The following is a 57,236-nucleotide window of genomic DNA, read 5'->3' on the forward strand; positions in this document are numbered from 1 at the left end:
GGTCATGCGTTTGAGCGCCTCGAAGCCCTGACGCTGAGTCTCGACGTCGAAGTAGATCAGCAGGTTGCGGCAGAACACGAAATCGTAGGCCGACTGCGCCACCGGCATGGCGGGATCGAGCAGGTTGCCGGACTGAAAGCGGACCTGATCACGTACGCGCATCTCCAGACGATAGCCCTCTTCGGCCGCGTTGAAGAAACGCTCCCGAAAACCCAGTTGATCCCCGCGAAAGGAGTTCTTGCCATACACGCCCTGGCGCGCGCGCTGGATCGAAAGCGGGCTGATGTCCACCGCCTCGACGCTGAACTGCGGGCCTCGCAAACCGGCGTCGAACAGCGCCATGGCGATGGAATAAGGCTCCTCGCCGGTGGAGCACGGCAGGCTGAGAATCCGCAGCGGACGCACGCCATTGAGCTGCGCCAGTCGGGCATTGGCCAGCTTGCCGAGGGTGACGAAGGATTCCGGGTAACGGAAAAACCACGTTTCGGGGACGATCACCGCTTCGATCAGCGCCTGTTGCTCGTCCGCCGAAACCAGCAGCGTCTGCCAGTAATCGTCGTGGTCCCGCGCCTTGGACAGCGTGCAGCGCTGACGCACGGCGCGCTCAATGATCGCCTTGCCCACCGACGCGACGTCCAGCCCGATGCGGTCCTTTAGAAAAGCGAAGAAACGCGCATCGCTGCTCATGGCGTGGCCTCGAAGGCATCCAGGCTCATGGGCTGTTCGGGAAACAACAGTTCGCGCACAGCGTCGCTGAGCAAGTCTTCCACGCGTATCCACTGCAGCAGGCCGTGTTCGTCTTCGCGCACCGGCCCCAGATACGGCGCTTGGGCGTTGTCCAGGCCGTAGGCTTTGAATTCATGGGGCGAGCAGCGCAGCGTGTCGGTTGCCTGTTCGAGGATCAACCCCAGCTCACGCGGGGGACGATCGCCGCCGAGGCGATAGTGCACCAGCACCAGCCGCGTGCTGGTGCGCAGCTGGGACGGATGGCCGAAGGTCAGCGCGCTGAGGTCGATGACAGGGACGATTGCACCCCGGTGGGCGAATACACCGGCGACCCAGTGCGGCGCTTGCGCGATGGGCTTGAGCACCAGCCGTGGCAGCACTTCGGCGACTTCTGTCGCTTGCAGCGCATAACGTTCCGCACCGATACGGAACAGCAGAAACAGCTTGCTCTTCGGCAATACCGCAGCGCTGCGCTTGGCTGAATGCTCGATCATGGGCCTGACTCAGACCTTGAAACGCGAAACGCCGCTACGCAGCCCCACCGCCACCTGGCTCAGCTCATCAATGGCAAAGCTGGCCTGACGCAGGGATTCAACGGTCTGGCTGCTGGCGTCACCCAACTGCACCAGCGCCTGGTTGATCTGTTCGGCGCCGGTGGCCTGGGCCTGCATGCCTTCGTTGACCATCAAGACACGCGGCGCGAGGGCCTGCACCTGATGAATTATCTGCGAAAGCTGCTCGCCGACCTGAGTCACTTCGTACATGCCGCGACGCACTTCTTCGGAGAATTTGTCCATGCCCATGACGCCCGCCGACACCGCCGACTGGATCTCCCGAACCATCTGCTCGATGTCGTAGGTGGCCACGGCGGTCTGGTCGGCCAGGCGCCGGACCTCGGTCGCCACCACGGCGAAACCACGGCCATATTCGCCGGCTTTTTCGGCTTCGATGGCGGCGTTGAGCGACAGCAGGTTGGTCTGGTCGGCGACTTTGACGATGGTCACCACCACCTGATTGATGTTGCCGGCCTTCTCATTGAGGATCGCCAGCTTGGAGTTGACCAGATCGGCCGCGCCCATGACCGAGTGCATGGTTTCTTCCATGCGCGCCAGGCCTTGCTGGCCGGAGCCCGCCAGGATCGAAGCCTGGTCCGCCGCCGAGGTCACTTCGGTCATGGTGCGCACCAGATCCCGGGATGTTGCGGCAATTTCCCGCGACGTCGCGCCGATTTCCGTGGTGGTCGCAGCGGTCTCGGTGGCCGTGGCTTGTTGCTGTTTGGAGGTCGCGGCGATCTCGGTCACCGAGGTGGTCACCTGAATCGACGAGCGCTGGGCCTGGGACACCAGTGCGGCGAGCTCGGCGACCATGTCGTTAAAGCCGGTTTGCACCGATCCGAACTCATCGTTGCGGTCCAGTGCCAGCCGCGTGCTCAGGTCGCCAGTGCGCATGATGTCGAGGATCTGCACGATGCGGTTCATCGGCGCCAGAATTGCGCGCATCAGCAACAGGCCGCACGCAGCTGCTGCCAGCAGAGCGATGATCAGCGAGATGCCGAGGGTGATCTTGGCGCTGGAAACTGCGGCCTGGATGGCGTCGGACGCCTTGTCGGCGACCACCTTGTTCTTGGCGCCGAGTGCATTGAGTTCCTTGCGACCCTCAAACCACGCGGGCGTGAGTTGCTCGGCAAACATCCGTTGGGACAGCGCATAGTTATCGCCCTGATAGGCCGCTAGCACACCGTTGAGCACTAGCTGATAGCGCTCGCGCAACTGCAGAAACTGGGCGAAGTCATTGCGATCGGATTCGTCGAAGATGCTTTTCTGGTAATTGACGATCTGCGCCTGCAGGCGGTCTTCGAAGTCTTTGTACTGGTCTTCTTCAGCGCTGGTGAGGTCGCGTCCGGCGCCCTCACTGAGTAAATGCTGAGTGGCTACGTAGCTTTCAACCCAGGCGCCGCGCACGGTGCTGCTGTAAAAAACGCCGGGCAGCGCGTCCAGCCGTACGGCATCGCCACTGCTCTCGATCACCAACAAGCGATTGAATGCCGCAACCACCATCAACAGCATGATGGCGATGATGACAGCGAAGCTCGCCAAAATCCGTTGACGCAACGTCCAGTTCTTCACAGTCAGCCCTCAAGGGTTCAACGCCGGCATGACCGGGTTCAAGAAGCGGACCGACAGATGGTCCAAAGCGAGCGGGAGTATAGCCTAGTGCCTTACCGACACTTGGGGTGTTTCTGACGAGGAAAACGCCATAACACACAGCCATATCGGAAATGTCTTACACGCTATCGGCTCGATGTGGCGTTGCTTGATGGTACGAATGCGCCGCGGGCGGATGTCTGGGCGGGACTTCTGTAGCGAGGAACAAGAATGTGGGTCAGGCCCCAGTGGTTGTGGGGCCTGACCCAACAGGTTTGCGGCTATTGGCCGTCGTATCCGTGCCGGATCGCAGGGCGGACTGACGGTTTACGGCTGGGCCTGACGCACCTGCTGCTCAAGCTCGGTCTTCAACGCCGGATCGAGTTTCAGTTGCTTGGCGAGTTCGTCCAGGTAAGCGCGCTCCATGAAGTGCTCTTCGTCGACCATCATCACGCTGGCCAGGTACATCTCCGCGGCGATTTCCGGGGTTTGCGCCGCACGGGCGACATCGACAGGGTCCAGTGGTTTGTTCAGCTCGGCGTGGAGCCACTGCTGCAGTTCGTTGTCGCCGGTGATGCGGGTGAACTCGCCTTCGATGAGTTCGCGCTCACGGTCGTCGACGTGGCCGTCAGCCTTGGCCGCGGCCACCAGCGCCCGCAGGATGGCCTCGCTGTGCTGTTCAACCTGGGCCGGTGGCACGCGGTCAACGGTTTGCGGCTCAACCGGTTGCGCCACCCCCTGACTCGCCTGCCAGTTGCCATAGGCCTTGTACGCCAGCACGCCCAACGCTGCGAGCCCGCCGTAGGTCAGCGCTTTGCCGCCCATTTTGCGTGCGCCTTTGTTGCCCATCAGCAAGCCCATCGCGCCCGCCGCCAACGCACCGCCGCCAGCACCGGAGAGCAGCCCGCCAAGGCTGCCGCCCAGCTTGCCTCCCAGACCGCTGCCGCCGACCTTGCCAAGCAGATCGCCAAGCCCGCCCTGCCCGTTTTGCCCGCTTTTGCCGCTCTTGTCGTGAGCGCCGGCCTTGTTTTGCAGCAGGTCCTGACCGGATTTCAACAATTGATCAAGTAAACCGCGCGTGTTCATGACTTCACCTTCAGAAATGGGGACAGACGATTCGACCCGCAGGTTAAGGCGAAGGCACCGACGCACGTCGGGCGGGTTTGCTTCTGAATGTTGCGGCGACTGAGCGTCCAGAGTCAGGACGGGTTTTCACTCAACCGCATCCGCCTGCAGGAATGGGCTCGGTATTTGCTGCGTGAAGTTTGTCGGGGATCGAACGGGGCACTACGCTCTGCACCACCGATCTCTGCCCAAACCACCACCATGAGGCAAACCCACCATGTCCGTGCACAAGACCGCGATTCTGAGCGCCGTGATTACCGCACTATTCACCAGCGGCGCGGTGCAGGCCGCTGAAGCACTCACGGCGGTGGGCGATGGCGAGGGGCAGCTGGATATCGTGGCGTGGCCGGGTTACATCGAGCGAGGCGAAAGCGACAAGGCCTACGACTGGGTGACCGGCTTCGAGCAGGAGACCGGCTGCAAGGTCAACGTCAAGACCGCTGCAACCTCCGACGAGATGGTCAGCCTGATGACCAAGGGCGGCTATGACCTGGTCACCGCGTCGGGCGACGCGTCGTTGCGGCTGATCGCCGGCAAGCGCGTGCAGCCCATCGACCCCACGCTGATCCCGAACTGGAAAACCCTCGACCCGCGCCTGAAAGATGGTCCGTGGTACACGGTTGAAAACAAAACGTACGGCACGCCGTACCAGTGGGGCCCGAACGTGCTGATGTACAACACCAACGTGTTCAAGACGCCGCCGGTGAGCTGGAGCGTGGTGTTCGAGCCGCAGGATTTGCCCGATGGCAAGCCGAACAAGGGCCGGGTCCAGGCCTATGACGGGCCGATCTACATCGCCGACGCCGCGCTGTATTTGAAGACGGCCAAGCCGGAACTGAACATCGTCGATCCCTATCAGCTCACCGAGACCCAGTACAAGGCCGTGCTCGATCTGCTACGCGCCCAGCAGCCGCTGGTTCATCGCTACTGGCATGACGCGACGGTGCAGATGAGCGACGTGAAAAACGAAGGCGTGGCGGCGTCGAGTTCGTGGGGCTACATGGTCAACGGGCTGGTTGCCGACAAACAACCCGTGGCCTCGACCATCCCCCAGGAAGGCGCCACCGGCTGGGCCGACACGACGATGTTGCACGCCGAAGCCAAACACCCGAACTGTGCCTACAAATGGATGAACTGGTCGCTGCAACCGAAAGTTCAGGGTGACGTTGCCGCCTGGTTCGGCTCCCTGCCGGTGGTGCCGGACGCCTGCAAGGGCAACGCACTGCTCGGCGCCGAGGGCTGCGAAACCAACGGATTTGACCTGTTCGAGAAAATCGCCTTCTGGAAAACACCCCAGGCCGAGGGCGGCAAATACGTGCCGTACAGCCGCTGGACTCAGGATTACATTGCGATCATGGGTGGACGTTAAGCCATGACCCACGCTGTCCAGTTCACCCAGGTCTCGCGGTTGTTCGGCGAGGTGAAAGCCGTGGACCGGGTGTCCATCGACATCCAGGAAGGCGAGTTCTTTTCCATGCTCGGCCCCTCGGGTTCCGGCAAAACCACCTGCCTGCGCCTGATCGCAGGCTTCGAGCAACCCAGCGCCGGCTCGATCCGCATTCATGGTCAGGAAGCCGCCGGCCTGCCGCCCTACCAGCGCGACGTCAACACAGTGTTTCAGGACTACGCGCTGTTCCCTCACATGAACGTGCGGGACAACGTCGCCTACGGCCTGAAAGTAAAAGGCGTCGGCAAGGCCGAACGGATCAAGCGCGCCGACGAGGCACTGAACATGGTCGCCCTTGATGGCTACGGCGCACGCAAACCCGCGCAACTGTCCGGCGGCCAGCGCCAGCGTGTAGCCCTGGCGCGGGCACTGGTCAATCGCCCGCGGGTGTTGCTGCTCGACGAACCCCTCGGCGCCCTCGACCTGAAGCTGCGCGAACAGATGCAAAGCGAACTAAAGAAACTGCAGCGCCAACTGGGCATCACGTTCATCTTCGTCACCCACGACCAGACTGAAGCGCTGTCGATGTCGGACCGGGTCGCGGTGTTCAACAAGGGCCGCATCGAGCAGGTCGATACGCCACGCAATCTGTACATGAAACCGGCCACGACCTTCGTGGCAGAGTTCGTGGGCACCTCCAACGTCGTGCATGGTGAACTGGCGCAGATGTTGAGCGGCAATCCGGGCGCGTTTTCGATTCGACCGGAGCACATCCGTTTTGCCGAGGGCGGCACTGTGACGCACGACATTCAGCTCAGCGGCGTGCTGCACGACATTCAATACCAGGGCAGTGCCACCCGCTACGAGGTCAGACTGGACAACGGCCAGACGCTCACGGTCAGCCAGGCCAACGATCAGTGGCTGGACGCCGGCGCGCATCATCGACCGGGGCAACCCGTCACCGTTCGCTGGGCGCGGGAAGCGATGATTACGTTGCATGACACGCCGGTTGAGGCGCAGTGAGATGGGTCAGACCTTCACAGGCCCGGCACCGACGCAACGGCCATCGCCACTCCGGCGCTTTTCCAACTTGCTGTATCGACGCCCGAATCTGTACCTGTCGCTGCTGCTGATCCCGCCGCTGCTGTGGTTCGGCGCGATTTACCTCGGCTCGCTGCTGGGCCTGTTGTGGCAGGGCTTCTATACCTTCGACGACTTCAGCATGACTGTGACGCCGGACCTGACCCTGGCGAACTTCGGCGCGCTGTTCAACCCGGCCAATTTCGACGTCATCCGGCGCACCCTGGTCATGGCGGTTGCAGTGTCCATCGCCAGCGCCATCGTCGCCTTCCCCATCGCCTATTACATGGCGCGCTACACCACCGGCAAAACCAAGGCGTTCTTCTACATTGCGGTGATGATGCCCATGTGGGCCAGCTACATCGTCAAGGCCTACGCATGGACGCTGCTGCTGGCCAAGGGCGGCGTGGCGCAATGGTTCGTGCAGCATCTGGGGCTGGCGCCGGTGTTGCAGTGGCTGTTGAGCGTGCCCGGCATTGGTGGCAGCACATTGTCGACCTCGCACCTTGGGCGTTTCATGGTGTTCGTCTACATCTGGCTGCCGTTCATGATCCTGCCGATTCAGGCCTCCCTCGAACGCCTGCCGCCCTCTTTGCTGCACGCCTCCGCCGACCTCGGTGCCACGCCGCGGCAAACGTTCATGCAGGTGATTCTGCCGCTGTCGGTGCCAGGGATTGCGGCGGGCTCGATCTTCACGTTTTCGCTGACGCTGGGGGATTTCATCGTGCCGCAGCTGATCGGCCCGCCGGGCTACTTCATTGGCAGCATGGTCTACGCGCAGCAAGGCGCCATCGGCAACATGCCCATGGCCGCGGCGTTCACGCTGGTGCCAATCGTGCTGATCGCGGTTTATCTGGCTATTGTCAAACGACTGGGGGCTTTCGATGCACTCTGAAAGAGCGTCGTGGGGCCTGAAGATCGCCGCCTGGGGCGGGCTGGTATTCCTGCACTTTCCGATCCTGATCATCTTCGTCTACGCCTTCAACACCGAAGACGCCGCCTTCAGCTTCCCGCCGAAGGGTTTCACCCTGAAGTGGATCGGCGTGGCGTTCGCGCGGCCCGACGTCCTGGAGTCGATCAAGCTGTCGCTGCAAATCGCCTGCATTGCCACACTGATCGCCCTGGTGATCGGCACGCTAGCCTCGGCGGCGCTGTACAGGCGGGACTTCTTCGGCAAGGACGGGATTTCACTGATGCTGATTCTGCCCATCGCCCTGCCCGGCATCATCACCGGGCTGGCCTTGTTGTCAGCGTTCAAGACCCTGGGGATCGAGCCAGGGATGTTCACCATCATTGTCGGCCACGCGACCTTCTGCGTGGTGATCGTCTACAACAACGTCATCGCCCGCCTGCGCCGCACCTCCCACAGCCTGATCGAAGCGTCGATGGACCTCGGTGCCGATGGCTGGCAGACCTTCCGCTACATCATCATGCCCAACCTGGGCTCGGCGCTCCTGGCCGGTGGCATGCTGGCGTTTGCCCTGTCGTTCGACGAAATCATCGTCACCACCTTCACCGCCGGGCACGAACGCACCCTGCCCATCTGGCTGCTCAACCAACTCAGCCGCCCGCGGGACGTGCCGGTGACCAACGTCGTGGCGATGCTCGTGATGATGGTGACCCTGCTGCCGATCCTCGGCGCGTACTACCTGACTCGGGGCGGGGAAAGCGTGGCGGGGAGTGGGGGGAAGTGAAGGGCTATCTTCATTCCGGAGGCCGACGCAGGACAAATGTGGGAGCGAGCTTGCTCGCGAAGAGGTCGGTACATTCGCCAAATCTTCAGCAGCTGGAATACCGTCTTCGCGAGCAAGCTCACTCCCACATGGATCTTCTCCAATAGAACCAGCATCACAGAGCCAGAGATGCTGGAGCAGTGCAGATCAGCTATTCAGCGGTGTGATCAATCCCGCAAATCCGACTCATGAATCGGCTGATCGCGGTGCGTTGCTCGCTGGTATTGCGCAGGCCATGTGGCCTGGCGTCCACCGAGCGCCTCGTCGGCTTGCAGCGGCCAGTACGGATCGCGCAGCAGTTCGCGGGCGAGGAAAATCAGGTCTGCCTGGCCGGTACGCAGAATGGTGTCGGCCTGGGTGGGTTCGGTGATCATGCCCACGGTGCCGGTGGCAATGCCGGACTCGTTGCGCACGCGAGCGGCGAACTCGGTTTGATAGCCCGGGCCCACGGGGATCTCGGCTTTCGCCGCAGTGCCGCCGGAGGACACGTCAACAAGATCAACGTCCAACTCTTTCAAGCGCTTTGCCAGCTCAACGGTTTCGTCCGCAGTCCAGCCGCCTTCCACCCAGTCGGTGGCCGAGACGCGCACGAACAACGGCAGGCCTGCAGGCCAGACGTCGCGCACGGCTTTGGTGATTTCAAGCGTCAGACGAATGCGGTTTTCGAACGAGCCACCGTATTGATCCTGACGCTGGTTGCTCAGCGGCGACAGGAACTGATGCAGCAGATAACCGTGGGCAGCGTGAATTTCGACGACTTCGAAACCTGCGGTCAAGGCACGTTTGGCGGCGTCGACGAACGCCTTGATCACGTCCTGAATCTGGGCTTCATCCAGCGGGGTGGGCACGGTGTAGGTCGGGTCGAATGGGATCTTCGAGGGCCCCCAGGTCGCCCAGCCACCCTGGTCGGCAGGGATGGCGCCACTCTGGCTCACCCATGGCCGCCATGTACTGGCCTTGCGTCCGGCATGGGACAGCTGAATGCCGGCAACCACGCCCTGTGCTTTGATGAATCGAGTGATGCGTTGCAGCGGCTCGATGTGCTCGTCGTTCCAGATGCCGAGGTCTTCCGGGGTAATGCGCCCATCCTGGGTCACCGCCGCCGCTTCAGTGAAAATCAGCCCTGCGCCGCCGACCGCGCGGCTGCCCAGATGGACCAAATGCCAGTCATTGGCCAGGCCGTCGGCGCAGCAGTACTGACACATTGGCGAAACCACGATGCGATTGCGCAGTGTCAGTTCGCGAAGGGTATAGGGTTCAAGCAGCAGGCTCATGGGGGACCTCTCAGATCGTGTGGCAGGTTCCTTACGTGCGAACCTTGAGCCTAGTCGACAACCCGAGCGAAGTGAGGGTTCAGTCATTTCCCGGCTGAAGCCGGTCCTACCGAGACACCGCGTACGTCCGTAGGACTGGCTTTAGCCGGGAAGGCGTCAGCAGGCACACCGCGAGATTGAGGGTGCCCACGCAGGCCCATTCCCGGCTAAAGCCGGTCCTACCGAGACACCGCGTACATCTGTAGGACTGGCTTTAGCCGGGAAGGCGTCGGATGTCACACCGCGAGATTGAGGGTGCCCACGCAGGCCCATTCCCGGCTAACGCCGGTCCTACCGAGACACCGCGTACATCTGTAGGACTGGCTTTAGCCGGGAAGGCGTCAGCAGGCACACCGCGAGATTGAGGGTGCCCACGCAGGCCCATTCCCGGCTAAAGCCGGTCCTACCGAGACACCGCGTACATCTGTAGGACTGGCTTTAGCCGGGAAGGCGTCGGATGTCACACCGCGAGATTGAGGGTGCCCACGCAGGCCCCTTCCCGGCTAAAGCCGGTCCTACCGAGACACCGCGTACATCTGTAGGACTGGCTTTAGCCGGGAAGGCGTCAGCAGGCACACCGCAAGTTGATCGTGGCTCAGCGCGGCGAGAGGTGAACCACCATCAGTTGCACGGTTTCGTTGCCGCGAAATTCGTTTAGGTCCAGCTTGTAGGCCAGCTCGACCCAGCGCACAGTCGGGTTGGGCCATACGTCGCGGTCGACGCTGAAGGCGATGCCTTCAAGCTTTACGCTGCCGCACTCGGTCTTGAGTACCATCTTCAGATGGCGCTCGCCGACCACCCGCTGCTCCACCAGCTGGAACACGCCATGGAACAACGGTTCGGGAAAGTGCTGCCCCCACGGGCCGGCATTGCGCAGGGCACGGGCCAGTTCCAAATGAAATTCTTCCACCGCCAAGGTGCCGTCGGACAACAGCCGGCCGGTCAGGTCTTCTTCCTTGAGCTGGCGGCGAACCTCGGTGTCGAAGGCCTCGGCGAACGCCGGGAAGTTGCCTTCCGGCAGCGACAGCCCGGCCGCCATCGCGTGGCCGCCGAACTTGCTGATCAGCTCGGGATGTTTCGCCGCCACGGCATCGAGGGCATCGCGAATATGAAAGCCCGGTACCGAACGCGCCGACCCCTTCAGCACACCCTCGCCTGCGCTGGCGAACGCGATAGTCGGGCGGTGATAACGCTCTTTCAGGCGCGAAGCCAGAATGCCGATCACGCCTTGGTGCCACTCGGGTTCGAACAGGCACAGCCCAAACGGCATCGACTCCAGCGGCAGGTCCTTGAGCTGGGCGAGCGCCTCGCGCTGCATGCCCTGCTCGATGGATTTGCGGTCCTGATTGAGCTCGTCCAGACGCACCGCCATTTCCCGCGCCTCGGTCTCGTCATCACACAGCAGGCATTCGATGCCCAGGCTCATGTCATCCAGACGCCCGGCCGCATTCAGGCGCGGGCCGATGATGAACCCCAGATCGGTGGAGGTGATGCGCGACGCCTCGCGACGGGCGACCTCCAGAATGGCGCGCAAACCCGGACGTGCACGCCCGGCGCGGATGCGCATCAGCCCCTGGTGCACCAGAATCCGGTTGTTGGCATCCAGCGGCACCACGTCAGCGACGCTGCCCAAGGCCACCAGATCCAGCAACTCGCCCAGGTTGGGTTGAGCGCGGCCCTCGAACCAGCCGATGTCCCGCAGTCGCGCGCGCAAGGCCATCAATACATAAAAGATCACGCCGACGCCGGCCAGCGACTTGCTCGGGAAGGTGCAGCCGGGCTGGTTCGGGTTAACGATGGCATCAGCCGCCGGCAATTCGTGGCCGGGCAGGTGGTGATCGGTGACCAACACCTGCAAGCCCGCCGCTTTCGCTGCCGCAACGCCTTCGACGCTGGAAATGCCGTTGTCCACGGTCATCAGCAAATCGGGCTGACGTTCAAGGGCGACCTGGACGATTTCAGGTGTCAGGCCGTAACCGAATTCGAAACGATTCGGCACCAGGTAGTCCACGTGCGCGGCACCGAGCAAGCGCAGGCCCATCACGCCGACGGTGCTGGCCGTCGCGCCGTCGGCATCGAAGTCGCCCACGATGAGAATGCGATGGCGCTGCTGCAACGCCGTCACCAGCAGCTCGACGGCGGCGTCGATGCCCTTGAGCTGTTGATACGGAATCAATCGGGCAAGGCCCTTGTCGAGTTCTGCCTCCGAGGCGACACCGCGGGCCGCGTACAGCCGGGTGAGCAAGGGTGGCAGGTCGCCAAGAAAAGGCAGGGTGTCAGGTAACTCGCGTGGTTCGATGCGCATTCAGGTTCCGCTGGGATTCTCGTTGGGACTGGCAGGAGGCAGCGATGCCGTCGCGATGGCTTGGCAACAGCATCGCGAGGCCGTCGCGGTGCAGGCGTGAATCAGCCCCGCTCGCCTGCCAGCCACTGCAATTGCACTTCGTGCTGGCCGCGATCATCTGTGACGAAGATCGTGCCTTCGCTGATCATTACGTCCCACTTGATCACCCGTGGCATGTCCTTGGACAAGACTTCGAGCGCCTCTTGGGGTACCGAAGCGATGTTGACGTTCTTCAGCGTCTTGATCGCCGGTATGACCTTGCCTTCCCACACCCGCAGACTGCCGTAGGCCAGCAGGCTGGTGCGTTCGGTACGGCGCGAGCACCAGGTCAAACGGTCGGCGTCGGGCTGTCCGACTTCGATCCAGTGCAGGACGCGATCGTCCAGACTCTTTTCCCACAGCGCCGGTTCATCGACGTCTGACAGACCCCGGCCAAACGACAGGTGCTCGTTGTACCAGAAGGCGTAGGCCAGCAGGCGCACGGTCATGCGCTCTTCGGTTTCCGAAGGATGACGGGCGATGGTCTGCTTGACGGTTTCATAGACCCCGCGATCAAGGTCGGTGAGGTTGAGTTCGAACTTGTAGGTCGTGGACGGCTGGGCCATGAACGGGCTTCTAGAGAGACGGGAAAGGCGGCAAGTCTACCCGATGCAGCCCCGTTGAACGACCGAACTCGATGAGCGATGCGGCTCGTCTCTCAAATGGGAGACGGGGCACAACGTTCGCGAGGCGTTACTCATGCCCCCATGACATGTGTTAAATAAATGAGGCACATCACCGATTCCTTGCTGCGAGACGCTGTCGATGAGGGTCAACGCTTCCATGCATGTCACCGGTTCCCGAATGCGCGCCTTGCTGATCGCAGGCCTGTTCGCCTGCCTGCCCGGTACGGCGTCGGCACGTGAAACGCTGATCTGGCTGCTGCGCGACTTCCCGCCCCTGACCATATTTTCCGGACCATTGGCGGGCCAGGGTGCCATCGACAAGCTGATGCCCGAGCTGACTGCCCGGATGCCGGAGTACGATCACCAGGTCATGCACGTCAACCGCGCGCGCGGAACCCAGATGCTCAATGACCCCGACGTGTTCGCCTGCGACCCGACCCTGCTGTGGACGCCCGAGCGCGACAAAACCATTCTGTTTTCCATCCCATCCTACGCCACGCCCAGTAACGGCGTCACGATCGAGCGCAGACGCCACGCACTGTTCGCACCGTTCATCAACGCCGACGGCCGCCTCGACCTTGCCGCCTTACTGGCCAGCGACAGCGTCGATGTCGGCATCGTCGGCGAACGCAGCTACGGCCCCGTCATCGATAAAGTGTTGCGCGAGACCCCGCACCCCGAACGTCTGATCCTGCACTACGGCAATACAGCGGTGGGCAGCATGCTGGAAATGGAACGGCTGGATCGCTTCCAGGCGATCATCAGTTACTGGCCGGAAGCGCGCTTTCACGCGCAGGAACAGGGCATTCCGCTAGCAGAGCTGGAGTTCTTGCCGGTCAAAGACGTGCCCAAATACCAGTTCGCTCACATTGCCTGTTCGAAGACCGAGAAGGGCCGTGCGGCGATGGAGATCATCAACCGGGAAATGCGTGTGCTGCGCGTGACGCGACTGATCGGGTTTTACGCGGAGTGGATGATGAAGAAGGAGGAATACCTGCGCGACGCCCAGACATTTTTCGATGAGGAAACGAATTGACGCCGGGTGAAATCCGCGCCTGGCGTTGAAGCCCTGAATGTCAGACAAAAGAAACCCCGAGCAGCGGGGAGACTACTCGGGGTCAACCGTGGTCCATCTTGGACCCGTACGGCAGGCAGCATGAACATCGGAGCACAATGCCTGCGCCTGCCGTAACTGATAGGAGCCTACCGAATGGAGAAGGTTCCCTGCGACTCAGACGAAAGGTCGGGAGGCAGCATAAGTGGCAGACTGGGACACATTGCGCATGGCAGCGATGACACAAGGCTCGATGCGCCCTTCTGCCACCATCAAATCACGGTGAAGACCATCTACCACGTCAGTCAGCTGACGCTTGTCGCCCAACTGCGATGCAGAAAAAACCCGTTCAATCACCATCGCACCCGCTGGATTTTTCAGCGTCACCAGGCGTTCGCCCAGAATACCGGCCGGGCCGATAATCGCCTGATAAGGAGACAGCGCTTCGCTCAGTAGCAAGCTGATATTTTCCATCCGGATCACCACTCAACAGTTTGAATGCAAAGGTGCTAACCAATGACCATTGGCAGCAGCGGAAAGTTCTGAGCAGTGTGGCGCTTTGACACATGCGCACTGACTGCAACAGCTTGACTCCGGAGCATGCCTGCCGAATGTGACAGGCAAAATTTACACCCCTGATGCCTTCGCTCGCCCCAATTCGTCGAGCAGCGCCTTCAACTGCCCTGCCGCCCGCTCCGCGGCCTGACGTGCTTCGCGCAACTCGCTCTCCAGGCGCTTACGCTCGCTGATGTCCATCCAGCCGCCGAGCAATCCCTGCATCTGACCGTCGGCGCGATGATAGGGCACCGCCCATTGCCAGGCGTAGACCCGTCGCCCGGCCAGCGTAAGGACGCGCTCGGCAAACACCGGCTCCTGCGTCTCCAGCAGCTTCATGTAATCGGCGTGCAGTTGCTCGGCCATATCGCGGTCAACGAGATCGACATCGGTCAGGCGTCGGCCTTGCATCTGTTCGTAACCGATCCCGAAGCTCTCCTCGTAACTGCGGTTGCAGGCGACGAGCCGGCCTTGCAGATCACGCACATAAACAGGGTTGGGGAACGCATCGAGCAATGTCCGTTTGAAGGCGAGCTGATCACCCAACTGTGCTTCGGCGCGCTGCCGTTGATGGATCTGATACCTCAGGCGGCTACTCCAGACCAGCGACACCAGACCCAGCAACAGTGAGGCGCCCGTAACCCCGTAGATCCAGTTGGGGATGCGGTTCCACACCGAAGGCGCAGCGGCTGCCGCGCCGAGCCATTTGAGGCGAATAGCGCGCATTTCCGTCACGGAAAATTCCTCAAGGGCCTTGTTCAGAATGCCGAGCAATTCGGGATGGGCCTTGACCACGGAAAACCGGTCCGGAGACCACAACCCTTCGACGCTGCGGCCCACTTTCAGCCCGCCGGGCGGATACAGCCAGGCGCCCGCCTCGTTCTGAATAGTGGCGTCCGCCTCCCCCTCCTCGACGAGCTGGCGGGCTTCGGCGTAGGTGGGCACGAGCAGCAGGCGGATCTGCGGGTAGCGTGTCTGAATAAACTCCAGCAACGCATGTCGCGCGGGGAGCGCGAGCACCTTGCCGGTCATGTCCGCCAGCTGAAGGGAGACATTGCTGTCGGCGCGTTCCAGAAATACCCAGCTGTTGCCTCCAAATGCATACGTGAAATACAGCATTTTCTTGCGCTCGGGGTTTTCGGCCAGGGTGGTATTCATGTGCGCGCCGCCGTCTGCCAGGGTCTCAAGCAGAGAATAGGTGGAAGGCGCTTCCTGATAGACAAACTGCAACCCGGTCAGGCGCGAAATGCGCGCCAGCACATCGACATTCAGCCCCACCCATTGACCACGAGCGTCTTTGTAGATGTAGGGAGGGTGCTGAGTTGACGCCACCACCACCCGCGGATGTTTGCGGATCCACAACTGTTCAACGGGGTTGATACTGACTTGCCGACGCGCAGGGTCAGCGCCAAGCCCGACGGTCCATCGCCCCAGGATTTCCCGGTGCAAAGACTCGTCCATGTCTGCCAGCACGCGATCGAACAGTGCGTGAAGCCTCGCGTCTTTATCGCGAAGGGCGAACGAAAAACCCATGGGGGGCAACAGGCTGTCGAACTTGCTGTGCAGCCCCAGGTACGGGCGCAAAAGGCTGTAGGACTGCACCACGAGCTCGTTGGCAATCAGCGCGTCGGCGTCGTCGTGGGCCAACGCCTCCATGGCGCTGTAGAGCGTGGGCGCAAGCACGATGTCGCTTTCGGGGTAGATGCGCTGCACAACCGCAGCGTCGGCATAGCCGTCCAGCAGCACCACGCGTTTGCCTTCCAGCGTAGGCTTGAGGCTGGTGTCGTTGGCCCGGCCGAACACCACCGCGCGGTCCGCCAGGTAGTCGCGCGTCATCGACAGTCCGGCTTTGTTTCGCTCAAATCCGCTGGCGCTGGTCAGCACGTCGATGTCACCGGCCAGGAGTGCCTCCACCGCCTTCTCTCGTTTAGCGAACCCTCGCACTTGAACGGGAATTGCCAACCGGGCGCTGACTACGCTGAGGTAATCCGCGCTGATGCCCTGATAGCGATTGCGGTCAGTGGTGATGTCGACGGGCTCGTGATCGGCGACGGAAATGCCCACCCGGAGCGTTTTTCGTGCGTCCAGCCACTGACGGTCCGCGTCATTGAGGGCGATAGGCTGTTGCGCAAGGAAAGGCGCACCCAGGGCGAACGGCAGGTTTTCACTGGAGTGCCCCATGGGACTGTAGAGGCAGACGAGCAGCAGCAATGCCCATAGCGCCGGTCGGAGATCAAGGTGACGGCCATCGAATGCCGTTGAGTAAAAATGTTTAACAACCACAGGCTTATCCGAGAAATTAAGATTCTTCGGAAGTGTGGCACGCAGAAAAAACAAGGCCCGCTGCGAGGCGGGCCTTAGTTGTTACACGGCGATACGGTCAGAGAGGTTTGCCACGATTGCCATGCTGGCTGACAAAGGCCTGTACGGCCTTGAGGTCATTTGGCAGGACGGTGCAGCGTTCGTCTCGCTCAAACAAATCAGACAAATGTGCAGGCAGCTCGAGCGCTTTTCCTACACCGGCCTTCAGCACGGCATCCGGGAACTTGACCGGATGCGCCGTTCCCAGAATCACCATCGGCGTATCGAGGCTGCGGCGGCAGTCCCGTGCGGCTTTCACGCCGATCGCGGTGTGCGGATCGAGCAGCTCGCCAGTGCTGGCGAATACTTCGGCGATGGTTTTGCAGGTGTCTTCGTCACTGACCGCCAGCGAATCAAACAGCTTGCGGGTTTCGGTCCAGCGTTCTTCATCCACGCTGAAACCGCCGCCTTGCCTGAAGGTGTCCATCAGCTTGGCAATCGCGCCGCCGTTGCGACCGTGCATGTCGAACAGCAGACGCTCGAAGTTGGACGACACCATGATGTCCATCGAAGGGGTCAACGTCGCGTGCAGGGTTTCCTTGACGTACTGATTGCCGCTCATGAAGCGGTGCAGGATGTCGTTGCGGTTGGTCGCGACCACCAGTTGGCTGATCGGCAGGCCCATGTTGCGGGCCAGGTAACCGGCGAAGATGTCACCGAAATTGCCGGTCGGCACGGAGAACGCCACCGAACGTGCCGGGCCGCCCAACTGCAGCGACGCGTGAAAGTAGTAGACGATCTGGGCCATGATCCGCGCCCAGTTGATCGAGTTCACCGCCACCAGACGCGTGCCTTTGAGGAAGCTCTGGTCGGCGAAGCTGTTCTTGACCATTTCCTGGCAGTCGTCGAAGTTGCCTTCGATCGCGATGTTATGGATGTTCTCGCCGAAGATGGTGGTCATCTGGCGGCGCTGAACATCGGACACGCGATTGTTCGGGTGAAGGATGAAGATATCGACGTTGTCGCAACGACGGCAGCCTTCGATGGCGGCCGAGCCAGTGTCACCGGAGGTGGCGCCGATGATGACCACACGGTCGCCGCGCTTCTCGAGCACGTAGTCCAGCAGACGACCCAGCAGTTGCAGGGCGAAATCCTTGAACGCCAGGGTCGGGCCATGGAAAAGCTCCAGCACCCACTCGTTGCCGTTGAGCTGACGCAGGGGCGCAACCGCAGCGTGGGAGAACACGCCGTAGGTTTCTTCGAGGATCTTCTTGAAATCCGCGTCCGGGATGCTGCCCGTCACAAACGGACGCATCACACGAAAAGCCAACTCGTGGTAAGGCAGGCCGGCCCAAGACGCGATTTCTTCCTGGGTGAAACGCGGCAGGTTTTCCGGAACGTACAGACCGCCATCGCTCGCCAGACCGGTCAGCAGCACGTCTTCGAAATTCAGGGCCGGTGCCTGGCCGCGGGTACTGATATAGCGCATTGTTCAAACCTTCGGTTTGGGCGGCAAGCTTCGAGTGGCGGGCTGCAAGTCAAAGTGCTTAACCTTCAACTCCAGCCCGGGACCCAAAGCTCACCGCGATATGATTTTGCTGTTACTTGCCGCTTAACGCTTGCGGCTGATCTCAGTTCAAATGCTCAACGCGGATGCGGACAACCGGCCCGGCGACATCTTCCAGCGCTTCCAGCGCTTTGATCGCATCGTTCATGCGTTTCTCGACCACGCGGTGGGTCAGCAGAATCATCGGCACCAGGCCGTCATGTTCTTCGACTTCTTTCTGCATGATCGATTCGATGTTGATGCCGCGCTCGGACAGGATGCTCGCCACCTGCGCCAGCACGCCGGGATGATCCTTGGCCTGGATGCGCAGGTAGTAGGCACTTTCGCACGCGTCGATCGGCAGGATCGGGTGGGCCGACAGCGAGTCGGGCTGAAAGGCCAGATGCGGGACACGGTTTTCCGGATCGGTGGTCAGGGCACGGACCACGTCGACCAGATCTGCGACGACGGACGAAGCGGTCGGCTCCATGCCGGCACCTGCGCCGTAGAACAGGGTCGAGCCGGCTGCATCGCCGTTGACCATCACGGCGTTCATCACACCGTTGACGTTGGCGATCAGGCGATCGGCCGGGATCAGGGTCGGGTGGACGCGCAGCTCGATACCGCTCGGCGTGCTGCGGGCGACGCCCAGGTGCTTGATCCGGTAGCCCAGCGCTTCGGCGTAATTGACGTCGGCGGTGGTCAGCTTGGTGATGCCCTCGGTGTACGCCTTGTCGAATTGCAGCGGGATGCCAAAAGCGATGGACGCCAGAATGGTCAGCTTGTGCGCCGCGTCGATGCCTTCGACGTCGAAGGTCGGATCGGCTTCTGCGTAACCAAGCGCCTGCGCTTCAGCGAGGACGTCCGGGAAGGTACGGCCTTTCTCGCGCATCTCGGTGAGGATGAAGTTGCCGGTGCCGTTGATGATGCCGGCCACCCAGTTGATGCGGTTGGCCGACAGGCCTTCACGAATGGCCTTGATCACCGGAATGCCGCCCGCCACTGCCGCTTCGAAGGCGACGATGACGCCCTTCTCCCGGGCCTTGGCGAAAATTTCGTTGCCGTGCACGGCGATCAGCGCCTTGTTGGCGGTGACCACGTGCTTGCCGTTTTCGATGGCCTTGAGCACCAGTTCACGGGCGATGGTGTAGCCACCGATCAGCTCGATGACGATGTCGATTTCAGGGTTGCTCGCCACGTCGAACACGTCGGTCGTGGTCGGGGTACCGGTAATCTGGCAATTGGGGTTTGGTGTACGCATGGCAATCTGCGCCACTTCGATTCCACGCCCGGCACGGCGGGCAATTTCCTCGGCGTTACGCTTTAGCACATTGAAGGTACCGCCACCGACAGTACCCAGCCCACAGATGCCTACTTTGACCGGTTTCACTATGAACTCCCCATAAAACGGCCGACGCGAGGCCGGCCGTGGAATCAGCCGCATTCAACACGGCTCGCTATTGATGAAGCGCTGCACACAGGCCGCTTCAATGTTTACCGCAGGAGGCTGCGATAAACGAAATTACTTGGCGCCCAGCGCCAGTTTGGCCACTTGCGGCGCCGGCTGGTAGCCCGGAATCAGCTGACCGTCGGCCAACACGATGGCCGGTGTGCCGTTCACGCCGATGGACTGGCCGATCTCGAACTGTTTGGTGACCGGGTTATCGCACTTGGGCGCCTGAATATTCTTGCCGTCGACCATGCGGTCCATTGCACCGCGGCGGTCCTTGGAGCACCACACTGCCTGGAGTTGCTCGTCACCCGACGAACCGAGGCCCTGACGCGGGAACGCTACATAGCGCACTTCGATGCCGCGCTTGTTCAGCTCCGGCACTTCGGCGTGCAGCTTGTGGCAGTACGGGCAGGTGGTGTCGGTGAATACCGTGATGTGGGATTTGGTCTCGCCCACGGCTGGGTAGACGACCATCTCAGCGGCAGGGATGCCGTTGATGGTCTTGGAAATCGCCTGACGCTCGACTTTCTCGGTCAGGTTGACCGGCTTGCCGGCCTGCATCTGATACAGGTTGCCCTGCATCACGAACTGGCCGTCCGCACTGGCGTACAGCACGCGACCGCCTTTCAGATTGACCTCATAGAGGCCGTTCAACGGGCTGCTGGAAATGCTCTCGATGGGGATTTCCAGATTGAGCGATTCCAGGGTCTTGCGAATGGCTTTGTCGGACGCCTCATCGGCGTGGGAAAACAGGCTGAAAGAGCTGGCCAGCGCTACAACGGCAGCACCGAGAAAACGAGTGACGCGCATGAAAACTCCTCGAGCGGTGAGCAGACGGGCCGGGCTGAAAACGGGTGGCGAAACCGCACCAGGATGTTTTCAGGGCCTTGATCTGCGAAACCGGCAAAGCCTATCACATAAGGCTCGCAAGGCCGACGCCCGCCGATGTAAGACAGGTCGCAAATTACTGAAGTCATCTACCCCCTCGGGTGGTGCTTCGCATGCATTTCCTGCAACCGCGCGCGGGCGACGTGGGTGTAGATTTGCGTCGTCGACAGATCACTGTGACCGAGGAGCATCTGCACGACGCGAAGATCGGCGCCGTGGTTGAGCAAGTGCGTGGCAAAGGCGTGACGTAGGGTGTGTGGCGAGAGGGACTTACCGATGCCGGCGACTTTGGCCTGGTGCTTGATGCGGTGCCAGAAGGTCTGGCGGGTCATCTGCTCGCCGCGCTGGCTGGGAAACAGCACGTCGCTGGGGCGGCCGTTGAGCAATTCGTGGCGGGCGTCGCGCATGTAGCGCTCGACCCAGACGATGGCTTCCTCCCCCATCGGCACCAGCCGCTCTTTGCTGCCCTTGCCCATGATGCGCAGCACGCCCTGGCGCAAGTTGACCTGTTCAAGCGTCAGGCTGATCAGCTCAGTCACCCGCAGTCCGCAGGCGTAGAGCACTTCAAGCATCGCCCGGTCACGCTGGCCGATGGCTTCGCTCAGGTCGGGCGCAGCCAGCAACGCTTCGACGTCGGCTTCGGACAAGGATTTGGGAAGTGGCTTACCCAACTGTGGCATGTCGACCTGCAACGTAGGGTCGACCGCGATCAGCTTTTCTCTGAGCAGGTAGCGATAGAAGCCACGCACGCCGGAAAGCAGTCGCGCTGTCGAGCGAGGCTTGTAGCCGTTGTCGACCCGCCATCCGAGGTGATCGAGAATCGCCTCCCGACTGACACTCATCAGGTCCACGCCCTGCTCCTGCAACCGGCCGTTGAACAGTGCGAGGTCACTGCGATAGGCATGGCGCGTGTTGTCCGACAGCCCTTTCTCCAGCCACAGAGCGTCAAGGAAGCGGTCGATCATGGGATGGTCAATGGCGGGCATGGGTTCTGACTTGGGGGGTGGAAACCGGTGGCAGTTTTTCATACTTGCGAAGGCGGGACAAAACCGAATGCCAGAAAGCAAAAAAGCAGCCCGTAGGCTGCTTTTTCATTCGCATGGGAAGACTGGGATTAAACCAGTTTTTCCTTGATGCGAGCTGCTTTACCGGACAGGTCACGCAGGTAGTACAGCTTGGCCTTGCGAACGTCGCCGCGACGTTTCACAGCCATGCTGTCGATTTGCGGGCTGTAGGTCTGGAAAGTACGTTCAACGCCAACACCGTTGGAGATTTTACGAACAGTGAAAGCACTGTTCACACCACGGTTACGCTTGGCGATAACAACGCCTTCGAACGCCTGCAGACGAGCGCGGTCGCCTTCCTTCACTTTCACCTGAACGACAATGGTGTCGCCCGGGGCAAAGGGAGGGATCTCTTTGGTCATCTGCTCTGCTTCGAGTGCAAGGATGATTTTGTTAGTCATGCTGTGCTCCTAAGGTAAATCGGTTCGATCTACCATCGATACGTTAACTATCGTCCCGCTCGCGGAGGTATTCCGCCAGCAGCTTCTTCTCTTCTCCAGAAAGCGAGCGGCTTTCCAGAAGATCGGCGCGTCGTTCATAGGTCCGCCCAAGGGACTGCTGTAAACGCCAACGCCGGATGTGTGCGTGATTGCCACTAAGCAATACGTCGGGAACACGCTGATCCGCATACACCTCCGGTCGGGTGTAGTGCGGGCAATCCAGCAGACCATCCGTGAAGGAATCTTCCTCCGCGGAATCTACATGCCCTAAAGCTCCAGGCAGCAGTCGCGTAACCGCATCTATCAGGACCATGGCCGGCAGCTCACCGCCAGATAACACATAGTCGCCAATCGACCACTCTTCATCGACATGAGCTTCAATGAAACGCTCGTCGACGCCTTCATAACGACCGGCAATCAGGATAAGTGCTTCTTCCTGCGCCAGTTCGCGTACCGCAGACTGATCCAGCTTGCGGCCTTGTGGCGACAGGTAAATCACCTTCGCCGCATCCCCCGCCGCCTGCCTGGCCTGAGCCAGAGCATCTTCGAGGGGCTTGATCTTCATCACCATGCCAGGGCCACCGCCAAACGGGCGATCGTCCACAGTGTGATGTCGATCAGTGGTGTAATCCCGCGGATTCCAACAGGTCAGCTGCAACAGCTCCTGTTTCACCGCACGGCTGGTAATGCCGTATTCGCTGATGGCGGAAAACATCTCGGGAAACAGCGTGATGACTTCTATGCGCAGGCTGGCCATTGCTTAGAAATCCGCGTCCCATTCCACCTTCATCTCGCCTGCAACCAGATCAACTGCCAACACGCATTGCTCCGTATAGGGCAAAAGGCGTTCGCGATCATCCAGACTGCCTGCGCAGGGTTTGACCACCATTACATCGTTGGCGCCGGTTTCCAGAAGATGATCGACCTTCCCGAGCAATTGCCCAAGACCGTCAATGACCTTCAGACCTTCAAGCTGGTACCAGTAGTACTCGCCGTCGGTCAATTCAGGGAACAGGTTGCGCGGCACGCAGATCTCATAACCGGCCAGAAGACGAGCTTCTTCACGATCATCAAGACCCTTGAGCTTGGCGACCAGGAACTTGTCGTTCCCGCGTCCACTGACCAGCTCGACCTGTTTCACATTGCCTTCGCGCTTGAGCGTCCAGGTTTTGTACTGCAACAGGTTTTCAGTCGGATCAGTAAAGGAATACACCTTCACTTCGCCGCGAACGCCGTGTACCGAGTAAATCTTGCCGATGACGATCAGATCGTCGGCGGAAGCTGGCGTCGCGTTCATATTGCTCAGGCCGCAGCCTTGGCAGATTCCTTCAACAGCGAAGCAACACGCTCAGAAGGTTGTGCACCAACGCTCAGCCAGTAGGCCAGACGCTCTTGGTTCACGGACAGACGGATTTCCTGACCACGGGCAACCGGGTTGAAGAAACCGATTTGTTCCTTGTGGGAACCGTCACGTGGGTTGCGGCTGTCGGTGACAGTCAGGTGGTAGAACGGGCGCTTTTTAGAGCCGCCAAGGGCAAGACGGATTGTTAGCATTGAACAATTTTCCTGTAGTCGGTGCTGCAAATCTAAGATGCACAGCGGGCATGGGTGCCCGAAAGGCCGCATATTCTAAGGAATATCCGGATTTTTGCAAATGACTTTTTCCGGCGTACGCCGTCAGGCCACTTAGATCTGCCGTGGAGCCGTCAGCGAGGACGGCGGTGAGCGCCTGCCTGAGCAGGCCATCGGGACGGTTGCCCCCATGAATGACGCGCGGGAATCACTCCCGCGCGATGCAATTTACATTTTGGGCATACCGCCGCCGGGCAACATTCCGCCCATGCCGCGCATCATTTTCGCCATGCCGCCCTTGGTCGAAAACTTTTTCATCATCTTCTGCATCTGTTTGTGCTGCTTGATCAGACGACCGATGTCCTGCACCTGGGTGCCCGAACCCATGGCGATACGGCGTTTGCGTGAACCGCTGATCAGCTCAGGGTCGCGACGCTCGGCCGGGGTCATCGAATTGATGATGGCTTCCATTTGCTTGAACTGCTTTTCGGCGGCGCCTTGTGCGTTACCCATCTGCGACAGGTTCACGCCACCGATGCTTGGCAGCTTGTCCATGAGCCCGCCCAGGCCGCCCATGTTCTTCATTTGTTGCAGCTGATCGCGGAAGTCTTCGAGGTCGAAGCCCTTGCCCTTCTTCAGCTTCTTGGCCAGCTTGTCGGCCTTGTCCTTGTCGAGGGTCTGTTCGGCCTGCTCGATCAGGCTGAGCACATCACCCATACCGAGGATGCGCGATGCGATACGGTCCGGATGGAAAGGCTCCAGCGCCTCGCTCTTCTCGCCCATGCCGATGAACTTGATCGGCTTGCCCGTAATGGCGCGCACCGACAGTGCAGCACCGCCACGGGCATCGCCGTCGACCTTGGTCAGGATCACACCGGTCAGCGGCAGCGCATCACCAAACGCCTTGGCGGTGTTCGCAGCATCCTGGCCGGTCATCGCGTCGACGACGAACAGCGTCTCGGCCGGCTTGACCGCCGCGTGCAGCGCCTGGATCTCGCCCATCATCTCGGCGTCGATGTGCAGACGACCGGCGGTGTCGAGGATCACGACATCAATGAACTTGAGCTTGGCTTCTTTAATAGCCGCTTCGGCAATGTCGACCGGCTTCTGGCTGATGTCGGACGGGAAGAACGTCACGCCGATGTCGTTGGCCAGGGTTTCCAGTTGCTTGATCGCGGCCGGACGATAGACGTCCGCCGACACCAGCATCACGGTTTTCTTTTTGCGTTCTTTCAGGAATCGGGCGAGCTTGCCGGCAGTGGTGGTCTTGCCCGCACCTTGCAGACCCGCCATCAGGATGACCGCCGGCGGCGTGACGTTGAGGGTCAGCTCTTCGTTGGCCGCCCCCATCATCTCTTCCAGCTCGGCCTGGACAATCTTCACGAACGCCTGGCCCGGCGTCAGGCTGCGCGACACCTCGGTGCCGACGGCGCGCTCCTTGATGCGATTGACGAAGTCTTTGACAACCGGCAAGGCGACGTCGGCTTCAAGCAGCGCCATACGCACTTCACGCAGTGTGTCCTTGATGTTGTCCTCGGTCAGCTTGGCTTTACCAGTGACCTGGCGCAGCGTCTGCGAGAGACGATCTGTCAGATTTTCAAACATGCGTGATCCTTTGGGTTCGTGCTGAACCCCGATTGATGCGGCCAGGCCCGTAGCGGCCTTTTTCAGTCGGCTGGCGAGATCGCGACGCCTGCTCTTCAGAGAGTCGCTATTGAAATAGGGACGCTATAAAGGCGGCTGAAACAGCGATCGGCTAGCCTGTGGCTTGAGCAGGTCGCGGATTATAGCGAAGACTCCAGCGCACGGACACCACGGCGTCTCCTTCTGTAGTCTTTCGTGAAATGCGCGTTTTATGCCAAACTCACCGGCTTTCGAGCACGCCCAACAGGATCTATGTCCCCCTTGTCACCGAGTTTGCTCTTCAGCCTCGCCGCCGCCGTGTTTTATGCCGCTGCGACTGTCTACCAGGGTATGCGCCTGCGTCAGGGCCAAAAGGCCGACAAATGGCTGCTGTGCCTGATCGGCACCCTTGCCGTCGCTTGCCAGGCCAGTGCGCTGTTCGGCCAACTGGTGCGCCCTATCGGCCTGGGTCTGGACTTTTTCAGTGCCGCCAGCCTGATTGCTGTTGCCGTCATCATCGTGACCATGCTCGCGTGCATTCGCCTCCCGATCGAAATCCTGCTGATCCTCCTGTTCCCGCTGGGGCTGCTGACGAGCCTGATGGCGCAGTTCGCGCCTTCCGGTACCCAGCAACCGATCATCGAAGAACACGGCATCATCAGCCATATCCTGCTGTCGATCCTCGCCTACGGCATGTTCACCATCGCGGTGTTCCAGTCCCTGCTCCTGCTGCTGCAGGATCATCAGCTGAAGAACAAGCACCGCCTTGGCCTGATCAGAAGCTTCCCCCCGTTGCAGACCATGGAAAGCCTGCTCTTCGGCTTCCTCTGGGCCGGGTGGGTCTTGCTGTCGATGTCGCTGATCTCCGGCTGGCTGTTCGTCGAAAACCTGTTTGCCCAGCATCTGGTACACAAAACCCTGCTGTCGATCCTCGCGTGGATCGTCTTCAGTGTGCTGCTGTGGGGACGCCACCATCTGGGCTGGCGCGGCCACAAGGCGATCCGCTGGACGCTGGGCGGATTCCTGCTCCTGATGCTGGCCTACTTCGGCAGCAAGCTCGTTCGTGAATACATCCTGCACATCTGACGGGCGTTGATCATGGATAATCTGCCGGTCGGCACAATGCTCACGCTGCTTGCCCTGCTCACCTTGTGGTCCGGGCTGTTCAGCGCGGTCGAGGCGGCGCACCATAATCTGCGGGCGATGCCGGTCAATCATCGTTCCAACGAGCCACCGAAGCCGGTTCTGGCGTTCAACCTCAACAGCCTTATCCTCGGCAACACGCTGCTCAAGGCGCTGATCACCGTGCTCGCCACGTTGCTGGCCATCGGGCACTGGTATTTCCACGGCCCGCTGATTGCCTGGCTAGGTGTCGCCAGCGTGCTGGTGGTGGTGACTGAGTTCATTCCGCGAAAGCTGGCGGCGCGTCGTCCCGAGTCAATCCTGCTGCTGGGCAACAACGTGCTGCGCATCCCGGTTCGGCTGCTGCAGCCGCTGACCTGGCTCTACAAGAACATCGCCAAAACGCTGTTGCGCCCTTTTCTGTCGAAGCGCCGGCCAGACACCATCGATGACGAAGACGACACGCGCCCGACGGTCTATCAGGACAACGAAAGCCAATATGGCCGTGCCCACGTCATCTCCGGGATTTACGCGCTGGACCGCATGACCGTGAATGACATTCTGGTGCCGCGCAGCGAAGTCGACGGCATCAACCTCGACGACACCATCGAGGAGATCATCGACAAGCTGATCATCTCTCGCCACACCCGCCTGCCGGTCTACTACAACGACATCAATCAGGTGGAAGGCGTGCTCAACACGCGGATGATCAGCCACCTGCTGCCGCGCAACGAGCTGACCAAAGAGGCGCTGCGGGCCGCCTGCTACGAACCCTACTTCGTGCCGGAAAGCACGCCGCTGCAGATGCAACTGCTCAACTTCCACAAACAGCAGCGGCGCATGGGCGTGGTGGTCGATGAATACGGCGAGGTGCTGGGCATCGTCAGCCTCGAGGACATTCTGGAAGAGATCGTCGGCGAATTCGAAAGCGAGCAAGCCCTCGACAATCCGCATATTCAGCCGCAGCCTGACGGGCGCCTGGTGATTGACGGCGCGGCGTCGATTCGCGATTTGAATAAAAGCCTCGGCTGGCACCTCCCTTCCGACGGGCCCAAAACCCTCAACGGCCTGATCACCGAAGCGCTGGAGACCATTCCCAACAGCGCGGTCTGCCTGAAGATCGGCCCTTACCGCCTGGAAATCCTCGAGACCGAAGACAACCGCGTCAGCCGCGTGCTGATGTGGTTGAACACCCGCACCAAAGACGTGATCTGAAAAGTCGGGCGGCGCCCTGAGGCACTTGTTTCCGCGCCGATCCCCTTCCTATAATCGATCCGCTTACCCAGCCCCGCCGATCCGCGTGCTACCCGCACGATGCGCGATCTGGCCAGTCACACAGCCTGACCGCTCACGCGACACCCTGGCCTTCGCTCCCATCCCGAGCACGCCACGCATCTTTGCCCGCATCCGGGCTAGTCTGTTCAGCGCTGGACCAAAAAAACAATTAACGATTGCCGCAGCGCGCGTACGAATTTTCGTCACCCGCTGACAGGCGATACGACTGCCAGGGATTCCCCATGACCACGACTTCTGCCTTTCCGAGCAGCGACGAGAGCGAGGCCCGCCCCGCCAATTCCGCGGCCCGCGTCGCCACCGCCAGCTTCATCGGCACCGCCATCGAGTTCTACGATTTCTACGTGTACGCCACCGCCGCCGCGCTGGTGATCGGGCCGGTGTTCTTTCCGCAAACCTCCAGCACCGCACAGATGCTGTCGGCGTTTCTGACGTTCGGGATCGCCTTTCTCGCACGTCCGCTGGGCTCGGCGCTGTTCGGTCACTTCGGTGATCGCGTCGGCCGCAAATCGACGTTGGTCGCCTCGCTACTGCTAATGGGCGTCTGCACCACGCTCATCGGCGTGTTGCCGGGTTACGACGCCATCGGATCATGGGCGCCGGTCCTGCTCTGCGTGCTGCGCTTCGGCCAAGGCCTCGGATTGGGCGGCGAATGGGGCGGCGCGGCGTTGCTGGCGACCGAGAATGCGCCCAAGGGCAAGCGTGCGTGGTTTGGCATGTTTCCGCAGCTGGGCCCATCCATCGGCTTCCTCGCGGCAAACGGGCTCTTTCTGACGCTGGCGATGACGCTGGATGACGAGCAATTCCGCTCCTGGGGCTGGCGCGTGCCGTTTCTGCTCAGTGCCGTGCTGGTCATCATCGGGTTGTATGTGCGCCTCAAGCTTGAGGAAACGCCCGTTTTCGCCAAAGCCATCGCCCGCCATGAGCGTGTGAAACTGCCGATTGCCGAGCTGTTCGGTCAGTACTGGAAGCCAATGCTGCTAGGGGCCGCGTCGATGGTGGTGTGCTACGCGCTGTTCTATATCTCCACCGTCTTCTCGCTGAGCTATGGCGTGAAAACCCTGGGTTACAGCCGCGAATCGTTCCTCGCGATGCTGTGCTTTGCGGTGCTGTTCATGGCCATGGCGACACCGCTTTCCGCGTTGGCGAGCGATCGATTTGGTCGCAAGCCGGTGCTGGTCATCGGCGGCGTGCTGGCGATCCTGTCGGGGTTTCTGATGGAGCCCTTGCTGACCCACGGCACGACCTGGGCGGTGACGCTGTTCCTGTCGATCGAGCTGTTTCTGATGGGCGTTACATTCGCGCCGATGGGGGCGATGTTGCCGGAGCTGTTTCCTACGCGGGTGCGATATACCGGCGCGTCGGCGGCCTACAACATCGGCGGCATTGTTGGTGCCTCGGTGGCGCCTTTCTTCGCGCAGAAGCTGGTGGAGATGGGCGGTTTGAGCTGGGTCGGTGGCTATGTCTCGGCGGCGGCGTTGATCAGCGTGATCGCTGTGCTGTGCCTGAAAGAAACCCGGCACGCGGACCTGGATACGATTGCCTGAGCAAACCGGGTATCGACGGTGCGTGATCGCCAAACAAAAACGGCGCCCCTGAGGGCGCCGTTTTTCATTCAGCGTGATGCTTACAGCTGAACCTTCACCGCCATCGACGCGCGGGTGGCTTTGCGACGGGCCGCTTCGATCGACTCGTCGCGCGCCAGTGCCACGCCCATCCGGCGCTGACCATTGACCTCAGGCTTGCCGAACAGGCGCAGCGCGGTGTCCGGTTCGCTCAAGGCTTGCTCCAGGTTGGCGAACGCCGTCTGGGTCGACTGGCCTTCAACCAGAATCACGGCCGATGCTGATGGGCCGAACTGGCGAATCAACGGGATCGGCAGACCGAGAATGGCCCGCGCGTGAAGCGCGAACTGCGAAAGGTCCTGGGAGATCAGCGTGACCAGACCTGTGTCGTGGGGGCGCGGCGAGACTTCGCTGAACCAGACCTGATCGCCCTTGATGAACAACTCGACGCCAAACAGACCACGGCCACCCAGCGCCTCGGTTACCGCTTTGGCGACGCGCTCGGACTCGGCCAATGCCACCGGGCTCATGGCCTGGGGCTGCCACGATTCCTGATAGTCGCCCTTCTCCTGACGATGACCGACCGGCGAACAGAAGGTCGTGCCGCCGACGTGACGCACGGTCAGCAAGGTAATTTCGTAATCGAAATCGATGAAGCCTTCGATGATCACACGGCCTTTGCCGGCACGACCGCCTTCTTGCGCATAGTCCCAGGCCTTCTGGATGTCCGCGTCGGTTTTCAGCAAGCTTTGACCCTTGCCCGACGAGCTCATCACCGGCTTGACCACACACGGGAAGCCCAGGTCTTCGACGGCTTTTTTGTAGTCTTCGAAGGTGTCGGCAAAGTGATATGGCGAGGTGGGGAGGTCCAGCTCTTCAGCGGCCAGACGACGAATACCTTCGCGGTTCATGGTCAGCTGCGCAGCGCGGGCCGTCGGAATGACCGTGAAGCCTTCGGACTCCAGCTCCACCAGGGTCGCGGTGGCGATGGCTTCGATTTCCGGGACGATGTAATGCGGTTTCTCGGACTCGATCACCGCACGCAAGGCGGCGCCATCGAGCATATTGATCACGTGGCTGCGGTGTGCGACCTGCATCGCCGGAGCATTGACGTAGCGGTCGACGGCGATCACTTCAACGCCCAGGCGCTGAAGCTCGATCACTACTTCCTTGCCAAGCTCGCCACAACCGCAGAGCAAAACGCGGGTCGCGGTCGGCGACAGTGGAGTTCCGATTTGAGTCATCTCAGGTCCTCGTGGAGCAGGTCGAGGGTTGCTCGCCGTGTGCAAGCAACCGCAGGTAGAAAGGCGCGCAATTTACCATGAAGGCCGGGGAATGGGATGCAGCGGCGCAGGGTTGATTCAACCTTGAGGGTTGTCGCCACCCAGTAGAAACATCATCCCGCTGGCTCTCGCCCGCTCCTCGCAGGCGATCAACACCGCGCGACGTGCCTGGTTGTCCATGCGGCTCCAGCCGGTGATCTCGGCCACGGTGCGCTGGCAACCGGTGCAGATGTCGGCGTCGTCCAGGGCACAAATGCTCACGCAGGGCGAGCGGACGGGCTTTTCATGAATCGGCTTGTCATGAACGGTTGCTTCATGGATCGGGGGTATGGCGCTGGACATCAATCTTCCTGCGGGGCCAGGTCACGCGCGTAGCGGTGAGCGTTGTGGACGTAATGGGCGGCGCTGGCGTCGAGCATCTGCTTCTGTGCGTCAGTCAGCTCGCGGACGATCTTGCCGGGCGAGCCCATGACCAGCGAACCGTCAGGAATGACTTTGCCTTCGCCGATCAACGAGTTCGCGCCGATGATGCAATGCTTGCCAATCTTCGCGCCATTGAGAATGACCGCGTTGATGCCGATCAGCGTGCTGTCACCCACGCTGCAACCGTGCAGCATCGCGTTGTGGCCGATGGTCACGTTCCGTCCGATGGTCAGCGGCGAGCCCATGTCGGTGTGCATCACGGTGCCGTCCTGCACGTTGCTGTTCTCGCCGATGTCGATGAGCTCGTTGTCGCCACGCAACACCGCGCCGAACCAGACGCTGGCGTTGGCCTGCAAACGCACGTTGCCGATGACGGTGGCTGTCGGCGCGATCCAGCTGCTGGCGTGCGCATCGACGCGGGCATCGCCCAAGCGGTATTTCATGGCGTATTCCTCATGACGTATTCCTCACGGCTCGGCCCTCATGGCTCATTCCTGATGCAAGGCGCGGCGGCCGCGAGTCAGGATTTCAGCGTGTGGATGATGGATCGCTTTGGCGGCTCGTTGAGGTCGATGGCGCTGTCGAACAACAGGTTCATCAACTCGACGATCATGATCGCGGTCAGGCCCCAGATCTTGTACTCGCCGAAGCGGTAACTCGGCACGTACCAGCTGCGCCCTTGATAGTCGATGCGGTGGGTGTGTTCGCGGACATCCTGACGGAAGAAGTCCAGCGGCACGCTGAAGACGGCTGCGATTTCGCCATCATTGGGTGTGTACTCGACGAAATCCGGAATGATGCCGACGTAGGGCGTCACTCTTATGCCGTGCTTGGAGATCAACGGACTCAGCGGGCCGATGACCTCAACGAGACCCGGTGGCAAACCGATCTCCTCCTGGGCTTCGCGCAGCGCCGTGAAGATGAGGTCCGGATCCTCCGGGTCACGCCGTCCGCCCGGGAAGGCCACTTCGCCGCCGTGGGTCGACAGGCCGCTGGCGCGCAGGGTCAGCACCAGTTCAGGCTCTGCATTGCGGGTAATGGGGAGAAGCACGGCGGCCTCGGGAAAGCGCGCGTCCGTTTCCAGCATCACCGGCGTGTGGCTGCTCATACGGTGAAGTAGCTCATCCAGCATGGGAATTCTCGATCGGTTGCCTGCCCGGCATCATGCACCAAAGCGGCGACGCGCCCAAGTCTTGTAGGACAACCCGCGCGTGCAAGACGCCTCTTGCCGTCCACCCGCGCTACGGCTCAAGATAGCCGCTGCCAACAGGAACCCGATTCGATCATGAAATTCTGCAGCAACTGCGGCGAACAGGTCATCCAGCGTATTCCCGAGGGCGACAGCCGCCCGCGTTACGTGTGTGAACATTGCGACACCATTCACTACCAGAACCCCAACATCGTGGCCGGCGTCGTGCCGGTGTGGGGCGACAAGGTCTTGCTGTGCCGTCGGGCCATCGAGCCGCGACTGGGCTACTGGACGCTGCCCGCCGGGTTCATGGAAAACGGCGAAAGCGTCGAGCAGGCGGCCCGCCGCGAAACGCTGGAAGAAGCCTGCGCAGAGGTCGAGGACCTGCAGTTGTACTCGATGATCGATGTGCCGCACATCAATCAGGTGCATATCTTCTACCGCTCGAATCTGGTCAAACCGGAGTTCGCGGCCGGTATCGAAAGCCTTGAAGTGAAGCTCTTCGACGAAGCGGATATTCCGTGGTCTGAGCTGGCGTTCAATACGGTCAGGCGTACCCTGGAGTGTTTTTTCCGCGACCGGCGGCATCAAGATTTCCAGGTACGCACCGATTGTCTGTCTGTCACACCGCCGCTCAAGACCACTTGATCGAAACGATGATGCGCGATTGCCGCGCAGGCTTCAGGGATACCCTTTTCATGCGTTGGTTGCTTGCCGTTTTATGCCTGTCGGTTGTGCCGCTGTCCCAGGCTGCGTTCACCCAGACCATCGTGCCCAAAGGCAGCGAACAGAAGTTCGTTGGCGGAAAGGTCGTCGACACTCAGAACATCGCGGACCGGACTGTCGACAAAGTGCTGGTGCTCAAATCCGCGCATCAATTGCAGCTGATCAGCCGCGGCGAGGCGCTGAAGACGTACCGGATCTCACTGGGCAAAGCGCCCACCGGACCGAAGCTGCAAGAGGGAGACCAGCGCACACCGGAGGGTTTCTACTGGCTCGACTGGCGCAAGACCAGCGACGCCTACAACCTGTCGATGCACATTTCCTACCCCAACATTTCCGATGCCGCACGCGCCCGCCGCGAAGGCGTGAAACCGGGCAGCATGATCATGATTCACGGCACGCCGATCAACGACGATTACCCGGAGTGGTATTTCCACACGCTGGACTGGACGAACGGCTGCATCGCCATGCGCAACAGCGATATTCGTGAGGTGTGGGATCTGGTGAAAGACGGCACGATGATAGAGATTCGGCCGTAAGATTTTGCCGGGGGTAATGCGGATTGCTTCAATCTCGAGCCATGCTGCAGGGAAGCTAGATATCTTCCAGCTTCCACACGTCATAAGCCGGTACTTCGTAGGGATGGCTGTCCTTCAGCGCAGCAACCGCCTGCCTGATCAGCTCATCTGACACGACAAGCTCGACCTTCCATTCCTGAACCTGCTCGACCTCGCCGGCTTGCCCGATGAACGGCTGACTGCCATCCAGCGGGCGAAACTGGCCGTGGCCAAGCACTTGCCATGAGCAGCGGTCGTACGCGCCGATTCGCCCCGCACCGGCGGCGAACAACGCGTTCTTGACCTGCTCCACATGGCTCGATGGCACAAAGAAGGCCAGCTTGTACATCAGCGATCAGTTCACCCAGACGCGGGCGTTGCGGAACATGCGCATCCACGCCCCGTCTTCAGCCCACTCATCCGGTCGCCACGAGTTGGTCACGGCGCGGAACACCCGCTCAGGGTGCGGCATCATGATGGTGACGCGGCCGTCGAGTGTGGTGAGACCCGCGATGCCGCGGGGTGAACCGTTCGGGTTGGCCGGATAGGTTTCAGTGACCTTGCCGTGATTGTCGACGAAACGCACGGCAACGGTGCCGGACAGATCGGTTTCAATCAACGACTCAGGGGTCTTGAACTCGGCGTGGCCTTCACCGTGGGCAATGGCGATCGGCATGTGCGAGCCGGCCATGCCTTGCAGGAAGATCGACGCCGACTTCTGGATTTCGACCATCGCCACGCGCGCTTCGAACTGCTCCGAGCGGTTGCGCACGAAGTGCGGCCAGAATTCGCTGCCCGGGATCAGCTCGCTGAGGTTGGACATCATCTGGCAACCGTTGCAAACGCCCAGCGCGAAGCTGTCGGTGCGGGCGAAGAAGCCCTGGAACGCATCCCGTGCACGGCTGTTGAACAGCGCGGACTTGGCCCAGCCTTCGCCGGCACCCAACACGTCGCCGTAGGAGAAACCACCGCACGCCACCAGACCTTTGAAGTCGTTGAGGTCGACGCGACCGGCGAGGATGTCGCTCATGTGCACGTCAACCGAGGCGAAACCGGCGCGATCGAACGCAGCCGCCATTTCAACCTGACCGTTGACGCCCTGCTCACGCAGTACCGCTACTTGTGGGCGAACGCCCTTCTTGATGTAAGGCGCAGCGATGTCGTCGTTGACGTCATAGCCCAGCTTCACGTTCAGGCCCGGGTTGTCTTCTTCCAGCAGCGCGTCGAATTCCTGATCGGCGCAATCGGCGTTGTCGCGCAGGCGCTGGATCTGATAGCTGGTTTCGCTCCACTGACGCTGCAGCAGGCGGCGATCGCCTTTGAACACGGTGTCGCCGCTCAGGCTGATGATCACATCGCTGTTGTTGATCGGCTTACCGATCACGGCGACGCAATCCTCGCCCAGGCCGGCAGCGCTGAACTGCGCGAGCACCAGCGGCGTGGCGTCCTGGCGAACCTGGATCACTGCACCCAGCTCTTCGTTGAACAGAATGGCCGCAACTTTTTCGCGGGTGCCGGTCAGCGTGTCGAGTTCGAGGTTCAGGCCACAGTGCCCAGCGAACGCCATTTCCAGCACGGTCGCCATCAAGCCACCGTCGGAACGGTCGTGATAGGCCAGCAGGTGGTCGTCGGCGTTGAGGCCCTGGATGACGGCAAAGAAGGCTTTCAGGTCTTCAGCGTCATCGACGTCCGGCGCAACGCTGCCGAGCTTGCCGTGGGTCTGGGCGAGTATCGATGCGCCCATGCGGTTCTGACCACGACCGAGGTCGATCAGGATCAGATCGGTCAGGCCCTTGTCCATGCGCAATTGCGGGGTCAGGGTCTTGCGGATGTCGGTGACCGGGGCGAAACCGGTGACGATCAGCGACAGCGGCGAGGTCACGGTTTTTTCGGTGCCCTCGTCGCTCCAGCGGGTCTTCATGGACATCGAGTCCTTGCCCACTGGGATGGTAATGCCCAGCTCGGGGCACAGCTCCATGCCGACGGCTTTCACGGTGTCGTACAGACGCGCGTCTTCACCCGGGTGACCGGCAGCGGACATCCAGTTGGCGGACAGCTTGATGTCGGAAAGCTTGCCGATGCTCGAAGCAGCGATGTTGGTCAGGGTCTCGCCAATCGCCATGCGGCCGGACGCCGGGGCATCCAGCAAGGCCAGCGGCGTGCGCTCGCCCATCGCCATGGCTTCGCCGGTGTACACGTCAAAGCTGGTTGCGGTGACGGCGACGTCCGCCACCGGCACTTGCCACGGGCCGACCATCTGGTCGCGATTGACCATACCGGTGATGCTGCGGTCGCCAATGGTAATAAGGAAGCTCTTGCTTGCCACGGCCGGGTGATGCAGCACGCGCTGCACGCTTTCTTCGATGTCGAGCGCGCTCGGGTCGAAGTCGTCACCCAGCTCTGTCTCACGCTCGGCCGAACGGTGCATGCGCGGGGCTTTGCCCAGCAGCACTTCCAGCGGCATGTCGACAGGGTTGTTGCCGAAATGGCTGTCAGTGACGGTCAGTTGCGGCTCTTCAGTGGCCTCACCGACCACCGCGAACGGGCAACGCTCACGTTCGCAGATGGCTTTGAAGCGTTCGAAGTCAGGAGCGCTGACCGCCAGAACGTAACGCTCCTGGGACTCGTTGCTCCAGATTTCCAGCGGGGCCATGCCTGGCTCGTCGTTTGGCACGTTGCGCAGTTCGAAGCGGCCGCCGCGACCGCCGTCGTTGACCAGTTCAGGGAAGGCGTTGGACAGACCACCCGCGCCGACGTCATGGATGAACGCGATCGGATTGGCTTCACCCAGCTGCCAGCAGCGGTCGATGACCTCTTGGCAACGGCGTTCCATTTCCGGGTTTTCACGCTGCACCGAAGCGAAATCCAGGTCAGCCGAGCTGGTGCCGGTGGCCATGGATGAAGCCGCGCCGCCACCCAGACCAATCAACATCGCGGGGCCGCCGAGCACGATCAGCTTGGCGCCAACGGTGATTTCGGCTTTCTGCACGTGCTCTTCGCGGATGTTGCCCATGCCGCCTGCGAGCATGATCGGCTTGTGGTAGCCGCGAACTTCATCGCCATGTGGCGTGCTGATCGACTGCTCGAAGGTACGGAAATAACCGGTCAGCGCCGGGCGACCGAACTCATTGTTGAACGCCGCGCCACCCAGCGGGCCTTCGATCATGATGTCCAGTGGTGTCACGATGCGCTCGGGTTTGCCGTACGGCTTTTCCCAGGGCTGCTCGAAACCCGGAATGTTCAGATTGGACACCGTGAAACCGGTCAGGCCGGCTTTCGGCTTGGCGCCACGTCCGGTCGCGCCCTCGTCACGAATCTCGCCGCCGGAACCGGTGGCTGCGCCAGGGAACGGGGCAATTGCCGTCGGGTGGTTGTGGGTTTCGACCTTCATCAAAATGTGCACCGGCTCCTGAACCGCACCGTACTCGCGGCTTTCAGGATTCGGGAAGAAGCGGCCGGCCACGCTGCCGACGATCACTGAGGCATTGTCCTTGTAAGCGGACAGCACGCCTTCGTTGTGCATCTGATAGGTGTTCTTGATCATGCCGAACAGGCTTTTGTCCTGGCTCTGGCCGTCGATGTCCCAACTGGCGTTGAAGATCTTGTGACGGCAGTGCTCGGAGTTGGCCTGCGCGAACATCATCAGTTCGATGTCGTGTGGGTTGCGTTTGAGGCCGGTGAACGCGTTCACCAGGTAGTCGATTTCGTCTTCGGCCAGGGCCAGACCCAGTTCGACGTTGGCTTTTTCCAGCGCCGCGCGGCCGCCGCCCAGCACGTCGATGGCGATCAGCGGCTTGGGCTCGGCGTGGCTGAACAGGCTGGCGGCCTCTTCCAGCGCGCCCAGTACGATCTGGGTCATGCGGTCATGCAGCGTGTCGGCGATCAGTTGCGCATCAGCGTCGCTGAACTGGCCTTCTACATAAAACGCGATGCCGCGCTCAAGGCGCTGGATCTTGGTCAGGCTGCAATTGCGCGCGATGTCGGTGGCCTTGCTCGACCATGGCGAAATGGTGCCGAAACGCGGGAGTACCAGGAACAAGCGGCCCGCCGGCTCCTGAACCGGCACGCTCGGACCGTATTTCAGCAGGCGGGCAAGGACTTGCTGCTCGTCTTCGGTCAGGACGCCATTGACCTCAGCGAAGTGGGCGAATTCAGCGTACAGGCCACTGACAGCCGGAACTTTATCGTTCAGCTGCGCAAGTAATTTCTTGTGGCGGAAGGCGGAAAGGGCGGGAGCACCACGCAGGATCAACATCGTCGGGACAGCCTCGGGAAGGGGGTGTGCTTTGAGGCCGTGCATTCTAGCCTAATCAGTCTGCGTCGGCACCCGAAACCACGGCATGGGATGCACCCGAATGTCGGCTCCGGGCGCTTGCCTGCGCCGGAAGGTAAAAATTCCTCGGCTCTATCAGACGGGACCCGCGCTGTCGAGATATGGCGGTATGGCTCCTTTGCGTATACTGCACCGATGTTTTCCCTATCAGATTTCCGCCCACGCTGTGCCAAGTGGCTCATCGCAACCGGAATCTTCCTGCTGCTCGGCGCGTGTGTGGAGAAACCCAACACGCTGGAACGAGTCAAGGAGGATGGCGTTCTGCGCGTCGTCACCCGCAATAGCCCGGCAACCTATTTTCAGGACCGCAACGGTGAAACCGGTTTCGAGTACGAACTGGTGAAGCGTTTCGCCGACGATTTGGGCGTTGAACTGAAAATCGAAGCCGCCGACAACCTCGACGACCTGTTCGATCAGATGGGCAAGCCCGGCGGGCCGGTGCTAGCGGCAGCGGGCCTGGTGAGCAGCGAAAACCGCGCGAAACAGGTGCGTTTTTCTCACTCCTATCTTGAAGTCACCCCGCAGGTCGTTTACCGCAACGGCCAGTCGCGCCCCACCGATCCGGGCGATCTGGTCGGCAAACGCATCCTCGTCCTCAAAGGCAGCAGCCACGCCGAGCAACTGGCAGCGCTGAAGGTCAAGTACCCCGGCATCAACTACGAAGAGTCCGATCAGGTCGAAGTCGTCGACCTGCTGCGGATGGTGGATGAAGGTCAGATCGACCTGACCCTGGTGGATTCCAACGAACTGGCGATGAATCAGGTGTATTTCCCCAACGTTCGCGTCGGCTTCGACCTCGGCGATGGCCGCGATCAGCGTTGGGCCGTGGCGCTGGGGGATGACAACAGCCTGCTCAACGAGATCAACGCCTATCTCGACAAGATGCAGAAGAACGGCATGCTGCAGCGACTTAAAGACCGCTACTACGGGCATGTCGACGTCCTCGGTTATGTCGGCGCCTACACCTTCGCCCAGCATTTGCAGGAGCGCCTGCCCAAGTACGAGAAGCACTTCCAGACCGCCGCCAAAGCAGAACAGGTGGACTGGCGCCTGCTCGCGGCGATCGGTTATCAGGAATCGTTGTGGCAGCCGGGCGTGACGTCGAAGACCGGCGTGCGCGGCTTGATGATGCTCACCCAGAGCACGGCCCAGGCCATGGGTGTGTCCAATCGGCTCGACGCCAAACAGAGTATTCAGGGCGGCGCCAAGTATTTCGCCTACGTCAAAGAACAGCTCGACGACTCAATTCAGGAGCCGGATCGCACCTGGCTGGCGCTTGCGTCCTACAACATCGGCAGCGGCCACCTGGATGACGCGCGCAAGCTGGCCGAAAGCGAAGGGCTTAATCCGAACAAGTGGCTGGACGTGAAGAAGATGCTGCCGCGTCTGTCGCAGAAGAAGTGGTACAGCAAGACCCGCTACGGCTACGCCCGTGGCGGCGAACCGGTCAGTTTCGTCGCCAACATCCGCCGTTACTACGACATCCTGACGTGGGTGACGCAGCCGCAGATGGAAGGCGGCCAGGTGGCGGAAGGCTCGTTGCATGTGCCTGGGGTCGACAAGACCAAGCCGTCGGAAGAGAAAGCGCCGCTTTAGTCAGCGCCAGAATCCGCTCGCCGTCGCACTGAACTAACCCTTCGCCCGCCTCATCCTGAAAAACTCGCTCAGCATCGTCCCGCATTCCTCCCCCAGCACCCCGCCTTCGAACAGCACGCGATGATTGAGAAACGGCTGCATGAAGAACTGCCCCTGACTCTGCACCACCCCCGCTTTGGGCTCGGTCGCGCCATACACCACGCGGCTGATGCGCGAATGAACGATCAACCCCGCGCACATGCTGCAGGGTTCCAGCGTCACGTACAGCGTGCTGCCGGGCAGGCGATAATTGCTGAGTGACTGCGCCGCCGCGCGAATGGCGACCATCTCGGCGTGGGCACTGGGATCGCTGCCGCTGATGGGGCAGTTGAAACCGCGGCCAACGATTTCGCCGTTCTGCACCACCACCGCGCCAACCGGCACCTCGCCCAGCAACGCACCCTCCGCCGCCAGCGCCAGGGCTTCGCGCATGAAATGCTGATCGCGACTGCGATCGATGATGGGCGGCTGACGCATCAGGAGACCTCGATAGCGGCCATGAGACCGGTTTCCATGTGATCGATCACATGGCAGTGAAACATCCAGACGCCGGGATTATCCGCCACCAACGCGACGCGCGCGCGCTCGTTGCGCCCCAGCAGATAGGTGTCCGTGAAATACGGAACCACCTTCTTGCGATTGGAAGCGATGACCTTGAAGCTCATGCCGTGCAAGTGAATGGGATGCTGATACTGCGTCATGTTCTTCAGCTCGAAGATGTAACTCTTGCCTTGTTCGAGCTTGGCGATCGGCCGGTCCGCGCAGGTCTTGTCGGTGATGTCCCACGCTTGGCCATTGATCTGCCACAAGCTGGGCGGTTTACCGTTGTCGACATTCACCGACACCGAACCCACCCACTCGAAATTGAAATTGAGCTTCTCGGCGTTGGTCAAATCAGGCTCGGCAACCGGATTGGCCGGCAGCTCAGGGGGCCACTCGCCCGGCGTATCGGTGCTGGCGACCGAACGAAAGGTGCCCAGCCGCACCGGGCCGTTGCGCAGGGAAATCTCTTCACCGACCGCAGGCGCTTTGATCGCCAGACAGATGCGCATGCCCGGCCCCAGCCAGTAATCCTTGCCCAAGGGGCGCGGTTTGACCGGGTTGCCGTCCAGGGCGTAGATCATCGCCTCGGCGCCTGGCAGATTCAGGCGGTAGGTCACCGTGTTGTCGAGATTGAGAATGCGCACCCGGGTGATTTGCCCGGCAGGCAGCTCGACGACGCCCTGTGGCACGCCATTGATCGTCGACAATCGCCCGGCCGTGCCCTCGCGGGCAGCCTCGCGAATGACGCTGAAATCAGTGAAAGCGCCCTCCTCGTCCACATGCCAGCTCTTCAGGCTGACGACGCGCTCGTGTGCAAATCCGGTCGGCTCGCGCTCCTCGACGATCAGCGGCCCCACCAGCCCGCGGCCCAGCTCTTCACTGCTGCTCACATGGGGGTGATACCAATAGCTGCCGGCGTCCGGCACTCGGAATTTATAGTCGAAGTACTCGCCCGGCTTGACCGGCAATTGCGAGACGTAAGGCACGCCGTCCATCTCCAGCGGGAGCCGAATGCCGTGCCAATGAATCGTGGTTTCCACGGGCAGATGATTGATGAAGCGCACCCGTAGCCACTCGCCCTGCCTGACGCGCAATTCAGTGCCAGGAGCCGACCCGCCGAATGCCCACGCGGGCGTCTGGTGCCCGGCCACCAGTTCAACGTCCAGCGGCGCGGCGATCAGTTCATAATCGTGCCCTTCTCCCGGCCCGCGTTTGCCCAGCCAATACCTTGAGGCGCCGCCCGCGCCAAGCCCGACCACCGCAAGACCGGCCAGACCTCCGAGTATCTGTCGACGGGTAAAAGACATGTACGAAAAAACCTCAAACGACGGGTCGCATCCTTGAACGATGCGAGGGGCGGACACGATACACCTGCCCTTACAGAAATTTAAGGCGACGGCGTACGCAATACATATTTAGTGCCAAATGAATCAGCAATCACGCCAAGCTTGTCTTCCCATTCATCAAGGAAGACGAATATGACCGTTGCACCCGCTCACCCGCCCGCTGCATCCCTGAGCCAGGACCGAAACGCCCTCATCACCATGAGTGAGCGCATGGTCGAGGCCTGCCCGGACATGCGCGAAATGGCCCGCAGCATCGCCCGAGAAGTCCTCCTGCGCCAGACCGGTCGCGACATCGAGCCAGATACAGTTTACTGGCACCGCTTCCACACGGCAGTCAGCAGTCCGCGGTCATTCAATGGCTGGGAGCACCGCGACGCGCCCTATCAATCGATGACCCTCCCGCAACTGGTCATGCACCGCTTCAATCCCCACGATCAGGACAACGCCGACACCCTGCAGATGCTTAGCGGGTTCTACGCCGCAGGCCCCGATGCAGAACCGTTCGATGAACGAAACGAGGTCAGGATGTTGCCCGCCCAGGTCATGACTGAGTTTTGGTCCGTGGACTTCAAATCGCGCTATCAGGAAAAGCTGAAGGCGTTCTGGCGCGACTTCGCCGACGATTTTCACACCATGGCCAAAGCCAACTTCATCGCCAGCGCCTTCGAAGACCAACAGGCCGGCTGGCTCAGTGAAGAAGATCTGCGAATCGTCTTGCGTGCGGCGAACGTAGAACCGTCTGAGGCACCGAGCCTGCAAACTCTGCGAGCCAGCGCTCCGGCCAGCGCTGACGCGAAAGTCTGGACCTTCGACGTGATCGGCTACGAAGCCAGCGACGTCTTGCGCATCGTGACCGCAGCAGGCCGGCAAATTCTCTACACCCCCGGCGAAGTGCAGGCCTTTCATGCCTTCGCCACGCCCGAAGAGCTGCATGGGTGGCTGCTGTCGCAGAACAACCGCCCAGAACGCCGCGCGCGTTTCATGGGCCATTTCCCGTTGTCGGCACACGGAGCGGCTGACAACAACATCGGGCTGTTCCATGGCCTGGATGTGCTCTACACCTCATGGGGATCCGCTCATCCCGGTTTGATCAATCAACACAGTCGGCCCGTGTCGGGAGACCCGTTCAGCCATTTGCGCGACGCGATCCGAGCTCGGATGTTTGCCGACGCAGACCTGGCGCTGCATTCCAACGGCGACCTGCGCAAACAGATGTGGATCGGCTATCTGCGGTCGTTCTCCCAACTTTCCGGTGCGCTGGCGGCGATTGACTGGCCGATTGCGCTGGCAGCCGTGGGTGCCGGCATCGCCGACATGGGCCTCAACATTGATCAGGCCGTGAATGGCGCGAGCACGGCGCAGCGCAAGGCAGGGGTCATCGGGGCTGTGACGGCCAGCATCGACGTCTTGTTCAACAGCACCTTTCTTATCGGCGGGGAGGCGATGCCGGAAGGCGAGTTGCTGCAGCCTGAACCCGAGGGAGAGCTGGCACCGGAAGTCGATGAGCCCACCGATGGGTTAGTTCAGATGCCGGGCCTGAAACCAGAATCCGTTTACCCCTTTGAGCGCGACGATGCCTTGGCCTACTTCGAGACCAACATGCTGCTGGATGCCTTCGAACCCGTGCGTGAAGAAGGTCGCATGAAGGGCATCTACCTGACCGATCAGGGCGAAACCTTCATCGAGATCGATGGCTTCGCCTACGCCGTTCGCTACATCAACGAGCTGAAATGCTGGGCCATCATCGACCCTGCAAACCCCTACTCGTTTTACCGAAACATGCCTGTGCGCCTTAACGCTGCTGGCATTTGGGAGCCCGTCACTCCCTTGCACCTGTCAGGCGGCGGGAAGGTGCTCGGCAAGATGGGGCCCGGTCGTGGGGTCGGCGTTTCTCCCCAGACGACCACCCTCCCCAGCACATACGAAGTGCCAGCGGCGCTGAGGACTGAAGTCATGGAGGGCGCGCAATATGGCGGCCGCTTTGTCGACGATCGCTATCACAGCCCCGATTTTGACAAACCTGATCCCTATGACGACTTCAAGCGCATCCGTCGCAATCTGCGCGATGACGCCAACGCCTTCTTCAACACGCTCGAACTGCCAAAGCGTCCAGACATGCCAGAGCTGAGTGCCAACGCGCCGCTCAAACGTGCGCTCAAGATCGTATTCAAACGTTCATCGGGCCTGGTCATCGGCGAGAGCCATGCAGGGATCGGCAGCAAACAGTTTCTGATCGAACAGATGCCGCTGCTCACCAAGCTCAAGGTGAAAACCCTGTACATGGAGCACGTGCTCACCGACTTCCATCAGGTGGATCTCGATACGTTTTCGAGAACGGGCACTCTGTCGCCTCAGCTTGAGGACTACATCAAGGCGCTGGACAAAGGCCATCGAACTGATCCAAACGGCAAATACACCTTCATGGCCGTTTTCAAAGCCGCGCAAGAAAACCGCGTGCGCATCCGCGCCATCGACTGCATGGCGAGTTACCGCGTCGACGGCATGGACGGCGCGGAGCAAGGGCTGCGGCAGAAGGTGATGAATTACTACGCCAAGGGCGTGATCGACGCAGACCAAGGGGCGAGAAGCGGCGGCCACTGGGTAGCACTGGTGGGTAATTCCCACGCCAATACGTATCAGGGCGTCCCCGGTCTCGCGGAACTGGAAGGCGCGGTAGGGCTGCGCATTGAAGACGTTCGTGTGGCTGAATCGGCCGGAATAACGCCAGACCCCGGCGTTGAAATGACCGATACGGTGGGCCGTCGTGCGGGACGCGTCCAGAGTGATCTGCGTCTGCAAGTGCTCGTCGCCCCGCCCCGGATTGAGCTCAGCCTGGAGAACAAACTGCTACGAGCGGGCATGTTCACCCTCGATGACAGTGATGGTCACCTCGCAATCGTCCACCGCAGCAACGAAGGCACTGCGGTTCGTACCGAGATCAAACGAGAGGGCAAACGCGTCTATATCGATCGGCCGAAATGGCAGCGGGTGAGCGGACGTCGGTTTGAGACGTTGGCGGATCTGACGACGGCGCTGGAGCTGATGGGGATGACGTGGGTGCGTTGAGGCTTCATATTTAAACAGCCGAGTGGCGCGCTAAGGGGTCCACTCGGCTGTTTTCTGCCCAATACGCTGGCCGACGCTTCGATCAAATACGGCAGCCAACGGTTACCTTCCGTGCGTGCATAGACGCGAACATGACGCCCTTCTAAGGTCTCGCCCTCTTGGGTTCACGTCTTGGCCGGTAGCGTGACCTTCCCGTGTTCAGTCTCGTATCAGTTTCAGCAGTCCGCCGTCAAACCATGAAAGAGCTAACGTCCCATCTTGCGCCAGGAAAAATGCAGGGCTTTCTTTATCAAGAGGCCCCCAGCTTCCAGTTTTGCATTCAACGCCGTAGGGTACGGCTTTTTCGATGCCCAGCTTATGGAGTTGTGGCTTCAGTTCAGCTCCACTCATCGCCGGAAGCTTATGAAAAGCAGGCCCGTTGCACACGTCTTCCGTTGAGTCTGCTAACGCTTTCCATGCAAGTTGATCGTGATTGAAACTGAGACGTCGGCCCATGAAGCTTGGGTCATTATCTTCCAGTGCTTGCACGCCCGAGTCTGATACCGCTAGACCTGCTACGTGCCAACTGCCGTAAAGCGCGCTTTCTCGAAGCTGATCGTGCTTTGCAGCATCCATAGTCGCTGCGCATCCTGTCAGCGACAACATAATCAGAAAGGACGAATTGAAAGAAAATCGGGATTTCATGAGCGGGTTCCTTGATTATGGCGGATGCGAGCATCGAATTCTTTTGCTGATGTCGAGGCTAAGGCGCCCCCCAAAGACTTCTTCGTAAGAATTTTCCTCGAACTTCAAGCCAATTTCAAATGAGGTCATTTGCGGTGGGCGAAGGACGGCGTTGTTCGTTACAGCGGCAGCCTCTTACACGAAAGCGCTTGGCGTGAGTTATGAAGCACAGGCCTCATAACCAGCCATTCAGCTTAAACCATGGGAATTAAACAGGGAGCTCTGTGCGGGAAACACAAGCCTAAAGGCCATGCTCTGCACAAAGCTCAGCAGCCAGTTGCTCTACTTCGTAATCTTCGACGTTCGATAAAATAGCAAGCGTATAGCCCTTCTCCAGCGAGCGTTCGAAATAGCTGCTGAAGCCTGCCGTAACACCCTCATGGCAGAACTTCACCCCCTTGCCATCTTTCTCCATGGATATCCCGAAGCAATAACTCGAATGCTCAATGATCGCTTCTCCCCTGTGGTTTACTGGCGCCAGCGGCGTTAACATTTTTCCTATAACAGCATGTCCTCCCACCTTGGCGGTGAGAAAATTCTCGCCCCACTTCATGAGATCTGCAGCGGAAGAATGTACCAGGCTCGCCCCCAAGGAATTCCAGGGGCTACGCGAAAGAGCATAAGTCTGCCCGTTACTTCTTGCATAGCCGCTGGCAACTCGATCATCCCGGCTCAATCCATCTAGAATAAAAGTGTGCTCCATGGCCAAGGGCGCAAAAATATGGGTTTGGGCATAGTCGGATAAGCAGAGCCCACTCACACGTTCTATAACGATCCCCAGCAAAAAATAACCCGTATTACTGTACTCAAATCGCTCTCCTGTCGGAAAATCAGGACGGGTCTGCTCTCTTAAAAGAGCAAGGATATCGGCAGCACCGAGCTCATCGCCAAAATCGATGCCTTGCGACAATGCAATCTCTATGAAATCAGGCATTCCGCCAATGTGATAAACAAGATCCTGCAAGCTGATTTGAGATGAGTAGCCACTGATCTCTGGTACGAAGCGGCCTATCGGATCGCTTAAAGCAAAAGCCCCCCCTGCTCCAGCAGCAGCAAACAAAACGCAGTGAATTGTTTGGAAACGGAGGCCAGGTCAAAGACAATATCGCGGTTCAACGGTCGCTGGGTATCGATGCTTTCCACACCAATACTCCGCTCGTGGCACCCGCCCTGGTCGAAGCAAAGCAATGAGACAAATCCAGGGTTTTGGTGTTTGGATTCAAAAAAAGGCATGCCCGGATTCACTCATAAAAGCTGTCTAGTGTTATGTCGTCGAGTTCAAGCCAGTGGCGGTAATGGGATCTAACACCATGCCCTTCCCTGTCAAGTCGGCAGTTACCTCAGCCAGTACCCCCAAATGCCGCACAAGCACTTTGCCTGGCGATGCACAAACCTGCCAGAACGTGCCACACCCAAAAACCCAAAAGCCCGCAGTTACGCGGGCTCCAGGGCATTTCTTGCTAGATCGTGCCGGACAATGCCGGCCACCCCATCATTCCCACTCAATCGTCGCAGGCGGCTTGCTCGACACGTCGTACGTCACGCGCGAAATGCCTTCGATCTCATTGATGATCCGGCCACTGACCGTTTCCAGCAGTTCGTAAGGCAGGTGTGCCCAACGTGCGGTCATAAAGTCGATGGTTTCCACGGCACGCAGGGCCACCACCCAGGCGTAGCGACGGCCGTCGCCGACCACGCCAACCGATTTCACCGGCTGGAATACGACGAAGGCCTGGCTGACTTTGTGATACCAGTCGGCTTTGCGCAGTTCTTCGATGAAGATGTGGTCGGCGCGACGCAGCAGGTCGGCGTATTCCTTCTTCACTTCACCGAGGATGCGCACGCCCAGGCCCGGGCCCGGGAATGGGTGGCGGTAGACCATGTCGTACGGCAGGCCCAGTTCCAGGCCCAGACGACGGACTTCGTCCTTGAACAGTTCGCGCAGCGGCTCGACCAGTTTCAGGTTCATCTCTTCCGGCAGGCCGCCCACGTTGTGGTGCGACTTGATGACGTGAGCCTTGCCACTTTTGGCGCCAGCGGACTCGATCACGTCAGGGTAGATGGTGCCCTGGGCCAGGAACTTGATGTTGTCGAGCTTGGTCGACTCGGCGTCGAAGACGTCGATGAAGGTGCGCCCGATGATCTTGCGCTTCTTCTCCGGATCGCTTTCGCCGGCCAGGTTGTTGAGGAACTGATCCTCGGCGTTGGCGCGGATCACCTTGACGCCCATGTTCTCGGCGAACATGGCCATGACTTGCTCGCCTTCGTGCAGGCGCAGCAGGCCGTTGTCGACGAAGACGCAGGTCAGTTGGTCGCCGATGGCTTTGTGCAGCAGCGCTGCGACCACCGAGGAGTCAACACCGCCGGACAGGCCCAGCAGCACGTTGTCGGTACCGACTTGGGCGCGAACCTGGGCGATGGCGTCTTCAGCGATCTTCGACGGGGTCCACAATGCTTCGCAGCCGCAGATGTCGAGGATGAAGCGCGACAGGATGCGACCGCCCTGCTTGGTGTGGGTCACTTCCGGGTGGAACTGCACGCCGTAGTAGCCGCGGGTGTCGTCGGCCATGCCGGCGATCGGACAGCTTGGGGTGCTGGCCAGTACGTGGAAGCCTTCCGGGATCTCGGTAACCTTGTCGCCGTGGCTCATCCACACGTCGAGGCCGAAAACGCCATCGGCGTCGACGTGGTCTTCGATGCCATCCAGCACGCGGCTCTTGCCAACGATATCGACGCGGGCGTAACCGAACTCACGCATTTCGGAGCCGGCCACGCGGCCACCGAGCTGCTCGGCCATGGTCTGCATGCCGTAGCAGATACCGAAGATCGGCACATTCAGGTCGAACACGGCCTGCGGCGCGCGCGGGCTGTCAGCGACGTGGACGGACTCGGGGCCGCCGGCGAGGATGATGCCTTTCGGGGCGAATTCGCGGATCGCTTCGTCCGACATGTCGAACGGGTGCAGTTCGCAGTACACGCCGATTTCGCGAACGCGACGGGCGATCAGCTGGGTGTACTGGGAACCGAAGTCCAGGATCAGGATGCGGTGGGCGTGAATGTCGAGGGCCATGAGAGGACTCTAGATAGAGCAGCTTCAAGCCTCAAGCTTCAAGCTGCAAGGTGTCGGGGGCCGCAGATCCGTAGCGACAGGCCTAGAGGCGGTGCCGCTACAGATCGCTTGTAGCTAGTAACTATCAACTTGTGGCTGGAGGCGTCAGCCGACCCGGTAGTTCGGCGCTTCCTTGGTGATCTGCACGTCGTGAACGTGGGACTCAGCCATGCCGGCACCGGTGATGCGCACGAATTCAGGCTTGGTGCGCATTTCGTGGATGTCGGCGCTGCCGGTGTAACCCATCGAAGAGCGCAGGCCGCCCATCAACTGGTGAACGATGGCAGTCAGCGAACCCTTGTACGCAACGCGGCCTTCGATACCTTCCGGTACGAGTTTTTCCGCGCCGTCGGACGAGTCCTGGAAGTAACGGTCCGACGAGCCTTGAGCCTGGGACATTGCGCCCAGCGAACCCATGCCGCGATAGGCCTTGTACGAACGGCCCTGGAACAGCTCGATCTCGCCCGGTGCTTCTTCAGTACCGGCAAACATCGAACCCATCATCACGCAGTAGGCACCGGCAACGATGGCCTTGGACAGGTCACCCGAGAAACGGATGCCGCCGTCGGCGATCAGCGGAACGTCGGTGCCTTCCAGTGCCGAAGCCACGTTGGCGATGGCGCTGATTTGCGGGACGCCCACGCCAGCCACGATACGGGTGGTGCAGATGGAGCCAGGACCGATGCCGACCTTGACGCCGTCAGCGCCAGCTTCGACCAGCGCGAGTGCAGCGGCGCCGGTGGCGATGTTGCCGCCGATGACCTGCACGTCAGGGAAGTTCTGTTTCACCCAGCGAACGCGGTCGATCACGCCTTTGGAGTGGCCGTGGGCGGTGTCGACAACGATGACGTCCACGCCCGCAGCAACCAGTGCGCTGACACGTTCGCCGGTGTCTTTACCGGTGCCGACCGCAGCGCCGACACGCAGGCGACCCTGGTCGTCTTTGCTCGCCAGCGGCCAGGCTTTGGATTTCTCGATGTCCTTGACGGTCATCATGCCCTTGAGCGCAAACTTGTCGTCGACGATCAGGACTTTTTCCAGACGGTGCTTGTGCAGCAGATCGCGCACTTCGTACTTGTCGGCGCCTTCGCGGACGGTGACCAGACGCTCTTTCGGCGTCATCACTTCGCGAACAGGCACATCAAGGCGGGTTTCAAAACGGACGTCGCGGGAGGTCACGATGCCGACGAGCTCGCCGTCATGCAGGACCGGAACGCCGGAGATGTTGTGTTGACGGGTCAGTTCGAACAGATCGCGAACGGTGGCGTCAGCCTCGATGGTGATCGGATCCTTGACCACACCCGCTTCGAACTTCTTGACCTTGCGCACTTCGGCAGCTTGCTGCTCGACGGTCATGTTCTTGTGGATGATGCCGATGCCGCCTTCCTGAGCCATGGCGATTGCCAGACGGGCTTCAGTGACGGTGTCCATAGCGGCGGAAACGAGGGGGATGTTGAGTTCGATGCCACGGGTCAGGCGTGTTTTAAGACTGACTTCGTTGGGAAGCACCTCGGAATAACCGGGCACAAGGAGAATGTCGTCGAATGTAAGGGCTTCTTGGCTGATACGCAGCATCGCTGGGCTCCCGAGCGGGAAAATGGAAGCGCGCCATTGTACCCAGACACCTGCACTATCTCAATGTAAAGATCAGGCTATTTACGCATGAGCCGGATTACGGCGCCCAATGACAGCCGCGCAGATCTACATCCTGACGTTGACATGGGACACCGGCCGGTCCATTCGCTTGGCAAACGCCTCGACAAAACTGCTTTTGAAGCCGGCATCCAGCCAGTTGTTGAAGATGAACCCCAGATTCGAGAACCCGCACGGCTCAAGAAACAGAAACCCGTTGATGTCGTCTTCGTGGCGGCATTCGGGGCACATGAAGTTGTCGGTGTGGCCCGGCATCCAGTCTTCCAGGCTGTCGAACAGGGCTTCGCCGATCTCGCGCCGGCACTCCGGGCAACCGGCCTCCTCCTTGAACCCCTTCTGCGGCGTATAGATGCAGCGCTTGAGGACGATTTCCAGACCGTTGACCGGCTGACCGAACGGCAAGGCGTCAGGGTTTTCGACGAAGCGTCGCGCGCCCGGGGCAACCGCGTAGGCCATGCGATTGAAACTGCGCCCACAGGTGGTCAGCGATTCTTCGACGACGTTCAGCTTCACCAGCCAGCGCAGGATCGCCCGCGCCTTCGCTTCGTGCGCAGGAAAGCTGGAGATTTGCGGGACGATGATGCTTTGGGTGTCCATGACGGGCCTGTCTGACGAGTAATCGGGGGCGGCAGCTTAATCGCGCTGTCGGTGACGTCAAGTATGGCCGTCGGGGCGCGCGCCGTCAGCGATCTCATCTGGTGACCCGTGCCCCAATGCCTTTATGATGCCCCCATGATCAAAGACCCCTTCGCAAGACTCGGCCTTGACCGGGACGTCCTCACTGTCAGCCAGCTCAACGGCCGCGCACGCGTGCTGCTGGAAGATGTGTTTTCCAGCATCTGGGTCGAGGGCGAGATTTCCAACCTCTCGCGTCCGGCCTCCGGGCACGTTTACTTCACGCTGAAGGACTCCGGCGCCCAGGTGCGTTGCGCGTTGTTTCGCAGCAACGCGGCGCGGGTGCGTCAGGCGCTGAAAGATGGCCTGGCGGTCAAGGTACGCGGCAAGGTCTCGCTGTTTGAGGGTCGCGGCGACTATCAGCTGATTCTCGACACCGTAGAGCCTGCTGGCGATGGCGCACTGCGTCTGGCCTTCGACGCACTGAAGGAAAAGCTCAGCGCCGAAGGGATGTTCAGCGCCGAGCGCAAGGTCGCCCTGCCCCTGCACCCCAAGCGCATCGGCATCATCAGCTCCCCGACCGGCGCGGTGATTCGCGACATCATCAGCGTGTTTCGCCGTCGCGCCCCCCAGGTCGAACTCACTCTGATCCCCACCGCTGTGCAGGGCCGCGAGGCCATCGGCCAGATCGTGCGCGCCCTGAAACTTGCTGACGATCGCGGCTTCGATGCGTTGATCCTCGCCCGGGGCGGCGGCTCGCTGGAGGACCTCTGGTGCTTCAACGAAGAGGCCGTGGCCCGGGCCATCGACGCATGCGTGACGCCGATTGTCAGCGCGGTCGGTCACGAAACCGACGTCTCGATCAGTGACTTCGTGGCCGACGTGCGCGCCCCGACGCCCTCCGCCGCCGCAGAACTGCTGGCGCCGGACTCCAGCGATCTGCAACGCCGAGTCGACAGCCTGGAACGCCGACTGATCAGCCGCATGCAGGACCGGCTGATGCGCGAGCAGTTGCGTCTCGACGGTATTTCCCGCCGCCTACGTCACCCCGGCGAGCGCCTGCGCCAGCGCGCCCAGCGCCTCGACGATCTGGACATGCGCATGCGTCGTGCCTTTGAGCAGCAGATGCACAAGCGCCAGGTGCGCATGAGCCATCTGGAAAGCCGCCTGGCCGCGCAACATCCGGGACGCACGCTGATGTTTCTGCGTCAGCGCCTGGCAGTACTGGCCGAGCGCCTGCCCCGTGCGATCAAGGAAAACCTCAAGAGCCGTCGCCTGCAGCTACAAAGTCAGGTGCAGACGCTCAACGTGGTCAGCCCGCTGGCGACCCTGGGCCGTGGTTACAGTATTTTGCTGGATGAACGCGGCAGGGCCATCCGCGCTGCCGAGCAGACGCAACAGGGTCAGCGCCTGACGGCAAAGCTGGCGGATGGCGAGCTGCAAGTGCGCGTTGAAGACAACCATCTGACGCCTGTCACCCTTTCACTTCTGGATTGATCAATGCTCCCTCTTCTATCCCGCTCGTTGGCCACTGCCGCCTTGGTCTTTTGCGCTGCCCTGCCCGCCTACGCTGACAGCTACATTTCCCGCCTGCTCAACAAGCCGGTGCCGGGCGGCGTGGCGGTGGTCGATCTTGGCCCCGCCGCGCAAGCACCCAAGGCCACGTGGCAGGGCAAGCCGGTGCTGGTGGTCAAGGATCAGGACGCGCGCTGGCTGGCCATTGTCGGCATTCCGCTGAGCGTCAAGCCAGGCACGTCGCAGCAGGTCAGCAGCGGCGGCCGTAACCTGCCTTTCGTGGTGGGCAACAAGAAGTACCCGGAGCAGCGCATTACCCTGAAGAACCAGCGCCAGGTCAATCCCAACCCGGACGACCTAAAGCGCATTGAGCAGGAACTCGATGTGCAAGTCCGCGCCTACCGTACGTTCAGTCCCGTGACCCCGAGCAACCTTCTGCTGGACAAACCGGTGGACAGGCCGCTCTCGAGCAAATTCGGCGTGCGACGCTTCTTCAACGGCGAGGAGCGTAATCCTCACGCCGGACTGGACTTCGCGGTTCCGGCCGGTACGCCTATCAAGTCGCCGGCGGCAGGCAAGGTGATTTTGATCGGTGACTACTTCTTCAACGGCAATACGGTGTTCGTCGATCATGGGCAGGGCTTTATCAGCATGTTCTGCCATATGTCGAAGATCGACGTGAAAGTCGGCGATGCCGTGCCGCGTAGTGGCGTGGTCGGGCGTGTTGGTTCGACCGGTCGGGCGACGGGACCGCACATGCACTGGAACGTCAGCCTGAATGACGCGCGGGTGGATCCGGCGATCTTCATCAATGCGTTTCAGCCGTAACGCTCTAGAGGGCTGAGTAGCTCTGTAGGCCCCCTGTAGAACCCGCTTTATCCGGGAAGGCGTCAGGCGCAACACCGCAAATCTGATGGCACGCGTTCTGGCCCCTTCCCGGCTGAAGCCGGTCCTACCATTGGAGCGGCCGGTACGTTCAGACCGAATCGCACCAGCAATTAAATCGCGCACAGCATCAAAATCTGGCAATAGAATCTCAACCTGAAGCTTTTACCGGTTACTTCTCTCAATTTTCCCCAACCGCTTGCCAGCTTTCACCCCATTGGTTACGTTTGGCGACATGAAAACCTCTCACACCCTCATTCTGATGCGTCAACATCGCTGCCTCTGCCTCGTGAGCGCACGACTGCAAAGCTGAACGCGGTGCCTCGACGCTCTCCCCGCAGTGCTACTCTCGCATCAACCGGCTGGCCGCCTTCTTTCGGCCCTGAGTACAACAAGGACTATTCACATGACCATGCTCAAAGATCCCTCGACCAAGTACCGCGCCTTTCCTGTCATCGACCTGCCTGACCGCACCTGGCCTTCCAAGACCATCACTGCGGCGCCTATCTGGTGCAGCTCCGACTTGCGTGACGGTAACCAGTCCCTGATCGAGCCCATGGATGCGGTCAAGAAGCTGCGTTTCTGGAAGACCCTCGTGCAAGTCGGTGTGAAGGAAATCGAAGCCTCCTTCCCTTCTGCGTCGCAAACGGATTTCGACTTCGTGCGCACGCTCATCGAAGACGGCCACATCCCGGACGACACCACCATTCAGGTGCTGACCCAGGCCCGCGAAGACCTGATCGCGCGGACGTTCGAGTCGCTGCGCGGTGCGAAAAAAGCCATCGTCCATCTTTACAACGCCACCTGCCCGTCCTTCCGCCGCATCGTCTTCAACCAGGACAAAGCGGGCGTGAAAGCCATCGCCGTGAATGCTGCTCAGCTGTTCGTCAAATACGCCGCCCTGCAGCCAGAAACCCAATGGCAGTTCGAGTACTCGCCTGAGACGTTCAGCGCCACCGAGCTGGAGTTCGCCAAGGAAGTCTGCGACGCCGTGATCGAAGTGTGGAACGCGACGCCGCAGAACAAGGTGATCCTCAATCTGCCGGCAACCGTCGAAGTCGCCACCCCGAACATCTACGCCGACCAGATCGAATGGTTCTGCCGCAACATTTCACGCCGTGACAGCGTGATCATCAGCCTGCATACCCACAACGACCGAGGCACCGGCGTGGCGGCGACCGAGCTGGGCCTGATGGCCGGCGCGGATCGCGTTGAAGGCTGCCTGTTCGGTAACGGCGAGCGCACCGGCAACGTCGACCTGGTGACGGTCGCGCTGAACATGTACACCCAGGGCCTGAATCCACAGTTGGACTTTTCCGACATCGACGGCGTGCGCAAGGTCGTCGAGGAGTGCAACCAGATTCCGGTGCACCCGCGTCACCCGTATGTCGGCGACCTGGTGCATACCGCGTTCTCCGGCTCCCACCAGGATGCGATCCGCAAGGGCCTCACCCAGCAGAAAGAAGGCACGATGTGGGAAGTGCCGTACTTGCCAATCGACCCGGCCGACATTGGCCGCAGCTACGAGGCGGTGATCCGCGTCAACAGCCAGTCGGGCAAGGGCGGGATCACTTACCTGCTGGAACAGGAATACGGTATTTCCCTGCCGCGTCGCATGCAGATCGAGTTCAGCCAAGTGGTTCAGGGCGAGACCGATCGACTGGGCCTGGAGATGACCGCTCAGCAGATCTACTCGCTGTTCAAGCGTGAATACCTGCAGGCCAACAAGCCGTACGCGCTGGTCAGCCATCGTCTGCAAGAAGAAAACGGCAACAGCGCCGTCGAAGTGGTCGTGACCGGAATGAGCGACAGCGAAAGCAATCTGCGCTGGAAAGGCACCGGCAACGGCGCCCTGGAAGCGCTGGTTGCTGGTCTCCCGGTGTCAGCCGAGATCATGGACTACAACGAACACGCCATCGGCGCAGGCACCACGGCCAAGGCCGCCGCTTACATCGAGTTGCGTGTGAACGGTGACCGGGCGGTGCATGGCGTCGGCATCGACGAAAACATCACCACGGCCAGCTTCAAGGCGCTGTTTAGCGCTCTCAATCGTGGGTTGCTGCAGGCTGACGCGACAAAAGCGGCATAACTGCCGGTAATTACTCTCCCCGATAAAAAAGACCCTGAAGTGCAAGCTTCAGGGCCTTTTTTTTGAGCTCCGGATTATCAGGCCGTGGTGTCGACTTTGACTTTCATCAAGTTCAACAGGGACGCCTGCAACGCGCCCAGCTGCGCCATGGTCCCGGAAATCTGCTGCTGGATCGCCATGACCTGCGTGGCCTTCAATTCATCGGGCGTCTTGCTGCCTTGGATCGCGGCCAACTGAGCCTGCTGCTGCTGGAGCATTTTCTGGGTTTGCTGAATCTGCTCCTGCAACTGCTTGATCATCTCCTCCTTCATGCTCGGCGCGTCGCCTGACTCACTGGCGCCGGCCGCCTTGGAGTCGCCATACACATTGCCACGCAGCTCGACGCTGGCGGTCTTGGCATCGCTCTTGGTGGAGTCGTCAGTTTTGACGGCAGCCGTGAACACGCTGGAGTAAGCGCCCAACGAACTGGTGTTGATGGTGGTCATGATGAACTCCTTATGAGGTGCACTTTGTATCGGCCAGCGTACAAACATCTGAAGTCGGATTTATTGCAGACGCAAATACGCTCCACGACCGAGGTCATGGAGCGGTTTATGTTTGAATCAGTGAATCAGGCGGTGGTGTTGATGCTGCCGGACTTCTGCAGTTGTAGAAGCGCCGCCTGCTCCGTGGACAGGCTGGCGGTCGTCGACGAGATCTGTCCCTGAATGGCCATCACCCTTGCCGATTTCTCCTCATCGGAACCCGAACTTGCCTGAGCGGCAGCGAGTTGCTGTTGCTGCTCCTGCAGGCGCTTCTGGGTTTCCTTGATCTGCTCTTCCAGCTTCTCGATGGCCTGCTCGCTGGTGCTGGAAGAATCAGACGCGCCGCCTGCCCCACCGGCACCGCCAGCGCCACCCGCTGCAGTCGTTTTCGTCGATGCAGACACCGAAGTGGCATCTGTCGTGGTGGAGGTGTCGCTGTCTGCCGCCGTCGTCGTGGCGTCTTTCTTGACCGCCACGGCGAAGCTGGTGGAATACGAACTCAATGAGGATGTGCTGATGGTGGTCATACCGATCTCCTGTCTGGGTACAACCGCTATCGACCACTCGCCCACTAACTCTATGACGTTACTGTATCTCGAATGTATCAGCGTCGAGACAGGCCGGGAATTTCTCGCGGTAGGCCGCCAGGCTCTGCGCTGACAGGCTGACCTGAAACACCCCGTCCGCCTCGCCGATGTTGAGCAGGCTCTCGCCCTGAAAATCCAGCACCTGGCTGTCGCCCGTGTAGGCGAAGCCCTTGCCATCAATCCCCACACGATTCACCGCAGCGACGTAACACAGGTTCTCGATGGCGCGCGCCGGCAGCAAGCGGTTCCAGTGCAGACGGCGAGCACCCGGCCAATTGGCGGTATAGAGCAGCAGATCGGTGTTGTGGGCGTCACGGCTCCACACCGGAAAACGCAGGTCGTAGCAGATCAGCGGACGAATCCGCCAGCCCTTGAGCTCGAATTGCACCTGGCGCTCGCCCGGGCTGTAATGCTCGTGCTCGCCGGCCATCCGGAACAGATGGCGCTTGTCGTAATGCAGCAGCTCGCCGTCCGGCCGCGCCCACAGCAAGCGATTGCGATGGCTGCCGTCAGCGGCGCGAATGATCACGCTGCCGGTCACCACGGCATCCAGTTGCCTGGCCTGCGCCAGTATCCACTGGGCAGTCGGGCCGTCTTCAGGTTCGGCCTGAGTTTCGGACGCCATGGTAAAGCCAGTGGTGAACATCTCCGGCAGGATCACCAGATCCGCGCCTTTGGCCTGGGCCAGCAGCTCTTCGAAGTGGGCGTGGTTCGCCGGGGCGTCGTGCCAGACCAACGTGGTCTGAACCAACGCGATATTCAGATTGGGCAGCGTACTCAGATCGCGCATAGCTTCTCCGCCGCCAGACGCAGCGTCTCCTCACGCTTGGGGAAGCACAGCCGGATCAGGCGCTGGCCTTCGGGCGGATTCTGATAGAAAACCGAAATGGGAATGCTCGCGACACCGTGTTCGCGGGTCATCCACAGCGACATGTCGACGTCATTGAGGTCCGGGCGGATCTGCGAATAATCAACGAGCTGAAAGTAGGTGCCGCTGGCGCGCGTGAACGTGAAGCGCGAGGCTTCCAGGCGATCACAGAAATAGTCGCGTTTGGCCTGATAGAACGCCGGCAGTTCCTCGACGTGTTCGGGGTGCGCTGCCATGAAATCGGCCAGCGCCCATTGAAGCGGTGTGACGCCGCAGAACGCAACGAACTGATGGATTTTCCGTGCCTCGGCGGTCAGTGCCGGGGGCGCAACGAGATAGCCTGTTTTCCAGCCCGTGACGTGGTAGGTCTTGCCGAACGAACTGACCACAAAGGCGCGCTGGTAGAGTTCGTCATGGGCCAGCACGCTGGCGTGCTGCAGGCCGTCAAACACCAGATGCTCGTAGACCTCGTCGCTGAGCACGTAAATGTCCCGGTCTCGGATCAACGCCGCCAGGCGATCCAGTTCGTCGCGGGTGATCAACGCGCCGCTCGGGTTGTGCGGCGTGTTGATGACGA

General features: G+C 60.9%; 49 protein-coding genes and 1 pseudogene (2 of these 50 running past the window's edge). 15 read left to right on the plus strand and 35 right to left on the minus strand.

The annotated features are described in order from the left end of the window. The 4 genes from IFT99_RS10960 to IFT99_RS10975 form a co-directional block, all read right to left on the minus strand. Positions 1–687 carry the 5' portion of a CheR family methyltransferase gene (locus IFT99_RS10960; RefSeq protein WP_192132246.1) on the minus strand. The gene continues 660 nt to the left of window position 1, outside the view, so 687 of the gene's 1,347 nt are visible here — the first part of the coding sequence; the start codon lies at positions 685–687; its stop codon lies beyond the left edge, outside the window. Continuing rightward, entirely contained in the window at positions 684–1,220 is a 537-nt protein-coding gene (locus IFT99_RS10965) for a chemotaxis protein CheW (RefSeq protein ID WP_065989927.1), read from the minus strand. Before IFT99_RS10965 ends, IFT99_RS10960 begins: the two co-directional genes overlap by 4 nt. A gap of 9 nt (positions 1,221–1,229) precedes the next feature. Further along, positions 1,230–2,852, minus strand: coding sequence for a methyl-accepting chemotaxis protein (locus IFT99_RS10970; protein WP_192132247.1), 1,623 nt, complete (start codon positions 2,850–2,852; stop codon positions 1,230–1,232). A gap of 345 nt (positions 2,853–3,197) precedes the next feature. Next, a complete protein-coding gene (locus IFT99_RS10975; RefSeq protein WP_065989930.1) occupies positions 3,198–3,956 on the minus strand; it encodes a tellurite resistance TerB family protein in 759 nt (252 codons plus the stop codon). A gap of 256 nt (positions 3,957–4,212) precedes the next feature. On the opposite strand from IFT99_RS10975, the gene ydcS reads away from it, so the two are divergent. Genes ydcS through IFT99_RS10995 form a run of 4 tightly spaced genes read left to right on the plus strand, consistent with a single transcriptional unit; the run spans position 4,213 to position 8,156 of the window. After that, a complete protein-coding gene (ydcS, locus tag IFT99_RS10980; RefSeq protein WP_192132249.1) occupies positions 4,213–5,364 on the plus strand; it encodes a putative ABC transporter substrate-binding protein YdcS in 1,152 nt (383 codons plus the stop codon). 3 nt (positions 5,365–5,367) lie between these two features. Next, positions 5,368–6,405: an ABC transporter ATP-binding protein gene (locus tag IFT99_RS10985; RefSeq protein WP_192132251.1), complete on the plus strand. Its 1,038-nt coding sequence runs from the start codon at positions 5,368–5,370 to the stop codon at positions 6,403–6,405. Position 6,406: 1 nt separating this feature from the next. Continuing rightward, positions 6,407–7,357, plus strand: a complete 951-nt coding sequence (locus IFT99_RS10990) for an ABC transporter permease (protein WP_192132253.1) — start codon at positions 6,407–6,409, stop codon at positions 7,355–7,357. Continuing rightward, a complete protein-coding gene (locus IFT99_RS10995; RefSeq protein ID WP_192132255.1) occupies positions 7,347–8,156 on the plus strand; it encodes an ABC transporter permease in 810 nt (269 codons plus the stop codon). The genes IFT99_RS10990 and IFT99_RS10995 overlap by 11 nt, the downstream gene beginning before the upstream one ends. 206 nt (positions 8,157–8,362) lie before the next feature. Here IFT99_RS10995 and IFT99_RS11000 read toward each other — a convergent pair whose 3' ends face one another. From IFT99_RS11000 to IFT99_RS11010, 3 genes are all read right to left on the minus strand, one after another. Continuing rightward, on the minus strand, positions 8,363–9,469 hold the full coding sequence (locus IFT99_RS11000; protein WP_192132257.1) for an NADH:flavin oxidoreductase/NADH oxidase: 1,107 nt from the start codon (positions 9,467–9,469) through the stop codon (positions 8,363–8,365). A gap of 634 nt (positions 9,470–10,103) precedes the next feature. Further along, entirely contained in the window at positions 10,104–11,813 is a 1,710-nt protein-coding gene (gene recJ / locus IFT99_RS11005; RefSeq protein ID WP_192132258.1) for a single-stranded-DNA-specific exonuclease RecJ, read from the minus strand. Between the two features lie 101 nt (positions 11,814–11,914). Further along, entirely contained in the window at positions 11,915–12,457 is a 543-nt protein-coding gene (locus IFT99_RS11010) for a YaeQ family protein (RefSeq protein ID WP_065989944.1), read from the minus strand. A 250-nt stretch (positions 12,458–12,707) separates the two neighbouring features. Here IFT99_RS11010 and IFT99_RS11015 point away from each other — a divergent pair, with 250 nt between their 5' ends. Continuing rightward, the gene (locus IFT99_RS11015; protein ID WP_410928093.1) at positions 12,708–13,553 is read left to right on the plus strand and encodes a TIGR02285 family protein; all 846 of its coding nucleotides are present in this window, start codon (positions 12,708–12,710) and stop codon (positions 13,551–13,553) included. A 195-nt stretch (positions 13,554–13,748) separates the two neighbouring features. Here the strand turns inward: IFT99_RS11015 and IFT99_RS11020 are convergent, their stop codons facing one another. The 11 genes from IFT99_RS11020 to ffh form a co-directional block, all read right to left on the minus strand. After that, positions 13,749–14,045 carry a DUF3509 domain-containing protein gene (locus IFT99_RS11020; protein ID WP_192132263.1) on the minus strand — a complete coding sequence of 99 codons (297 nt, stop codon included), beginning with the start codon at positions 14,043–14,045 and terminating at the stop codon, positions 13,749–13,751. 153 nt (positions 14,046–14,198) lie between these two features. Beyond that, a complete protein-coding gene (locus tag IFT99_RS11025; protein ID WP_192132265.1) occupies positions 14,199–16,307 on the minus strand; it encodes a transporter substrate-binding domain-containing protein in 2,109 nt (702 codons plus the stop codon). Positions 16,308–16,506: 199 nt separating this feature from the next. Beyond that, positions 16,507–17,916 (minus strand): threonine synthase, encoded by a 1,410-nt coding sequence (gene thrC / locus IFT99_RS11030; protein WP_192132267.1) that lies wholly within the window; start codon positions 17,914–17,916, stop codon positions 16,507–16,509. Between the two features lie 142 nt (positions 17,917–18,058). Next, positions 18,059–19,363: a homoserine dehydrogenase gene (locus tag IFT99_RS11035; RefSeq protein WP_122623446.1), complete on the minus strand. Its 1,305-nt coding sequence runs from the start codon at positions 19,361–19,363 to the stop codon at positions 18,059–18,061. 132 nt (positions 19,364–19,495) lie between these two features. Next, positions 19,496–20,236, minus strand: a complete 741-nt coding sequence (gene dsbC, locus IFT99_RS11040) for a bifunctional protein-disulfide isomerase/oxidoreductase DsbC (protein WP_192132270.1) — start codon at positions 20,234–20,236, stop codon at positions 19,496–19,498. A 167-nt stretch (positions 20,237–20,403) separates the two neighbouring features. Continuing rightward, positions 20,404–21,300 carry a site-specific tyrosine recombinase XerD gene (gene xerD / locus IFT99_RS11045; protein WP_192132272.1) on the minus strand — a complete coding sequence of 299 codons (897 nt, stop codon included), beginning with the start codon at positions 21,298–21,300 and terminating at the stop codon, positions 20,404–20,406. 128 nt (positions 21,301–21,428) lie between these two features. After that, the gene (rplS, locus tag IFT99_RS11050; protein ID WP_037012438.1) at positions 21,429–21,779 is read right to left on the minus strand and encodes a 50S ribosomal protein L19; all 351 of its coding nucleotides are present in this window, start codon (positions 21,777–21,779) and stop codon (positions 21,429–21,431) included. Positions 21,780–21,822: 43 nt separating this feature from the next. After that, on the minus strand, positions 21,823–22,575 hold the full coding sequence (trmD, locus tag IFT99_RS11055; RefSeq protein WP_065989956.1) for a tRNA (guanosine(37)-N1)-methyltransferase TrmD: 753 nt from the start codon (positions 22,573–22,575) through the stop codon (positions 21,823–21,825). A gap of 3 nt (positions 22,576–22,578) precedes the next feature. Further along, positions 22,579–23,115 carry a ribosome maturation factor RimM gene (gene rimM, locus IFT99_RS11060; protein ID WP_037012440.1) on the minus strand — a complete coding sequence of 179 codons (537 nt, stop codon included), beginning with the start codon at positions 23,113–23,115 and terminating at the stop codon, positions 22,579–22,581. Between the two features lie 5 nt (positions 23,116–23,120). Continuing rightward, a complete protein-coding gene (rpsP, locus tag IFT99_RS11065; protein WP_037012442.1) occupies positions 23,121–23,372 on the minus strand; it encodes a 30S ribosomal protein S16 in 252 nt (83 codons plus the stop codon). A 246-nt stretch (positions 23,373–23,618) separates the two neighbouring features. Next, on the minus strand, positions 23,619–24,995 hold the full coding sequence (gene ffh / locus IFT99_RS11070) for a signal recognition particle protein (RefSeq protein WP_065989960.1): 1,377 nt from the start codon (positions 24,993–24,995) through the stop codon (positions 23,619–23,621). A 291-nt stretch (positions 24,996–25,286) separates the two neighbouring features. Between ffh and IFT99_RS11075 the strand changes: the two genes are divergently transcribed. From IFT99_RS11075 to IFT99_RS11085, 3 genes are all read left to right on the plus strand, one after another. Continuing rightward, entirely contained in the window at positions 25,287–26,099 is an 813-nt protein-coding gene (locus tag IFT99_RS11075) for a cytochrome C assembly family protein (RefSeq protein WP_192132274.1), read from the plus strand. A 12-nt stretch (positions 26,100–26,111) separates the two neighbouring features. After that, positions 26,112–27,350: a CNNM domain-containing protein gene (locus IFT99_RS11080; protein WP_192132277.1), complete on the plus strand. Its 1,239-nt coding sequence runs from the start codon at positions 26,112–26,114 to the stop codon at positions 27,348–27,350. 302 nt (positions 27,351–27,652) lie between these two features. Beyond that, positions 27,653–28,975: an MFS transporter gene (locus IFT99_RS11085; RefSeq protein WP_192132279.1), complete on the plus strand. Its 1,323-nt coding sequence runs from the start codon at positions 27,653–27,655 to the stop codon at positions 28,973–28,975. A gap of 80 nt (positions 28,976–29,055) precedes the next feature. Here the strand turns inward: IFT99_RS11085 and purT are convergent, their stop codons facing one another. The 4 genes from purT to IFT99_RS11105 all read right to left on the minus strand — a co-directional run bounded on the left by purT (position 29,056) and on the right by IFT99_RS11105 (position 31,831). After that, positions 29,056–30,237 carry a formate-dependent phosphoribosylglycinamide formyltransferase gene (gene purT, locus IFT99_RS11090; protein ID WP_192132281.1) on the minus strand — a complete coding sequence of 394 codons (1,182 nt, stop codon included), beginning with the start codon at positions 30,235–30,237 and terminating at the stop codon, positions 29,056–29,058. 117 nt (positions 30,238–30,354) lie between these two features. Then, positions 30,355–30,618 carry a DUF1289 domain-containing protein gene (locus IFT99_RS11095; protein ID WP_192132283.1) on the minus strand — a complete coding sequence of 88 codons (264 nt, stop codon included), beginning with the start codon at positions 30,616–30,618 and terminating at the stop codon, positions 30,355–30,357. Next, the gene (locus IFT99_RS11100; protein ID WP_065989968.1) at positions 30,618–31,142 is read right to left on the minus strand and encodes a gamma carbonic anhydrase family protein; all 525 of its coding nucleotides are present in this window, start codon (positions 31,140–31,142) and stop codon (positions 30,618–30,620) included. The genes IFT99_RS11095 and IFT99_RS11100 overlap by 1 nt, the downstream gene beginning before the upstream one ends. Before the next feature lie 77 nt (positions 31,143–31,219). Continuing rightward, the gene (locus tag IFT99_RS11105) at positions 31,220–31,831 is read right to left on the minus strand and encodes a CoA pyrophosphatase (RefSeq protein WP_192132285.1); all 612 of its coding nucleotides are present in this window, start codon (positions 31,829–31,831) and stop codon (positions 31,220–31,222) included. 153 nt (positions 31,832–31,984) lie between these two features. On the opposite strand from IFT99_RS11105, the gene IFT99_RS11110 reads away from it, so the two are divergent. After that, positions 31,985–32,536, plus strand: coding sequence for an NUDIX hydrolase (locus IFT99_RS11110; RefSeq protein ID WP_065989972.1), 552 nt, complete (start codon positions 31,985–31,987; stop codon positions 32,534–32,536). A 50-nt stretch (positions 32,537–32,586) separates the two neighbouring features. Next, a complete protein-coding gene (locus tag IFT99_RS11115; protein ID WP_192132287.1) occupies positions 32,587–33,150 on the plus strand; it encodes a L,D-transpeptidase family protein in 564 nt (187 codons plus the stop codon). 55 nt (positions 33,151–33,205) lie between these two features. Here IFT99_RS11115 and IFT99_RS11120 read toward each other — a convergent pair whose 3' ends face one another. Both IFT99_RS11120 and purL read right to left on the minus strand, forming a co-directional pair. Then, positions 33,206–33,517, minus strand: a complete 312-nt coding sequence (locus IFT99_RS11120) for a Nif3-like dinuclear metal center hexameric protein (RefSeq protein WP_192132289.1) — start codon at positions 33,515–33,517, stop codon at positions 33,206–33,208. A gap of 6 nt (positions 33,518–33,523) precedes the next feature. After that, on the minus strand, positions 33,524–37,423 hold the full coding sequence (gene purL, locus IFT99_RS11125) for a phosphoribosylformylglycinamidine synthase (RefSeq protein ID WP_192132291.1): 3,900 nt from the start codon (positions 37,421–37,423) through the stop codon (positions 33,524–33,526). Positions 37,424–37,636: 213 nt separating this feature from the next. Here purL and mltF point away from each other — a divergent pair, with 213 nt between their 5' ends. Beyond that, positions 37,637–39,097 (plus strand): membrane-bound lytic murein transglycosylase MltF, encoded by a 1,461-nt coding sequence (gene mltF, locus IFT99_RS11130; protein ID WP_065989976.1) that lies wholly within the window; start codon positions 37,637–37,639, stop codon positions 39,095–39,097. Positions 39,098–39,130: 33 nt separating this feature from the next. On the opposite strand, the gene tadA is transcribed toward mltF, so the two are convergent. Then, positions 39,131–39,613: a tRNA adenosine(34) deaminase TadA gene (gene tadA / locus IFT99_RS11135; RefSeq protein ID WP_065989978.1), complete on the minus strand. Its 483-nt coding sequence runs from the start codon at positions 39,611–39,613 to the stop codon at positions 39,131–39,133. Beyond that, on the minus strand, positions 39,613–40,986 hold the full coding sequence (locus IFT99_RS11140; RefSeq protein ID WP_192132293.1) for a multicopper oxidase family protein: 1,374 nt from the start codon (positions 40,984–40,986) through the stop codon (positions 39,613–39,615). The genes tadA and IFT99_RS11140 overlap by 1 nt, the downstream gene beginning before the upstream one ends. Positions 40,987–41,157: 171 nt before the next feature. On the opposite strand from IFT99_RS11140, the gene IFT99_RS11145 reads away from it, so the two are divergent. Then, positions 41,158–44,091 (plus strand): membrane-targeted effector domain-containing toxin, encoded by a 2,934-nt coding sequence (locus IFT99_RS11145; RefSeq protein ID WP_192132295.1) that lies wholly within the window; start codon positions 41,158–41,160, stop codon positions 44,089–44,091. A 198-nt stretch (positions 44,092–44,289) separates the two neighbouring features. On the opposite strand, the gene IFT99_RS11150 is transcribed toward IFT99_RS11145, so the two are convergent. From IFT99_RS11150 to IFT99_RS11175, 5 genes and pseudogenes are all read right to left on the minus strand, one after another. Next, the gene (locus IFT99_RS11150; protein WP_192132297.1) at positions 44,290–44,775 is read right to left on the minus strand and encodes a hypothetical protein; all 486 of its coding nucleotides are present in this window, start codon (positions 44,773–44,775) and stop codon (positions 44,290–44,292) included. A 280-nt stretch (positions 44,776–45,055) separates the two neighbouring features. Continuing rightward, a pseudogene (locus IFT99_RS11155) lies at positions 45,056–46,047 on the minus strand (serine hydrolase domain-containing protein). A gap of 259 nt (positions 46,048–46,306) precedes the next feature. Further along, a complete protein-coding gene (gene guaA, locus IFT99_RS11165; protein WP_065989987.1) occupies positions 46,307–47,884 on the minus strand; it encodes a glutamine-hydrolyzing GMP synthase in 1,578 nt (525 codons plus the stop codon). 144 nt (positions 47,885–48,028) lie between these two features. Then, the gene (gene guaB, locus IFT99_RS11170) at positions 48,029–49,498 is read right to left on the minus strand and encodes an IMP dehydrogenase (RefSeq protein WP_065989989.1); all 1,470 of its coding nucleotides are present in this window, start codon (positions 49,496–49,498) and stop codon (positions 48,029–48,031) included. Positions 49,499–49,624: 126 nt separating this feature from the next. Continuing rightward, entirely contained in the window at positions 49,625–50,173 is a 549-nt protein-coding gene (locus tag IFT99_RS11175; protein WP_192132301.1) for a sugar ABC transporter ATPase, read from the minus strand. Between the two features lie 135 nt (positions 50,174–50,308). Here IFT99_RS11175 and xseA point away from each other — a divergent pair, with 135 nt between their 5' ends. The 3 genes from xseA to leuA all read left to right on the plus strand — a co-directional run bounded on the left by xseA (position 50,309) and on the right by leuA (position 54,680). Then, positions 50,309–51,688, plus strand: coding sequence for an exodeoxyribonuclease VII large subunit (xseA, locus tag IFT99_RS11180; RefSeq protein ID WP_065989994.1), 1,380 nt, complete (start codon positions 50,309–50,311; stop codon positions 51,686–51,688). A 3-nt stretch (positions 51,689–51,691) separates the two neighbouring features. Beyond that, on the plus strand, positions 51,692–52,534 hold the full coding sequence (locus tag IFT99_RS11185; RefSeq protein WP_192132303.1) for a peptidoglycan DD-metalloendopeptidase family protein: 843 nt from the start codon (positions 51,692–51,694) through the stop codon (positions 52,532–52,534). Positions 52,535–52,997: 463 nt separating this feature from the next. Continuing rightward, positions 52,998–54,680 (plus strand): 2-isopropylmalate synthase, encoded by a 1,683-nt coding sequence (gene leuA, locus IFT99_RS11190; RefSeq protein ID WP_192132305.1) that lies wholly within the window; start codon positions 52,998–53,000, stop codon positions 54,678–54,680. Positions 54,681–54,757: 77 nt separating this feature from the next. On the opposite strand, the gene IFT99_RS11195 is transcribed toward leuA, so the two are convergent. The 4 genes from IFT99_RS11195 to IFT99_RS11210 all read right to left on the minus strand — a co-directional run. After that, positions 54,758–55,165 (minus strand): hypothetical protein, encoded by a 408-nt coding sequence (locus IFT99_RS11195; protein WP_065989998.1) that lies wholly within the window; start codon positions 55,163–55,165, stop codon positions 54,758–54,760. Positions 55,166–55,290: 125 nt separating this feature from the next. Next, complete coding sequence (locus IFT99_RS11200; RefSeq protein WP_192132307.1) at positions 55,291–55,731, minus strand: hypothetical protein; 441 nt, start codon at positions 55,729–55,731, stop codon at positions 55,291–55,293. Positions 55,732–55,789: 58 nt separating this feature from the next. Next, entirely contained in the window at positions 55,790–56,581 is a 792-nt protein-coding gene (locus IFT99_RS11205; protein WP_065990001.1) for an amidohydrolase, read from the minus strand. Further along, positions 56,569–57,236, minus strand: the 3' portion of a protein-coding gene (locus tag IFT99_RS11210) for a pyridoxal phosphate-dependent aminotransferase (RefSeq protein ID WP_065990002.1). It continues 481 nt past the right edge of the window; only the last 668 of its 1,149 coding nucleotides appear in the window; its start codon lies beyond the right edge, outside the window — the gene reads right to left on this strand; the stop codon is at positions 56,569–56,571. Before IFT99_RS11210 ends, IFT99_RS11205 begins: the two co-directional genes overlap by 13 nt.

It is taken from the genome of Pseudomonas sp. CFBP 8772 (genome assembly GCF_014841665.1).
Taxonomy (GTDB): Bacteria; Pseudomonadota; Gammaproteobacteria; order Pseudomonadales; family Pseudomonadaceae; genus Aquipseudomonas; species Aquipseudomonas graminis_B.

What these genes read in the sequence shown, in the direction of transcription:
- rpsP (WP_037012442.1), bottom strand. Translation starts at nt 23,372, where the DNA reads ATGCTAACAATCCGTCTTGCCCTTGGCGGCTCTAAAAAGCGCCCGTTC.
- mltF (WP_065989976.1), top strand. Translation starts at nt 37,637, where the DNA reads ATGTTTTCCCTATCAGATTTCCGCCCACGCTGTGCCAAGTGGCTCATC.
- IFT99_RS11095 (WP_192132283.1), bottom strand. Translation starts at nt 30,618, where the DNA reads ATGTCCAGCGCCATACCCCCGATCCATGAAGCAACCGTTCATGACAAG.
- guaA (WP_065989987.1), bottom strand. Translation starts at nt 47,884, where the DNA reads ATGGCCCTCGACATTCACGCCCACCGCATCCTGATCCTGGACTTCGGT.
- ydcS (WP_192132249.1), top strand. Translation starts at nt 4,213, where the DNA reads ATGTCCGTGCACAAGACCGCGATTCTGAGCGCCGTGATTACCGCACTA.
- IFT99_RS10965 (WP_065989927.1), bottom strand. Translation starts at nt 1,220, where the DNA reads ATGATCGAGCATTCAGCCAAGCGCAGCGCTGCGGTATTGCCGAAGAGC.
- trmD (WP_065989956.1), bottom strand. Translation starts at nt 22,575, where the DNA reads ATGGCCAGCCTGCGCATAGAAGTCATCACGCTGTTTCCCGAGATGTTT.
- IFT99_RS11075 (WP_192132274.1), top strand. Translation starts at nt 25,287, where the DNA reads ATGTCCCCCTTGTCACCGAGTTTGCTCTTCAGCCTCGCCGCCGCCGTG.
- IFT99_RS11080 (WP_192132277.1), top strand. Translation starts at nt 26,112, where the DNA reads ATGGATAATCTGCCGGTCGGCACAATGCTCACGCTGCTTGCCCTGCTC.
- IFT99_RS11100 (WP_065989968.1), bottom strand. Translation starts at nt 31,142, where the DNA reads ATGAAATACCGCTTGGGCGATGCCCGCGTCGATGCGCACGCCAGCAGC.
- purL (WP_192132291.1), bottom strand. Translation starts at nt 37,423, where the DNA reads ATGTTGATCCTGCGTGGTGCTCCCGCCCTTTCCGCCTTCCGCCACAAG.
- IFT99_RS11140 (WP_192132293.1), bottom strand. Translation starts at nt 40,986, where the DNA reads ATGTCTTTTACCCGTCGACAGATACTCGGAGGTCTGGCCGGTCTTGCG.
- IFT99_RS11020 (WP_192132263.1), bottom strand. Translation starts at nt 14,045, where the DNA reads ATGGAAAATATCAGCTTGCTACTGAGCGAAGCGCTGTCTCCTTATCAG.
- IFT99_RS11195 (WP_065989998.1), bottom strand. Translation starts at nt 55,165, where the DNA reads ATGACCACCATCAACACCAGTTCGTTGGGCGCTTACTCCAGCGTGTTC.
- purT (WP_192132281.1), bottom strand. Translation starts at nt 30,237, where the DNA reads ATGACTCAAATCGGAACTCCACTGTCGCCGACCGCGACCCGCGTTTTG.
- IFT99_RS11185 (WP_192132303.1), top strand. Translation starts at nt 51,692, where the DNA reads ATGCTCCCTCTTCTATCCCGCTCGTTGGCCACTGCCGCCTTGGTCTTT.
- rimM (WP_037012440.1), bottom strand. Translation starts at nt 23,115, where the DNA reads ATGAACGCGACGCCAGCTTCCGCCGACGATCTGATCGTCATCGGCAAG.
- IFT99_RS11175 (WP_192132301.1), bottom strand. Translation starts at nt 50,173, where the DNA reads ATGGACACCCAAAGCATCATCGTCCCGCAAATCTCCAGCTTTCCTGCG.
- IFT99_RS11000 (WP_192132257.1), bottom strand. Translation starts at nt 9,469, where the DNA reads ATGAGCCTGCTGCTTGAACCCTATACCCTTCGCGAACTGACACTGCGC.
- IFT99_RS11025 (WP_192132265.1), bottom strand. Translation starts at nt 16,307, where the DNA reads ATGGGGCACTCCAGTGAAAACCTGCCGTTCGCCCTGGGTGCGCCTTTC.
- thrC (WP_192132267.1), bottom strand. Translation starts at nt 17,916, where the DNA reads ATGCGCTATATCAGTACCCGCGGCCAGGCACCGGCCCTGAATTTCGAA.
- ffh (WP_065989960.1), bottom strand. Translation starts at nt 24,995, where the DNA reads ATGTTTGAAAATCTGACAGATCGTCTCTCGCAGACGCTGCGCCAGGTC.
- leuA (WP_192132305.1), top strand. Translation starts at nt 52,998, where the DNA reads ATGACCATGCTCAAAGATCCCTCGACCAAGTACCGCGCCTTTCCTGTC.
- dsbC (WP_192132270.1), bottom strand. Translation starts at nt 20,236, where the DNA reads ATGCGCGTCACTCGTTTTCTCGGTGCTGCCGTTGTAGCGCTGGCCAGC.
- IFT99_RS11085 (WP_192132279.1), top strand. Translation starts at nt 27,653, where the DNA reads ATGACCACGACTTCTGCCTTTCCGAGCAGCGACGAGAGCGAGGCCCGC.
- IFT99_RS10995 (WP_192132255.1), top strand. Translation starts at nt 7,347, where the DNA reads ATGCACTCTGAAAGAGCGTCGTGGGGCCTGAAGATCGCCGCCTGGGGC.
- IFT99_RS11110 (WP_065989972.1), top strand. Translation starts at nt 31,985, where the DNA reads ATGAAATTCTGCAGCAACTGCGGCGAACAGGTCATCCAGCGTATTCCC.
- IFT99_RS10975 (WP_065989930.1), bottom strand. Translation starts at nt 3,956, where the DNA reads ATGAACACGCGCGGTTTACTTGATCAATTGTTGAAATCCGGTCAGGAC.
- IFT99_RS11200 (WP_192132307.1), bottom strand. Translation starts at nt 55,731, where the DNA reads ATGACCACCATCAGCACATCCTCATTGAGTTCGTATTCCACCAGCTTC.
- IFT99_RS11105 (WP_192132285.1), bottom strand. Translation starts at nt 31,831, where the DNA reads ATGCTGGATGAGCTACTTCACCGTATGAGCAGCCACACGCCGGTGATG.
- rplS (WP_037012438.1), bottom strand. Translation starts at nt 21,779, where the DNA reads ATGACTAACAAAATCATCCTTGCACTCGAAGCAGAGCAGATGACCAAA.
- IFT99_RS10985 (WP_192132251.1), top strand. Translation starts at nt 5,368, where the DNA reads ATGACCCACGCTGTCCAGTTCACCCAGGTCTCGCGGTTGTTCGGCGAG.
- IFT99_RS11145 (WP_192132295.1), top strand. Translation starts at nt 41,158, where the DNA reads ATGACCGTTGCACCCGCTCACCCGCCCGCTGCATCCCTGAGCCAGGAC.
- guaB (WP_065989989.1), bottom strand. Translation starts at nt 49,498, where the DNA reads ATGCTGCGTATCAGCCAAGAAGCCCTTACATTCGACGACATTCTCCTT.
- recJ (WP_192132258.1), bottom strand. Translation starts at nt 11,813, where the DNA reads ATGCGCATCGAACCACGCGAGTTACCTGACACCCTGCCTTTTCTTGGC.
- IFT99_RS11120 (WP_192132289.1), bottom strand. Translation starts at nt 33,517, where the DNA reads ATGTACAAGCTGGCCTTCTTTGTGCCATCGAGCCATGTGGAGCAGGTC.
- IFT99_RS11010 (WP_065989944.1), bottom strand. Translation starts at nt 12,457, where the DNA reads ATGGCCCAGCCGTCCACGACCTACAAGTTCGAACTCAACCTCACCGAC.
- xseA (WP_065989994.1), top strand. Translation starts at nt 50,309, where the DNA reads ATGATCAAAGACCCCTTCGCAAGACTCGGCCTTGACCGGGACGTCCTC.
- IFT99_RS11150 (WP_192132297.1), bottom strand. Translation starts at nt 44,775, where the DNA reads ATGAAATCCCGATTTTCTTTCAATTCGTCCTTTCTGATTATGTTGTCG.
- tadA (WP_065989978.1), bottom strand. Translation starts at nt 39,613, where the DNA reads ATGCGTCAGCCGCCCATCATCGATCGCAGTCGCGATCAGCATTTCATG.
- IFT99_RS10990 (WP_192132253.1), top strand. Translation starts at nt 6,407, where the DNA reads ATGGGTCAGACCTTCACAGGCCCGGCACCGACGCAACGGCCATCGCCA.
- IFT99_RS11115 (WP_192132287.1), top strand. Translation starts at nt 32,587, where the DNA reads ATGCGTTGGTTGCTTGCCGTTTTATGCCTGTCGGTTGTGCCGCTGTCC.
- IFT99_RS11205 (WP_065990001.1), bottom strand. Translation starts at nt 56,581, where the DNA reads ATGCGCGATCTGAGTACGCTGCCCAATCTGAATATCGCGTTGGTTCAG.
- xerD (WP_192132272.1), bottom strand. Translation starts at nt 21,300, where the DNA reads ATGCCCGCCATTGACCATCCCATGATCGACCGCTTCCTTGACGCTCTG.